Below are 56,548 nucleotides of genomic sequence, written 5' to 3'. Positions count from 1 at the left end.
ACTCGCGGCCCGGCGCCTTGCGCGGCGCCAGCACATTGAATCGCACGCCGAGTCGCTCGGATCCGGTCCGGTCCAGTGCGACACTGTCGATCCCGGCACCGGCGAGCAGCAGATCCTCCAACTCCGCGCTGGTTGCGACGCCCGCCCGGTCGAGGACCGCGTCGTCGAAGACCACGGTCAGGAACATGCCCTGCCGACTGCCCAGTGCCCGAATGACTTTCGCGCCGACGCGACCATTGATGGCGGCGATGCGGCTGTGCGCGCGGTCGAGTTGCTCGAGCATGCTTGTGCGGTTGACCGCGAAGTACTCCGCGGGTGTGTGCTCGACGATCGCTCGCGCCAAATGCGTCGACTCGCGCTGGAAGGAGATGGTGAGCCGCTCCCGAATCTCGGCCAGCCATGCGGCATTACCCGAGCAGGCGGCGCCCAGCTTGCACGGCCCGAAAGCGTTGTAACCCTTCGAATTCCCGGTAATGGTCAGCACCTGGTCGTAGAGCCGCCGTACGCCGTCGGCGGTCGGAATCTCCAGCGCGGCGATCGGAATGTGCGGTGCCACCAGGCAATCGAAGGCCATATCGCAGATCACCGGCACCCCGTGCGCCAGCAGCACCCGGCCGATCTCCAGCATTTCCTCGGCCGAGTACTCGGTGAATACCGGATTTCCGGGCAGTGTTAGCAGCACTCCGCACAGTTCGCCACGACCGGCGAAGTAGTCGAGGCAGGACGCGAGCAACTCCGGGTCGATCTTGAAGGAGTCGTCCGGCGCGACCGGGCACGCCTGCATTCGCAGACCGTACTTCTCAACGTGGATGCCCGAACTCTTGTACAGACCTTCCGGATACACGATGACACCACCGGGACGAGCGAGGGTCGCGACCGCCTCCTCGAGCAGCATGGTGCTCGAGTACGCGCAGACGATGACCTCGTCGGGCGATACCCGGACCCCGGGCACCCCGTCGACCGGCTCGGACAATCGCCCGAATAGCTTGTGCGCCGCCAACTCTCGCAGTATCAGTGGTTGCCGCTTGTGATACAGCGTGCCGTCCGCGTATTCGTCCGGTGGCTGCGTATGCAGCAATTCGCGCCAGGCCAGATCCAGTGCGGCGACGGCACTTTCGGCCAGCGGCAGACCGGTTTCGCCGTGATAGGCATCGATCACGTCCGAATACATCCGGTTGCCCGTACCCGCGAACTGTGGATGCGCACCCAACTGTCGACGTACGTCTCGCTTGCGCTCCTCGGAGCGATTGGTGCGGGCGGCGAGACTGGGTGCCGGGTTCCGCCAGGGCAGCCGATCGATGACAGCCTGCCGAGTCACGGCACCTCACCCTCGGCGGGCGGCTCCCCCGGCGCGGTCATCTCGTGCCAACTCTGTTCCAGCGCCGCACGGAACAGAGTGCGGCACTCGCCCTCGGTGAGGCGTTCGAATCCGGCCAGCGCCGGTGACGCGACGATGTCATTGACGACGATGCCCGAACCTGCGACCTTGAGTTCGTAGAGGCGCTCGAACCGGCGCACCGCGAAGGCGACATCGTGCTTCAACGCCGAGAATCGGGTCGCGACGCGCGCCTGCCGGGAATAGTCGTATTCACCGACGGCGACGTACTTTTCATCGACGATCAACATGCTCTGCGCGTTGCGCGCATGCTCGCGCTTGACCAGCACGCTCTCCACGCCGGTACGCGCCTGTTTCCACAATTTGTCGTCATAGGGCCACACATCGTCGATGGTGTCGAGGACATACATTCGTCTCACATCGATTCGGGGCGGATGGGTGTTGTCGGCCAGCCGCAGGATCGCGGCGTGATAGTCGTCGCCGACATCGCCGCCGATGGTGCCCAGGTCGGCGGTGTGGATCGCGCGGACGGACTGTTTGGCCTGTTCGAGGATCATCAACCAGTCGCTGACGGTATTCCATTCCCAGACCGTCGCGCTGCGCGAGGGGATCTGCGCCAAGATCTCCTCGGCCCGCTCCAACTGCCGATCCGCGATCATGCGCAGCGGTTCGATCTCATCGCGCGCGCCGGTCGCATCGATCAGGCTGCCCGCGATGCCGATCGCCCGCTCGACGAGTTCAGGGTCCTTGCCGAGCAGAACATTGAATCGCATACGCAGGTCGTGGTAGGCGCCGCCAGCGACATCGTCGGCGATACCGTCGGCCGTCGGCAATTCCTGTCCCAGTGCGAGACTGAGACGTTCACGCAACGGTAGCGGTGGGATCCGAGTTCCGTTCTCGATCTGCTGGATCAGGCTGCGCGAACAACCTGCCTTGGCCGCGAGCGCGGCCTGGGTGAACCCACGTTCCGTCCGGAGCCGACGGACCAGATCCCCCACCTGCTCACCGTCCGGCCCTGAGCCAGCCATGCCGCGCCTCCATCCTGCGCTCGGATCCTAATGCTCACGATGTGTCATCCGTCGTCATCATAGTCACGTTACGATCCGCGACGCCGATCCAGACAACAGAAGTTTTCTGGACGATCGCTGGAAACCATAGGCGCGGGCGGATATTGCGCACGGCAGCCTCGGTATCGTCAGCGAAATTCCACTCTGCGCAGCGTTGCGCCACTCAACCTCGCTCTTGTAGAGCACATTTCGGACATGTATCGCTGAGTTTGCTTGAATCGAAGCAATATTGATTGAAAGATATCATCAGATAGCATCTATGCTTAGTTGACATCCTGAAGTGGCGATCCATAGCATTGTTGTCAGCGCCACAGCTGATTCGGAGATCGCTTCCGGGACAGGTGGTTTCGATCGACCAAGGGAGGGGTCATGACGCTCGAACTGACCGACTGGTTGATCACCAGTGACATCACCCCCGAGACCGCCCACTACACCGGTGACGGCTGGGTCCTCAGCTGGTTGCCCGACCGACTGCTCACCCGTGCGCAGGCCATGACCGGCATGGTGCTCGACGAGACCCTGAGCGATCCGGATCCCGAGGACTACCTGCTGGCCATGGAGATCGCCGCCATGCGCGCGGCCGATCTCGGACTCGAACTGGCCCAGGCGGTCGTCCTGCTGCACGCCCGCATCCTCGAACGCGACCGGCGACAGTCCGGAGCCAACTACCGCATCGCGGTACCGACCACACCGGCCGCGTAACGGAAGTTGGCGCCGCGGAGGGGTCGGCGCCACCTGACGTCGCGCCGAAACAGGGTCCGGCGAGTACCACTCGCCGGACCCTGTTCCTCATGTGCTGGAGCGCCGAAATTGCTTGACCGAGAGCTGCTTTCGTGCGGTTCGCTCGACGCGCGGGTCGTCGGCGACATCATATCGCCGCACAGATAGGCCCAGAAACGCCTGCACCGTCGCCGGAATCGCGAGTAGCGCCCCCACCGCACCGAGCAGCGCCCCACCGGCCAGCACCGCGAGCAGCGCGACGGTTATTCGGTTACGACCCGCCTCTTCAGCTGGCTATCGCGGCGGCCGGTTCCAATCGGATCTCGCCGAAGGTCTGCTTGAAGTCGGGGCACTCGACCAGCGGTCGATGCGTACAGGTGGCGGCATGGCGCAGGCTGTCGCGCATTCGGGTGAGGCGGGCGATATCCGCATCCACCTCCAGGGCCTTCTCGGCCATATAGCCGCGCAGCTCGGTGTCCGCCGGCGTGGCAACGAGGAATCGCGCGATCTGCGCGAGCGTGAAACCCGCTGCACTGGCGCAGGATACGAGCGCCAACCGATCGAGCACCTCGGGCCGATAGGTGCGCCGCAAACCATTGCGGCCCGCGGATTCGATGAGACCGCGCTTCTCGTAGTACCGCAGCGCCGAGGGCGCCAACCCGGATCGCTCGGCCACTTCCCCGATATCGAGTTCCATCGCATCTACTCCTTGACTTGAAGCACACTTCAAGTCAGACGATAGACGTATGAGCGAAACAAAAGAAGACCAGATCTCCTTGCACCCCCAGGTTCAGGCCTATCTGGACCGTCTGGCCCGCGCCGATTTCGGCTCGGTACACACCTTGACCCCCGAGCAGGCGCGCGAAGGGTGGCGGCGGCAGATCGCCCTACTCGGCGAACCGGAACCCGTTGCCACGGTCGAGAACCGGACGATCCCGGGCGCGGACGGACCGATACCGATTCGGATCTACACCCCGCACGGCGACGGTCCCTTCCCGGCATTGGTGTTCTTCCACGGCGGCGGCTTCCTACTCGGCGATCTGGACACCCACGACGGCCTGTGCCGCAGTCTCGCCAATGGCGCCGAATGCGTCGTGGTGTCCGTCGACTATCCGCGGGCGCCGGAACACAAATTTCCCGCGGCACCCGACGCCTGCTTCAGCGCGACCCAATGGGTCGCCGAGCAGGGTGCGAGCATCGGCGTCGACACCACTCGGATCGCCGTCGGCGGCGACAGCGCCGGCGGAAATCTGGCGGCCGTCGTCGCCCGGATGGCGCGCGATACCGGCCCGGCACTGGTCTTCCAACTGCTGATCTACCCCGACCTCGATTTCCGCAGAACGAATTTCACTATCCGGGAGTACGCGGGCAAGTACGGCAATATCTCTCGCGACGCCCAGCACTGGTTCATGGACAACTACCTGAACAGCGATGCGGACAAGCTCGACCCGAGAGTTTCACCGCTGCTCGCCACCGATCTGGCCGACCTCCCCGCGGCGCTCATCATCACCGCCGAATACGACGCGCTGCGCGATGAGGGCGAGCAGTACGGTCAGCGCCTCGATGAGGCCGGGGTCCCGGTCACCGTCACCCGCTATGCGGGGATGATCCACGAATTCGTCCGGCACCCCTTCGACGACAGCAAGCGCGCCCGACTCGATGCCGCGACGGCGCTGCGGAAGGCATTCGCTCGGTAGCGAATTATGTCAGGTGGTGGTGTCGTGGTTCGAAGGTGCTCGCGAAAAGACAATGGGCATCCGCCACGACAGGCGGACCGGATCATCGGCCGCGCGACGCACGACCAGCCATTGGGCGATGGCCGCCATGGTCGAACCGAGGGAGGTCACCACGGCGAGATATCCCCAGTGGGTAAGACCAGCGGATGAGTAGTTGGAGGTACCGGTGCCCGGGATGACGAGTTTGCCTCTACCGGTAGCCCAGTTCAATATCTGTCCGAGGTGGCCGCCCAGGTCATAGGTACGACTGGTCATGGCCTTGAGTTCGGCGCCCTTGCCATTGAGGTAGATCAAACAGAGGATCACGAAAAGCGCGGCGCACGCCAGCGAAAATGTCGCAAGGCGGGCGAGAATCTCGGTGCGAAGGCGGATGTTCAGCACGATGGCGCAGAGCGCGATGATGATGGCGGCGCTGGCGAGGATGGCCCAAAGACCGGTGACCGGCGGGGTTTTGGGCTTCGCATGCGACCAGACGTTCAGGTAGTTCGTGGTTATTTCGAGCCGGCCGAAGGCGTTGGAGGCGACCTTGCCGTCGGGCCCATGTGCGGTGATCCACGACTGGAACAGCAGGATAAGAGTCGCCGTACTGCCGACCGCGGCCACTAGGTAGCCCCAATAACATCGGAGCGGTCCCAGCTGCGCCCGGAGCTCGGCCAGCTCCGCGGCACGGCCTTGCGTCGGTCTCGCCAGCGCGGTACCGCGTCGAGATCTGATGGCTCGGCGGGAGTTCGGCTGCTCCATGCACTCAGCGTAGGTGTCGAACAACGCCGAAACTCGGGGCGAACTCACCTCCAGTGGGAACGTCGGTCGGTAGCGACCGCCAGCCCGCCGCGCCGGTGACCCGGGAACAGATCCGGTAGCCGAGGTGTTGCCAACCCCGGGGGTTCGAACGAGAGCGAGGATGAACGTGCGGGTCGAGATCTGGACCGATATCAATTGCCCCTTCTGCTACCTGGGCAAGAAACGGTTCGAGCAGGCATTGACCGACTTCCCGCACCGCACCGACGTCGAGGTGGTACACCGCTCGTTCGAATTGGATCCGACCCTGCCCGCCGACGAATCGGGTCCGGTCATCGCGAAGATCGCCCGCAAGTACGGCATCAGCGAGGCGCAGGCGGCGGCCAATGAACGCGGCATCGGCGCGCAGGCCGCTGCGATCGGCCTGCCCTATCTGACCGAAGGCCGTGATTACGGCAACTCCTTCGATATGCACCGGCTACTGCACTTCGCGCTGGCCGAAGGAAAACAGGACGACCTGCTCGATGCCCTCTACCGGGCGAATTTCGCCGACGAGCAGTCGTTGTTCGCCGATCACGAGCGCCTGGTACGGATTGCCGTCGCGGCCGGGTTCGACGAGTCGCCGGTCCGCGCCGTACTCGCCGACCCGAATGCCTACGCCGATGCGGTGCGCGCCGACGAGCAGGAAGCGGCGCAACTCGGGGCGACCGGCGTTCCGTTCTTCGTCTTCGATCGCAAATACGGCGTCTCCGGTGCCCAGCCGTCCGAGGTGTTCGCCCAAGCACTGGACAGGGCGTGGGCCGATCGCGAACCCGCTATTCAGACCATCGGCGGGGCCGATGTCTGCGGTCCGGACGGATGTGCGTTGCCCGCGCACAATTGAGTTGCGGGACAGTCCTATTCACTCGGTTCGTCGGTGGGCGAGGGCGCGACAGGGCCCAGGCGCACGACACCCGCGTCCAGATCGATCTCGACGCGCGGTCGATGCGTCTGACCATCGCTGTCCTCGCTCCCCTCGTCGGTCAGTTTCTGACCCGGGAACAGTTCACCGATAACGCCCACGCCTCCACGATAGTCCGCGCCATGATCGTGGCAACCGCTCCCATCGCGGGCAACGGACAGCCGATACCGCGCCACCTACACTGGGCCGCATGCCAGTGCAACGGATGCTCGCCCTGTCCGCGTTCGCCCTGCTCACGCCGCTCGCAGCGGCGGCGTGCTCATCCCAGGGGCCCGGCTATAAGTCCGAGTGCCAGGTCAGCGGTTGTACGGTCAGCTTCACCCGCGGCGTGAACGCCAAGGCCAGTGTGCTCGGCATCGATGCCGAACTCGTTGCGGTGAACGGCAATACGGTCACCCTGAAGGTGGGCGGCCAGGAGGTCAGCGTCCCGGTCGGGCAGACCCAACCCGCCGGCGGACTCAGCGCGACGGTGCAGGAGATCACCGATGACAAGGTCGTGGTCCGGCTCACCACCGGCATCAACGGCAACTGATCTGCAGCGGATCACCGCCGAGTGACGGCGTCGCCGATGGCCTGGTCGAGGATGGACAGGCCGAGGGCGAGTTCGTCTTCGGTGGCGGTCAGCGGTGGGGCGATGCGGAAGACGCCGCCCATGCCCGGGAGCTGGACGATGTTCATATGCAGGCCGAGCTCCAAGCAGCGGCGGGTGACCAGCGCCCCGAGTTCGTCGGAGCCCTCTTTGGTTTCACGATCGAGGACGAGCTCCAGCCCGACGAGTAGGCCGCGGCCCCTGATATCGCCGACGACGCTGTGCCGCTGGCCGATTCGCTCGAGACCACGGCGCAGGAAGGCACCGAGCGCGGCGGCACGTTCGTCGAGGCCGTCGCGGGTGAGCACATCCAGCACGGTATTGCCGACCGCGGCGACCAGCGGATCCGATACGTGGGTGGTGAAGAACAGGAAGCCACGCTCGTGTGCCCGCTGCTCGATCTCGGCGCTGGTGATCACCGCCGCGAGCGGCAGCCCCGCGCCGAGCGTCTTGGACAGGGTGAGGATGTCGGGCACGACACCGTCGCGCTCGAAGGCGTACCAGGATCCGGTACGGCACAGGCCGGTCTGCGCCTCGTCGAGGATCAGCAGCATGCCGCGTTCGCGGCATTTGTCCCGCAACGCGGCCACGTAGCCGGGCGGCGGTTCGACGACGCCGCCGGAGCTGAGGATCGGCTCGACCAGGCAGGCGGCAAGGCTGCCGACCGACTGGGCATCGATCAGATCGAAGGCGAAATCGAGTTGGCGACGCCAGTCGAGTTCGCCCTCGGCCGTGGTGAAGTCGGGGCGATAGGAGTTGGGTACCGGGATGGCGAAGTTGCCCGGCGCGGCGGGACCGTACCCCTTGCGGCCCGCGCTGTAGGTGGCACTCGCGGCAGCCTGGGTCATACCGTGCCAGGAGCGGGCGAACGAGACGATCTCATGTTTTCCGGTGACCAGCTTGGCCATTCGGATCGCGGCCTCATTCGACTCGGCCCCGGTGGTCAGCAGCAGGACCTTTTCCAGCGGTTCGGGCAAGGTTTCGGCCAAGCGGCGGGCGAGGTCGACGACCGGGCGGCTCAGCATGCCGCTGAACAGATGGTCCAACTCGCCGATCTGACGGCCGACGGTGGCGACGATATCCGGATGTCCGTGTCCGAGAATCGCACTCATCTGCCCGGAGGTGAAATCCAATATCTCCCTGCCACTTTCGGTGTACAGGAAGCTTCCGGCGGCGCGGGCGATGATCTCGCGGGTGAATTCGCCGGCGCCCGCATAGCGCACGAGATGCCGGTCGGCGTCGGCCCAGAAGTCGGCGGTGGACAGTGATGCGGAGGTGGGAGCAGCCATGTCATCGACGGTAAGGGCGATCCGAGCGTCAGGTCCATCTCACAATTCCGGCTGTGCTGTTCGGCTGAACCGCACAACAATGGAGGCATGCTGAACCCTTGGCGGCTGCGGCTGCTCAGCCAGCTCGACTCTCTCGGCACCGTCCGCGCGGTCGCGCAGGCGGCCAACCTCAGCCCGTCCAGCGTGTCACAACAGCTCGCCGTACTCGAGGCCGAAACCCGCACCCAACTGCTGGAACGCACCGGCCGCCGGGTCCGGCTCACCCCGGCCGGATTGATGCTGGCCCGCCGCGCCAGAGCGATCCTCGATCAAATGGACAGCGTGGAGGCCGAACTGCGCAGCCTCGGTGACGAGCCGGTCGGACAGGTCCGGCTCGGCGCATTCCAGAGCGCCATCCACTCGCTGTGCGTGCCCGCGGTGACGCGGCTGGCGCATACGCATCCGCACCTCGAAGTCGAACTGGTCGAACTGGAACCGCACGAGAGCATGCCGGCGCTGCGGGTCGGCGATGCCGACATCATCATCACGACAACCGATTTCGTCGAACATCCGCTGGGCCCGGATGTCGATATCGTGCCGCTCGCCACCGACCCGATCGTGCTCGTGCTGCCACCCGGGGGGACCGCCCGCGGACCCGCCGACCTCGCCGCCTACGCCGATGAGCCGTGGGCCTTCGATATGCCGAAGTCCTATATGGCGAATCTGGCGACTCGGCTCTGCCGCGAATCCGGTTTCGAGCCACGCGTGATCTGCCGCTTCAGCAACTACATGATGACGCTGCAACATGTCGAAGCCGGACTCTCGGTCGCTCTGCTCCCCGGCTTGGCCGTCGACCCGCGCTATCGCGTGACGACCCGGGAGCTCGCTACCCCCGTCACCCGCACGATTGCCGCCGTCATCCGTCGCGGTGCGCCCCCGCGCGCCGCTGTCAACCTGGTTCTCGACGCCCTGCGCCGGTTCCGCGACCTCCCCGTCACCGACCCGCGTCTCGGCGATAGTCGCCATCTCCTCGCTCCGGCACCGCGATCGCACACCGGGTGACGATCGAATGCGCCTATCGCGGGCGGAGCGTCTCCGGGCCCCTGTCTAGGTACCCGCTATAGGTAGATCCGTAGGTATCTGCCGATGCGTGACGCCGCCCTTAATCACCGAGCATTGCTGATCGTCAGGTTGTGGGGTCATTGCCGGAAGGATCGATGCCATGGCAGTGACCATCGCCGTGACGCGCGCTCGGGGCAATGGCCGGCCACCGAATGCGAGATATCCGATCCACGCCACCTCGGGTCGGGCTGCCCGGCCAGCGAACACGACTGGAAATGACATGTCGATGAACGGGATCGGATCCTGGCACTGGGACCTGTGCCATATTCGAGTTCGGTTCGTGTGTCCGCCGTTGGAGTTGCACTTCCAAGACATTCGCGCGGTGGCCGACCGGTTCGCTGCTGCCGCCCATAAGGTCGGTGCGGCCGTCACGATCGACTACGACCTCAGCGACAGTTGGCCGCCCCTGCCATGTCGCAGACTATGGGCGTGAACCATCACCAACACGCTCGAGCCCGATCATCGGGCGGTGTGTCAGCCTGATCGCTGATACCCGGTCCGCGGCGATCTGCGGCGATCGGGCGACTAGCAGCGTGTTCGGGCGACTACGCTCAGTACTATGTCGGCGACGCGCCGAAGACACGCCGGGGATCTGATGGCGGCAACGGGTGATTTCGTTGGTCGTGGTCCGCAGCTGGACAAGATCAGTACCTTGCTGCTGGGTTCGGCTCGGCTGGTCACGTTGATCGGCTCGGGCGGGATCGGCAAAACACGACTCGCGACCGAGGTCCTTCGCCGATTCGGCAAGGCGGGGCCCACGCCGGTGTATTGGGTACGGCTGGCGCGGCTGGCCAATGGCTCGGATGCGTCCGCGGTCATGGACGAGGCCGCACAATCGGTCGTCGGTGCCGACTTCTCCGGAAGGTCGGGGTGGGATGCCCTGGTCGATGCGTTGACCAGGACCGACGCGGTGGGACGAAACCTGCAGACGGTGCTGGTGATGGACAATTGCGAGCATGTCCTCGCGGGCGCCGGACAGTTGATCGCGGAGTTGCTGGAGGCGGTGCCGGGATTGACCATCCTGGCGACCAGCTGTGAGGCGATCGGGTGGGTCGACGAACATGTCGTCGTGGTTCCCCCGCTGACACAGCAGCAAGCTCTGACGCTGTTCCGGCAGCGCGCCGTACTCACCGATCATCCGATCATCGACACCGACACCCACGCCGATCAGACTGCGATGGCCGGCCTGATTTGTCGTCATGTGCACAACCATCCCCTGTACATCCGCTTGGCGGCTGCGCGGCTGTCACGGCAGCCGCTGGCTATGGTCCTTTCCGAACTCAGCGGTGAGGCGACCGACAAACGGATGCGATGGTCGCATGGGCCTCGGGTGGGGGCCGAGCCGCGGCATCAGGGTGTTCGCGATGTCATCGCCTGGTCCTACGACCTGTGCCGGGACGAGAAGCAGCTGCTGCTGAACCGAATGTCGGTCTTCGCGGCGGGTTACGACACCAACCCCGAGGACGACATCACCTCGGCCCGGAATGTCGGTGCCGACCTGGAGGCCATCGAAGTGGTCTGCGCAGACGATCCGGCACCCGGACGTGACCGTGTAGACGGCGAGACGGTGGTGAGCGTGGCAACCGAGGATGTCGAGGGCTTACTCGAGAGTCTCGCCGACAAGTCGCTGGTAACCCGGCACATCACGCCGACCGCGGTGCGGTACTCCCTACTGGAAAGCATTCGAGTGTTCGCCCAGCAACGGCTGGAAGAACGCTCGACCGACGAGGTGGACGAACCGGCGCGGCTCGCACAGCGACACCTCCGCTACTATCGGGACAAAGTCGTTGCGGCGCAGCTCAATTGGTTCAGTTTCGCGGAGCCGGATCTGCTGGACTGGGCGCGCGCGGCGTGGGACAACATTGTGACCGCGATCGAGACGAGCCTCACCTCCGGCATGCCGGCACTCGGTCTGGAAATCTCCACAGGTCTGATCGCCCTGCCCATCTACAAAGGTTCACCCCGAGAAATACGCCGATGGACCGAACGCACGCTGCAGGCCACCCGCACGCTGACTCCGGAACCGGACGAACTCCAAATCGCGGCGATGGCCCTGATCGGGTGGCTCGCCTTGCTCCAGGGCAGAAACGACGACGCCGAACGGATGCTCGAGGAGTGCGTCGCCGCCTGCATCGATGACCCGAAGATCCGACAGAATTGGCGGCAGGCCCCGGAAGCCGACATCGGCCTGCCCGCCCCTGTCGAAGTCTTGTGGGGGGTGGAACTGATGGCGGCCCACCGAGACCCGAGCGCTATCACCGTATTGGCACGCGCCCGCGAAAAGTTCCATGCCCTGGGCGATCACGGTGGCGAGTCGAGGAGCGAGTGGCACGAGGCATTGGCGGCGAGCTTCCTCGGATCGGCTCAGCAGGCCCTGGAGATCAACCGACGTGACCTCGATCACGCCACCGCGTCCGGAGACAGGTGGGCGATCTCCTGGGCAGAGATGGCGTGGGCGATCGCGTTGACCAAACACGGTGATCCCATCGAGGCATTGGCCCTCGGGCGCGCAACAATGGCACGCCAGGAAGCCGCGGGCGACCACTGGGGCGCGGCGTTGGCTGTGTTCATCCGGATATGGTCATTGGCACAGGCCATTACGAATTCGATCGCGGCCGGCAGCACCGACCAGGCCGAACTCGAGGCATTGGCGACCGAAACCACTCAACTCGCTGGAGGGGCCAAAGCGCTGCGAGCAGGGCCGGGTGTCTATTTCGGCGATCTGGGGGTCTACGCCGATGAAACGAAAAAGGCGATCGATGTCGCCCGCCGCGTGTTGGGGCCCGAGGCGTTCGCCGCCGCTTACCGGCAGGGCTCCCTGCTGCGTCCCGACCTGCGCGAGGTGCAGCGCTTGGCGCTGGGCACGCTGTCCATGGACAGGCTGGCGATGGACCATCCCGCCCGCAAGCACACCCCATCACGCTGGGGCGAGCTGTCGGCAGCCGAGCAGCAGGTCGCGACCCTGGCTGCTGCGGGATGGACGAACAGCGCGATCGCGGCACGTCGAGGCAATTCCGGCAGAACCGTCGACGCGCAGATGGCCGCGATCTTCCAGAAACTGACAATCAGTTCACGAGAAGACATCATCGAACTCGTTCCCAGAGATCAGATCGATGAGGTCCGGAAGGAAGCAGCGAGGCGGCCACGCCGAACCGCACAACGATCACGTACGCCGCGGCCACGGTGACCTATCGCGCATTCGATTCGAATCCCCTTCCAGCTTCGACCAGGATCGCCTCGTTTTGGTTCCGTGATTCCGATTGACCGGCGGGCTCTCGTATTCGACTGTCGCGAACCGGTCGGCGGCGGAGACTCGTTCGTATCGGTGGACAGTCAACACCCTGGGCCGTGACGCGTGCGCCCGCTGAACGCACTGTCTATGCCGATGAGCGTGCACATCTGGTCCATCAGGACCCTTACGATGATTCGACAGACTTCAATTTCATCGGAGAGCAGGGTGCTTCGTGGACTACCAGCGGTTATTCGATGAGGTTGGCAAGAGGCCGGGCATGTATGGCCTCGATGGCTCCTTTGGGCAGTTCGTTGCTTTCCTCAGTGGCGTTGACGCTGGGAACGACTGGCAACTACTCACCGGTTTCCGGGAGTGGCTGGTCGTCAGACTCGGCGACGGGGACAACCTCGTCTGGTCTGGCCTGGTCCTGCATCTCGCCTTTCCGGACCAGCAGTCGGGTCGGCGGGACTTGCTAGCCAATCCTGAGGACAATCGGGTCGCCGTGGACAAGCTGTTGGAACTGCTCGACGAGTTCCTCACCCGACGCACCGGACATCGCGAACTGGTGCGCGTCTTCGACGAGTATCTGACCTGGCTCGAGGCAACTTCTACGAACTCGTCGCCGACGCACAGCGCGACCGCATCCTCATCCCCGGCGACGTCCGCGAGATCGCCGCGCTGATCTGGGCCATACTGCACGGCCGAGTCCACCGCACCCTCGCCGAACATTTGCACGAGCCGCGGACGGTCGAGGGCGCGATGGTCATGCCCCGCCTGATCGTGCTCGCGCTGGCGAGACCGGCTCCGCACTGAGTTTTGATCTCAGTGCGATCGGTGTACGAAAACGTTTCGAGGCCGGATCGCGATCATCTATGCAGAAGCCGCACAAAAAGGCGAGAGCAATTGATGATCAGCGAACCACCGAACGCCGCCGACGCACCGGACGCCGACCCTGTCGCCGACCGCGCACCGAGCATCAATTCGATGCGCGCTCACGTGGCCGAACTCGTCGAGCGCAAACGTGCCGCCGCGGCCGGACCCGATCCGGCGGCGACCGAGCGCCAGCACGCGCGCGGTAAGCAGACCGCCCATGAGCGGATCGAGGCCCTGTTCGATCCGGGTTCCTTCGTCGAAATCGAGGGCCTGCGCACGCACCAGGCCACCGGCTTCGGCATGGACCGCAAACACCCACCCGGTGACGGCGTGGTCACCGGATGGGGCACCGTCGAGGGTCGCCGAGTCTTCGCGTACGCGCACGACTTCCGGATCTTCGGCGGATCACTCGGCGAGGCGCACGCACACAAGATCCACAAGGTGATGGATCTGGCCGTCGCCGCGGGCGCGCCGCTGGTCAGCCTCAATGACGGTGCGGGCGCACGCATCCAGGAGGGCGTGACCGCCCTGGCCGGATACGGCGGTATCTTCCGGCGCAATACCCGCGCGTCCGGGGTCATCCCGCAGATCAGCGTGATGCTCGGACCGTGCGCGGGCGGCGCGGCCTACAGTCCGGCGCTGACCGATTTCGTCTTCATGGTGCGCGGCAGCGCCCAGATGTTCATCACCGGACCCGAGGTGGTGACCGCGGTGACCGGTGAGAACATCAGCATGGAAGGCCTCGGCGGCGCCGATGTGCACGCGCAGACCTCCGGGGTGGCGCATTTCCTGTACGACGACGAGGCGAGCTGCCTGCACGACGTGCGGTTCCTGCTGTCGCTGCTGCCGTCGAACAATCACGAACAGCCACCGGTGATCGCCAGTACGGATCCGGCCGACCGGCGCAGCGAATCGCTCTACGACCTGGTGCCGACCGACAGTAACCGCCCCTACGACATGCGCGCGGTGATCGAGGAAATCGTCGACGACGGCGTGCTGTTCGAAGTGAACGAGCACTGGGCGGCCAATATCGTGTGCGCGCTGGCGCGTTTGAACGGACGGGTGGTCGGGATCGTCGCCAACCAGCCCAGCGTCCTGGCCGGTGTACTCGATATCGAAGCATCGGAGAAGGCGGCCAGGTTCGTCCAGCTGTGCGATGCGTTCAATATCCCGATCGTCACGCTGGTGGACGTGCCCGGCTTCCTGCCAGGGGTGGCACAGGAACACGAGGGCATCATCCGGCACGGCGCGAAACTGTTGTACGCGTACTGCAATGCCACCGTCGCGCGGATCTCGGTGGTGCTGCGCAAGGCCTACGGCGGCGCCTACATCGTCATGGACTCCCGCTCGATCGGCGCCGACCTCGCACTGGCCTGGCCGACCAACGAGATCGCGGTCATGGGCGCCGAGGGGGCGGCGAATGTCATCTTCCGGCGCGAGATCGCCGCCGCCGACGATCCCGACGCCGCCCGCCTGCAGAAGATCAAGGAATACCGCACCGAACTGATCCACCCGTACTACGCGGCCGAGCGCGGTCTCGTCGACGACGTCATCGACCCCGCCGACACTCGCCCCGCCCTGATCGCCGCACTGGCCATGCTCACCACCAAGCACGCCGATCTCCCGATGCGCAAGCACGGCAATCCACCCCAATAGGAGTAGCGCCGATGACCACCTTCCTGAAAGTCGAGCGCGGCAACCCGACCGACGAAGAACTCGCCGCCCTCACCGCCGTCCTGCTGGCCGTCCTCGCCGAAGCCGCCCCCGCCACTGAGCCCCGCCCGGCATCGGTGCACTGGCTACGCCCCGAACGCCGCCCCGCCTTCGTGGTCCCGCACAGCTGGGCCGCGTAGTCGGCCGAAGGTTCGCCACACAATAGCTCTGCTGGATATACCCGTTTGCTGAGTCGAATACCGAATCAGGCGAACGCCGTGCTCGTCGCCATCCGGCATCGAAAGCTGTTAATACCGAATGGTATTCGTTGGTCGAGTACCCAAAGGCTCCGATTCCGAATGATATTCAGGTTGGATGACGTGTTCGATACCGAAAGGTATTGATACCGAGGGGTATTCTTAGCGGCGTATCCGGGGAAAATGTGTCGCTCGCCGAAAATCCCGCGTAATTCACCTTCCATCACTCGCCCACAGTGTGTAGCGTCTGGACCGCTGGAATCCCCGAACGACAGGCCGGGCGCGGTGATCGGTATCGACGACTGCTTGAAACGCATCATGGACATTCCCGGTGCGCGCAGCGTGACACTGGTGGACGGCGCAAGCGGTCTGGCGATCGCCGCGGCGGGCCAACACGACCTCGTCGACCAACACGAGGACGCCGCGACCACCACCGACGTGGTCCGCACAGTGCTCGGCTGCCCGGCCCTGGCGACCGGCCGCGACGACGACCTCACCGAGATCATCGCCTGCGGCACCCGCGGCTATCACCTATTGAATCTGGTGAACGGCGACTTCGACGGTCGGCTTTTCGTGCACGTGCTATTCGACGACGACACCGGAAATCTGGCCATCGCGAGATTCCGGCTCCGCGCAATTCTCGCCGAATTGGCCGAGGGCGCACATGGGCGTTGACGTCGCGACCGAACTGCGGCGACTGGAAAAGGAAAGAAGCACGGGAGTGCTGTGCGCGGGCGATGGCGCATTTCACCTCGCGGACGGCGCGATAACTGCCGCGGACTGTCTGCGCACAGCCAATCTGGACCTGCTCGCCGTCGCGGCGGGAGTGGCGACCGCGGAGGAATTGCGACGGGCCGCGGCCGGAGATCCGCGCAGTGTGCTGGCCCGGCCGCGGCTGGAAACCCTGGCGTTGCTGTCGGTCTTCGACGCCGCCTACTTCCTGCTCGCCACGCCCGTCGTTCCCGAATTCCGACCGGCACCGCCACATTGGTTGACCCCGGTCTGCCACATCCCGCCCCGAGTACTCCTGCACGAATGCGCGCGGCGGGGTGATCCGGAAGCCGAACCATGGCCTGCGGAACTGGTCGACCGCGCACCCGTCGTGCCGGTGCGCCGCGTCCGGCGGCGGCGCGTCACGCTCACCGGCGGCCAGACCGAGGTGCTCGCCGCCGCCGATGGCCGACGCAGCATTGCCGGAATCGCCCGCGACCTCGGCCGCACCAGTTATGGCGCGCTGGTGGCGGTGCGGGAGCTGACCACGGCGGGACTGATCGAGGCACCCGACCAGGTGCCCGTCGCGACCGTGTGGTCCGAACTGGTACCGACCGTGCCGACCGCCGTCGCGGTCACCGAGCCGCGGCAGTTCCTGCCGCGCCGGGTCCGGCAGCCGGTAGCGGTCCCGGCCCCGACTCCGGACCCGGACAACTGGAAGCCCGTTGACCGCGATCTGCTCATCCGTCTCCATGCGGCGTTGGAGGAGCTTGCGTGACCGCGCGGAAGAAACTGCTCGGCGAACTGAGGGGAAGGTTGACGAAGGTGGCGATGACCGGGCCCGAACCGAATGCGGTGGTGCTGGCGGAGCTGAAGGGGCTACGCGATCGTCTCCCTCGCGTGACCGGCTCGCTGGTCGCCTCCAGCGACGGCCTGCTCGTCGCGCACGATCTGCCACCGGATATCGAGCCGACCAGGATGGCCGCGCTGGCGTCGGCCCAACTGTCGCTGTCGTACCAGCTGTCCGCGACCGCGCACGGCGGCGGATTCCATGAGGTCGTGGTGCACGGCGCGAGCGGGCACGTGGTGATCTACGCCGCGGGCTGGTCCTCGCTGATGGTGCTCGCCGGACCCGAGGTGAACGTCGGCCGCCTCCATCTGGAGTCGCGCCCGGTGGCCCGTGCCATCGCCGATCACCTGACGGCAACCGACTCCAGCAAAGACCGGACCCAGAAAACCGATCGAAAGGAACGAATATGACGAATATGGATCTGGCGCTGAAGGACATGATGGGGATAGACGGCGCGATCGGCGCTGCCGTCGTCGACTACAGCAGCGGCATGGCACTCGGGATGCTCGGCAGTTCCAAGACCCTGGACCTGCAGATTGCCGCGGCGGGTAATACCGAGGTGGTGCGCGCCAAGCTGCGGACCATCGAGCAACTCCAGCTCGAGGACGATATCGAGGATGTGCTCATCACGCTGAGCGGTCAATACCACATCATTCGCCCGATGACCGGCCGAAAGTCCAAGGGCCTGTTCCTCTACATCGCCCTGGACCGCGGCCGGGCGAACCTCGCGCTGGCACGGCACCGGCTCAAGGGCATCGAAGAGGATCTCGAAGTATGACGTTGCCGCGCAACACCTTTCGCAGTCGGGTGGCGCGGCATCGGCCGCGCCGCCCCGAGTGAAGCGTTGCGGGCTGAAGCTTTCCGCCGTCACCGATCATCCGGGCATTGCAGGCGCATGCCAGATCCGGCGCGGAATCCGGGGCGAGTGCGTGCCGTCCACGCCCCTTCCTGCGTGGACAGCACCTCAGATGAACTGCTTCCTGAGCTCTCGCTTGAGGACCTTGTGGCTGGGACCGAGTGGAAGTTCGGTGACGAACTCGACGCGCCGCGGATACTTGTGCTTCGCCAAATGCGTACGCCCGTAAGCGATCACGTCGGCGGCGGTCACCGTCCCTGCGGGCACGACGACCGCGCAGATCTCTTCGCCGTAGGTCTCGTCCGGCAGACCGATGACCGCGACCGCGGCGATAGCCGGGTGCCGCAGGAGCGCCTCTTCGACCTCGGTCGGGTACACATTGAACCCGCCGCGGATGATCATGTCCTTGATCCGATCGACGATCGTCAGGTACCCGTCGGCATCCTTGACACCCAGGTCGCCGGTGCGGAACCAGCCGTCGACCACCGCAGCGGCCGTGACCTCCGGCTTACCGAGATACCCGTTGAAGACATTGTGGCCGCGGATGACCACCTCGCCGAGTTCACCGGTGGGCAACAGCGCGATCCGGGCGGACTCGGACGGATCGGTGATCTCCACCTCGACACCCCAGACCGAATGTCCCACGGTTCCCGGCCGCACACCGAAATCGGGTTGGTTCACCGCCGCCGTCGGCGAGGTCTCCGACAGCCCGTAACCTTCCAGGACCGGCGCACCGAAGACCTCTTCGAACGCCTCGAGCACCGGCCGCGGCAGCGATGCGCCACCAGAGATGCACAGCCGCAGCCGCGGCGGGTCCGGCAACTCGCGAGCCGCGGCGATCAGACCGACATACATCGTCGGCACACCGTGAAAGGTATTGACGCCCTTGGCATTCATCAGCCGAATGGCTTCGACCGCATCGAATCGGGGCAGCAGCACCAGGGTGGCGCCGGCACGCCAGGTGGCGTTCATCGAGACCGTCTGACCGTAGACGTGGAACAGCGGCAGTGCGCCGAGCGCCACATCGTCGCTACGTACGTCGTTGGCGTCGAACGCATTCACCGTCGCGTTCATCACCATATTCAGGTGACTGAGCTCGGCGCCCTTGGGCACACCGGTCGTCCCACTCGTGTAGAACACCACAGCCGGGTCCTCGGGCCGCCGCGCCACGAAGGTCGCAAGGGGTTGTGCGGTAAGGGAATTCGGATCGATACAAGGTATCTCCACCGCCCCGGCAGCCGTCCCACCCACTTCCGCGAACCACGGATGGCATACCAGCAGCCGAGCATCGCTGTCGCGCAGCACATGTTCGGCCTCACCCGCCGTCAGCAGCAGATGCACCGGGACCACCACCGCGCCGGCGGCGAGAATCGCGTAGTAGGCCGCCGGAAAGTCGGCGGTGTTGGGGCACATCAGCGCCACTCGGTCGCCGGGCCGCACACCGAACTCGATCAGCGCGGCGGCCTGGCCCCGCGCCTGTTCCCACAGCTCGGCGAAGGTGATCCGCTGTGCGCCCTCGATCAGCGCGATCCGGCCCGGTCGCCTTCTCGCTTGTTCGGCCAGAATGCTCGCAAGAGACAGCGTCGCATTCATAACGCCTGCCCGGTGGATCTCGTCATCGCTCTCCAAAAACTAGCAGCGCAAGTTTCGATCCAACCGTAAGGCACCGAAACTAACAGCGCAAGTTTTTTCCGGCTGCTGCAAGAATGCGAGCACCGAGAGGAGGCGATACATGGCGCGACCCCGCCGACCACTGCTCAGCCACGAGCGCATCGTCGAGACCGCACTGGCCCTTGTCGACGCGGAAGGACTGGCTGCCGTTTCGACCCGCCGCCTCGCCGCCGAACTCGGCGTACAGGGACCGTCGCTGTACAACCACGTCGGCACCAAGGACGAACTCATCGACGCGCTGGTCGATTCCGTACTCGGCGAGGTGGACACGTCGATGTTCGGCGAACTGACGGCCGACAATCCGGACTGGCGGTCGGCATTGCGACGCTGGGCCCAGTCCTATCGGATCGCGGTCGCCGCGCATCCGAACATCGTCCCGGCACTGGCGAGTGGACCCGGCCACCGCCGCAACGCGCTGCGCATGGCCGATGCCGTCTTCGGCGGTCTGGTGGCGGCGAACTGGCCGCGCCGGGAGGCGACAACCGTTGGCACGCTTATGCGCTACTTCCTCACCGGCTCCTCCCTCGGTTCCTTCGCCGCGGGCTTCCCCGCCGACGCCGAGGTCTACGGCGACGAATACCCACACCTGAACGAAGCTCACCTACTCGCCGACCGGCAACAGCGAATCGATCAGGTCGCATTCGAGGTCGGCCTCGAATCATTACTGGACGGACTCGAGAGCCGATACCAGTTACTACTGAGTAGTCAGTAGCTCGATTCCATTGCCGGAGTTGTTGATCGGGTCACAACCGCGGCGCCGATGCCACTCGCACTGCCGCCGCACCGGCTCGGCTGCCGCGGCGGTACACCTGCCACGAAAACACCTATGAGAGAGCGGAATTCACCGTCACCATCCGGGTGAGCAACGCTCGGACCACGGCTTTCGACGCCGCCGTAACACCGAAGTCTGTGCATGGGATCACGTTGCCCCTACGGAGCGAAGCGGCCTAACGTAACTTCCTGTTAACAGGACGATGTCGTCCTGACCAATTCCTTTTATTCGGTCCCGCAGGAGGACATGCCCCGCAGTGCCCGCTTCCTCGATCAGGAAGTGGCGCAGCAGGTGTGGTTAGAAATGGCATACGCAACGCCTTGGCAAGTCAATGAAGTTCAGCTCGGCCGGTCCGAGAACAGTGGCTATCGCATTCGCGAACTGACCGCGCAACGTTTCGATCTACGATCCGACTGGGGCTACCTGTGTGCAGCGGGCCTGAGTCTGCTCACGTTCCTACTACTGTTCCAGCCCTGGGTTTCGGCAACCGGACCCAACGGCACGGTCAGCGCCAATGCCTTCGGCCGAATCGACGGCTTCACCAGCAGCAGTTGGCAATCGGGCGGTCAGGACACAGTGAGCATCAGCGGCGGATGGGCCGTTCTGATCACCATGGCAGTGGTCGGCACGGTCTTCTCGGTCGTGCTGTATTTCCGGGTGCGCAGCCAGACGCTGTCGCGCCTGGTCATGGGTACCAGTGGCGTGACCGCTCTCTTCGTGCTCATCGCCCTGCTGTATCTCAACAGCAAGGCGCCGGAGCTGCGCGGACTCACCGAATCCGCATCGCATGCCGGACTCTTCAGCTGGCTCTTCGGCAATGACATGGCCTCGAACCTCGGGGCGGGTGAGCACCGAATCGCCAGTGCCGGTCTCGACCTCGGCGCCACGCTCAGTGCCATCTCCGCATTCGGCGCCGCACTGGCCGCCGCCGCCATGGGACTGCGCAAACAGCCGATCGCCATACTGCGCACGACCGCGACGCCGCACCCGTATCGCGCGAAGATCGCTGCGTGACAACCCGCCTCAGGCGGAACGTCACTTGATGGTCGTGTTCACCCAGTCGACGACGGCCTGCTGATACGCAGCGGTATTCGGTGCGAGATTCACCGAATGTCCGCTGCCCGGCAGTACGAAGGTGTGCAGTTTCGCGGCGGGGGCGAAGTACGGTGCCTCCGCCGCCTGCAGGGTGGGGGCGTCCCGGCAGATCGAATACGCGGGGCCACAGGACAATCGGTCCATGCTGCCGTTGGCGATCATGACGGGCGCCTTGATGAAGGCGGACATCCCCGGCAGCGTGGAGGTCAGGCCATCCGGGTATTCGCTGAGCGAGAAGACCTCCTTGGTCTGCTCGTCCAACTCGACCACCTTCGGGTCGGCGTCCGGGCCGAAGAAGTCCTTGGCCCGGGTACCGGGCCGGGTCGTGAGATAGCCCGAATCCATTCCGCGACCGGCGAATACGGGATCGTTGACCGCCTGGTAGTAGGTGGCGATAACGCCGAGTACCTCGGGGATATTGAGGGTGTGCGAGTAGCCGGTGAGCAGTACACCGTCGACGTCGTTGTGCGCGGTTGCCTCGATGACGGAGGTTCCCGAGGTCAGCGAGTGACCAACCGTCACGACCTTGCCGAAGGGTTGCGCACCAGCGAAACCGTGCCGCAGCGACTGGACGATCTCGTGCAGGGCGTCCGCGGTGGCGGTGGCGGTCAGTGTCATGGCCGGGGGGTGGGTGCTGTGGCCGTTACCGAGCCGGTCCATCGTCAGCGTCGCGAAACCGGCCCTGTTCATTGCCCGGCGGAAGCTGTAGGTCTCCGGTTGGTAGGCGAAGTCCCAGTAGCCAGCGTTGTAATTGGAGCCCGACATCAACACCATGACGACATCGGTCGGTTGTTGCGGCAGACACAGCGTCCCGGCCAGATTCCCCTGCGGCACCGGGAAGGTAACCGCCTGGCAACCACCCGACGCCGCGGTGTCGTCGGCATCGGCTACCCCCGGCGCGAGACAGAGCAACGCTGTGGCCGCGAATGCGATAATGGACCGAACCGAGCTTCGCACGGGACGCGCTCCCTTTGGTGATGTATGAGAATCGGCAGTCTGACATCCTGATCAGCCGTTCAGTTGGCAGGCTATAGCGCGAGTTCGCCGCCGCGCAAGAATTGCTGCACGCGTCATGTAAATCGACGTCCGGTCCCCGATTCCGTTGCGGCACTGATCGGAATCTCGCTGGCGACCCGAATCCGACTGCACAGCAGGTCAATACGTACGCGATCGCTCCCTCAGTCGCGCTCACGCGGTATGAGCTGGGCGAAGTCGTCCGGATCGACCGATCCCGCCACCACCCCCAGGGCCTGCGTCGAGTGGCAAGCACCCAAACTGGGCCATAGTTGCAAATTGCGCCACATTCTGGCGAATCACGACACCGCACAAGATGATTCGTCATGGCAACATGGCCCGCTCCGACCTCGACGGCACATCCGACACAGCGGACATGCCGGGCGTTGGACCGGATGCGGGAAGGTTGCGTTATACAATCCGGACATGGTCGCGCGTGGTGTGCACTTTGTTGGTAGTTTCCCGGCCGAGAGCACGGATGATGCGATGCGGGCGATGCTGGAAGGGGCGGGCTCGCGGCTGCGTACGCTGCCGACCGGCGAGACGAGCCGCTACGAGTTCTACATCCAGCCGATCATCGCGGATCTGGTATCCCAGGGTGCGCTGGAGGTACGCAAGCCCGGCAGCTGGGGCACCAGCCAGGAACGCACCCTGCACCGCGTCACCCGTGGCGCCGAACTCACCGGCGGCATGATGGATCTCGGCTACCTTCGCGAGACCCAAGAGGCGCTGCCGGTCTTCCAGAAACTGCGCGAGGCACGCGATCTGCCCGGCCTCTCGTTGCAGATGGGCATGCCGACCGATTTCACCCTGACGTTCATCGCCCTTGGCCCATCCGGCCTGCGATCACATAAGCAGGCGTTCACCGACGCCTCCGTGCGCGATATCGCGGCGATCCGCGACCTGGTCGGCGACGACGTCGTCATCCAGTTGGAGGCGACCGCCGAATTGGTGCTGCTATCGAAAATGCAACCGGCACACCGGCAGGTGGAGGCGGCACTCGGACTGGGCCGTGGCATCGCCGCGCTCGCCGCCGCAGCACCGGCGGACACCCGATTCGGGGTGCACCTGTGCCTCGGCAGCATGAACAACAAGTCACGCGCCAAGATGCGTGATACCCGGCCGCTGGTGGATCTGGCCAATTCCATTGCGCGGCACTGGCCCTCGGGCCGCGTCTTGGAGTACGTACACGGACCGCTGGCGGCGGGTGATGTGCCGCCGTCGACGCTGCCGGAATTCTATGCGCCGCTGAAGGACCTGCGGCTGGGTGACGGCACCGCCTTCTATGCCGGCCTGGTACACGACACCCCGACCGAGGCGGAGCAGGTGCAGACGCTGCATATGGTCGAGAGCGCGCTCGGTCGACCCGTCGACGGGGTCGCGAGTGCCTGCGGGCTCGGCCGCAGACCACGGGAGATCGCCGACGCGATGGTGGCGCGCGCCGATGCCATCGCCGCGGCGCAGTGAACGGGCCGCCCGAATACTGTTGCGGCCCGGCGTTCTCGGCTAGTTCTTGCGGCCGACGCCGCCGATGAGCACCAGCCCGGTTTTCGGCGTTGCACCGTCGAGCCAGTCTTGCACGGGCACCAGGCCGGGCTCGAGCATTTCGAAACCGTCGAAGTACTTGGCCACCTCGGTGCGAGTTCGGAAGAGGACCTGGGCCGTGCTACCTGCGGCCTGAGCGGTCGACTGCGCGATGAACTCCGGATCGCTTTCATCGGACCCGTGGGTGAAGATGAAGTAGCTGCCCGGCGCCAGCGTCTCGTGGAAACGCGCGATGATCTCGGCCGGATGTTCCTCGTCCATGATGTAGTGCAGCACGCCGACCAGCACAATCGCGACCGGCTGTGAGAAATCGATCTGCGCCTCGGTGCGCGCTCGCTCGATGATGTCATCCGGACGGCGTACATCGGCCAGCATCGGAGTCACCCCGGGCAGACGGGACAGCAGCGCGTTGTTATGCGCGAACACGACCGCGTCGTAGTCGACGGCCACCACCTTCGACGACGCATCGATCCGCTGGACCGTCTCGTGCAGGCTTGGTGAGGCCGGGATCCCGGCACCGATATCGATGAACTGGCGCACGCCCGCCTCGGCCGCTATCTCGGCGCCGCGGAGCATGAATTTGCGGACCAGCCAGGCCAGCGTCTTGGTATCCGGCGCTATCTGCAACATGCGGCGGGCCAGCATCTGGTCCACCTCATAATTGTCCTTACCACCCAGCAGGTAGTTGTACACCCGGGCCGAGTTCGGCTTCGAAGGGTCGACGCCCGCCGGTACTCGCTCGACGTCCGACACCGCACCTCCCTGGATATCCTCGATCATCGTAACAAGCCTTCCCTGCCATCCGGCGGAAATACGCTGGCGATATGGGATGTCCCCCGCCCCGACCTCGATCGACCGGTGCAAGAAACGCGAATCCGTAAATGATAGCGCTACAACGGCATTCGTCGATCTCACCGCTACTTTTTCCGTGCGATGCGCGGCACCGCCACCAGCATCGAGCACGATCGCGGGCAACTTGCCCGATCATGGTTTTCTCCCGCATTCCGCCGCAGCCGGTATCACGTAGTCGTCGGTCGCTGTAGTCCCCGCAGCAGTAGTTCGACCAAACGGCGGGGGTCATAGCGCGGGTCGCTGCCGCGTCCGATGCAGAGGTTGCCGATGCCGCGCATCAGTTCGTAGGCGTGCGTACCGGGCTCGATTTCGCCAGCGCCGACTGCGGCGTCTAGCAACTGGGCGCAGACGGGCACCAGGCGGTCGAGGAAGTAGGTGTGTAGGGCGTCGAAGCCGCTGCTGTCCGATTGCAGCGCGTTAGCGAGCCCGTGCTTCGTGACCAGGAAGTCAACGAAGAGGTCGACCCACTGACGCAGTGCCGCAAGCGGAGAGTCGGCACTACCCAGCAGGCTCGGACCGGCCTCGGCGCATGCCTCGACCTGGTGGCGGTAGACAGCGACAACGAGATCCGCCCGAGTCGGGAAGTGGCGGTAGATCGTTCCCATCCCGACGCCCGCTCTGGCCGCGATCTCCCGGATCGGCGCATCGACGCCGGAGGTGACGAACACCGCCGCGGCGGCAGCAAGCAGCGTCTGCTGGTTGCGCAGCGCGTCGGCCCGCTTGCTTCGGGCTGGCACCTCCCCGGACTGGCCTGCAGTGGGCACCACGCTCTCCTTCCATGGCCGTTGACAAAGCGGAACACCGCTCCGTATATTAATCGGAGCAACGCTCCGCTTCAGCTTAATCGAAGCCGAACCCACCTGACCGCCGCACCAGCCGCCCAGCCGAACGAGACCGGCACCAGAGGCCATTGAAGGGAAATACGCATCATGAGTGAATCGACTTACCCAGCCGACACCTTCACCTCGCCGACTCCGGTCCTGTCGGTCGGTCCGGTAGTGCTGTCGACTCCGGACCGAGCCGTGGACCTGCAGGTGCGAGTGTCCGCACCCGTGACCGGGAACGAACTGCCGGTCATCCTCCTCTCGCACGGTCAGGGCTACTCGAACAACCTCTCCTCGCTGAACGGCTACGCCCCCCTCGCCAACTTCTGGGCGGCACACGGATTCGTCGTGATCCAGCCCACACATCTGAGTTCGACAACACTGAGCCTGGCTCCCGATACTCCCGAGGCACCGCTGTACTGGCGATCACGGGCCGAAGACATGTCGCACATCCTCGACCGGCTCGACGCGATCGAGGCCGCCGTCCCGCAGCTCCTCGGGCGTCTGGACCGAAGCAAGGTCGCCGTCGCCGGGCACTCGATGGGCGGGCACACCGCGAGCCTGCTGCTGGGCGCCCGGCTCATCGATCCGCACGACGGAACGGAAGTGGACCTGGCCGAGCCCCGGATCAAGGCGGGGGTACTGCTCGCCGCCCCCGGCCGCGGCGGCGACGCCCTCACCGAGTCCGTCGCCGAGAACTATCCCTTCTTCTCGACCACAGACTTCTCCCAGATGACAACGCCCACACTCGTGGTCGCGGGTGATAAGGACTCCTCTACCCACCTCACGGTTCGGGGCCCGGACTGGCACACCGATCCGTATTTCCTCGCGCCCGGCCCCAAGTCGCTGCTCACCCTGTTCGACGCAGAGCATGGGCTCGGCGGGGTCTCCGGATATGACGTCGCCGAGACCACGGACGAGAACCCCGAGCGAGTGTCCGCAGTCCAGCGGCTCACCTGCGCCTACCTCCGCAGCGAGCTCTACCCCGGGGAACCCGCTTGGCAGGCAGCGCGCGACGCGCTGACCGCCGACCCCAACCCGATGGGGCGGGTCGAATCCAAGTAGGCCAAAGATGCACCGTCTCTGGCGGTGGCCCGATCGAGCATGCTCAGAACGGGCCGTACCCGCCGCGACGTCGAGGACCTACGCCACGCCGAACTGGCCCCACCGATTCAGCTCGATCGCTGTTGTCTCACGTACTGCGTTCGAGACCACGAGGCGTTCAGAACCGAAAGCGCGAGGCGAGTGCCGAGCAGCGGCGGCGCCAGATCACACCGTGCGGTCGAGCCAGTCGAAGATGCGGGCGACGGCCAAGCGTTGGGCGCCGCTGTGGCAGTGTGCGGCGGCGCCCTCCTCGTCGGTGAAGGTCAGCAAGGTTCTGGGTGCGGTGAGGTGGCGGTACAGGCGGCGCGGTTCGGAGTCCTCCGCCGAATTCCCAGCGAAGTACAGGTCGTCGGCCGCCTCGCAGACCAGTACCGGGCAGGTGATCCGCTCGGCTACTCCGTCCATCAGGTGATACGCCGAATAGGCAGCGAGGAATTCGCGGTCGGTCGCGACGCCCATCACGTATCTGCCGTGGTCGCAGGCCCAGCGCAGGGTGGGGTGTGCGGTGCGGGCGGCGGCGATGATGCGGTCCAGTTCCTGATCTTCCTCGGCGGCGGCGCGGCGGGCGAGTTCGTCGCGGTCGATCGACAGGTACGGGGTGAGTGCCGTTGCCGCGTCGTAGACGCCGTCGACCGCGACCACCGCCGCCAGCCGTGGCTCGAACGCGGCGGCGCGGGGTGCGAGCATGCCGCCGAGGCTCACCCCGAGCAGCGCGATCCGGGTCGGATCGATTTCGGGATCGGCGGTGAGGTAGTCCACCACCGGGCCGACGACGCGCTCCCAGTCCGCCCGGAACGGCAGCTTGTCATGATGGATCGCGCTCGGCTGTCCCGGCCCGTCGAAGGTGAGCACGTCGTAGCCGCGTTCCTGGCCGCCGGGCGCGCCGAAGAAATGCAGTTCCTCCGCGGAGCCGTCGAATCCGTTGTGCATGATCAGCGCCGGTTTCGGACCCGGCCCGGGCGCTCGATAGCGGTAACCGCGCAGAACTGTTCCCTCGTAGGGGATTTCGACCGGTTCGATCCCGTCGAAGTGGGCGATGGCGGCATGGAAACACTCGACGGCGCGCCCGCGGGCGTAGTCGATGCGCGGGTCCTTCGGGTTGCCGTGCAGGAAGAACTCGGCGCAGCGGTAATAGGTGGACGCCCGCAGAAATCCGTCGCGCGCGCTGATCGGCCGCGCCACAGCGGCTTCCGCACTGAGCCGCTCGGCGGTGGCGAGCCAGGCGTCGTACCAGCTGTCGTAGTCGCCGGAATCGATTCGGGCGGCGGTCGCCACAACCTCACCGAAATCGGCGCCGCCGTAACTCGCGTGTCCGAGCAAGCGCGCCGTCTCGAACCAGAACTGGATGTCGTCGTGGAACAGCAACTGCTTCACCGTATTTCCGCCTTCACGAAGTCGCGGAAGGACCGTGGGCTGCGGCCGGTGACGGTTTCGACGGTGTCGGTCACGCGGTCTTCGGCGCCCACACGGATGTCGTCGTCTAGACCGGCGAGCATGGCGGCGAAGTCCGCGGGGATGCCGTATTCGATGTGTCGGACGGTGATCTCGGCGACCGACATCGCCCGATGGGTGACCGGACGCCCGATATGTTCGGTGATGATGGCGGCCGCATCGGCGTAGCTGAGCGCATCGGGTCCGGTCAGGATGTGCTCGGTGTTGTGCGCGACCGCATCGATGAGCGCATGCCCGGCGACGGCGGCAATATCGTCCGCGTCGATGAACGCCACTTTTCCTTCCCCGGTGGCAGTGACGATTTCGCCGCCGTGCATGCCTAGGGCTGCCGCGTGCTGGCCGGTGAAGTTCTGCATGAACCAGGACGGGCGCAGCACCGCCCATTCCGACATGGTCGAGCGGACCAGGTCGTACAGCGCACCGAATCCCGCTGGCCCGGACGGCACGGCGGAGGAGCCGAGCAGCACCACCCGCTGAACTCCTTCACGCACCGCTACTTTCAGGAAGGGCTCGACCAGCGGCGCCGACTCGTGGACGCCGATCGGGGCGACCAGATACACCGCCGACACCCCACGCAGCGCGGCTACGTGAGTTGCCGAGTCAGCCCAATCGAATCGGACCTGCGCACGGTCGTCGTCCCCTGGTGTGCGCGTCGCGAGCCGGATCGGCACATCGCGCTCGCGCAGGAAACCCGCGACTCGGCGACCGGTGGTCCCGGTCGCACCGATGACGAGCACCTCACTCATGGCTACCGCCATGAAACGCGCTCGACAGCTGCTCGGCGCCGCCGAGCAACTCGGCTGCGGCCGCCGGATTCCAGTAGTCGCGGTAATGCCGGATTTCGCTGTCGTGCACGGTGATCACGGCGATGTAGCGCATGCGGTACGACTTGCCCGAGGCGACAACGATTCCGGCGGCCTCGAATTCGGCGATCACCACATTCGGGTCGACGCTCTGATGCACTGTCCGAGAGGTGATCTCACGCATATCCACGATCGACGGGTAGTCGCGCATATAGTCCGCTATCGCATCACGGCCGTCCAGCCGAGTCGGGTAGCCCGGCGGCGCGAACGGGAATTCCAGCACCCCGTCCGTCGCCCACAGACCGGCGAAACCGGCCATATCCTTCGCGAGCAGCAGGGTCAGCGCATGGTCGACGAGTTCACGAGGGGTCATCGGGTCTCCTAACATTAGGACGGTACGGTTCCGTCCCGTCCTAATGTACGCCGGACGATACCGTCTCGTCCACTCGCTACAATCACCTCATGACTCGTCGCACGCCGACCGGCGCCGCCGTCTTGCAACCAGAGATCACCAGATCGATTACCGAGGCCGTCTTGAATGAGCTCGCCGAGCAGGGCTTCGCCCGCATGTCGATGGAGGCCGTCGCCAAACGAGCGGGCGTCGGCAAGAGCGCGCTCTACCGACGCTGGCCCTCCAAACAAGAGATGGCGATGGCGGTGATCTCGGAGTTCAGCGTGTCCCGTGCGATCTCCGTCGACACCGGCTCGCTACGCGGCGATCTTCGCGAAACACTCGACGCACTGCTGGAATGGCTGACCCACCCCAGATTCTCGCGCATCCTGCCCGACCTGATCGCCGAGACGGCGCGCAATCCCGAACTCGCCGAGGTCGTCGCCACCATGATCGGCATCCCGCGGCGCGACCGCGGCACCGAACTACTCCAGCGCGCGATCACCCGCGGCGAACTAGCCGCCGATCTCCCCACCGAACTGGCCCTCGACATCATCCCCGCCACCCTCTACTGGCGACTCTCCGTCCGCGCCACCCCCCTCGAGCCAGGCGAACTCGACACTCTCACCGACATGCTGCTCCGTGCCCTCGGGGCGAAACCCGCAGCAGCGCAACCTCATTGATCGGTGCACCTGGGTAGCGCATCGCCCGCTTCGTTTGCGCGCTCGGCGCACCCTAGAGCCCCAGCAGCGCCGAGAGGGTTTCGGCCGCAAGGTCTTCCGGTGGCACGTTGAAGCCGAACCGTTCGTGCGGTTGGCGCAGGCTCAGGACCGTGATGCCGTGCAAGGCCGACCAGATGGATCGGGCCATGAGTTCGGGCGAGGGCCGCGAGGAGAGCACGCCGGACTGTTGGGCCCGCACAACGGCGTTCAGGAGTATTTCGAAGGTTTCCAGGCCGATCGGGCCCGAACCCGGGCGGCTGCGGAACATCGTCGCGAACAGGTCTGGATGTTCGAGTCCGAAACGCACGTAGGCCCCACCCAGGCGCAGTAGTCGCGCACGGATCTCGGGCGTAGCGGTAGCCACACGCTCGAAGTCTTGTCGCAGCAATTCATAGCCCTGTTCGGCCACCGCGGTAAGCAACTCTTCCTTGCCGGCGAAGTGACGATAGGGCGCGGCGGTGCTCACACCCACCCGGCGGGCGACCTCATTGAGGCTGAAGCGTTCGTACCCCTGTTCGGCAAGGATCTCCCGCGCGCCGTCGATCAGCGCCTGCCTGAGTGCGCCGTGATGATAGGCCGTGCGTGCCACATTGCTCCGTTCCTGATGCCGCCCCGCGACCACACCGGCGAGCGCAGTGCCGAACGCGACCGAAAGTCTCTATGTAAATAACTCTAACATTCTGCTATGTTAGTGCCACTTACATTCTGGAAGCCGCCAAGAATCAGGAGCGTCAATGGTTTCCACCGCACCCCCGATCCAAGACCAACAACATTCACGCTCGCGACGCGCGCGGTGGAGTTGGGCCTGGGTCGCCCTTTCCTCGCTGACGATCGCCGGATACTTCGTCGGCCAGTACGCCCAGGGCACCCTCGATTCCCTCGCGCACCGAGAAGTCGGGCTCGCAGCCAACTACGGCTTCCGGGCGTGGCCGATCCAGGTGGCCTTCTACCTGCACATCACTTTCGCCGGACTCGCGCTGGCATTGGGCCCCTGGCAATTCGCCACTCGGCTGCGCACGCGAGGACCGCGCATCCACCGCGGCATCGGGCGGGCATACCTGATCAGCGTCGCGATCGGATCCGTTGCGGCGCTGGTCATGTCGATGTTCAACTCGGTCGGGCTGAACGGATTCTTCGGCTTCGGCACACTCGCCGTCCTGTGGGGATGGACGGCGTGGCGGGGCTACCGCGCCGTCCGACAGCGCGACTTCGCCAACCACCAGGCGTGGATGATCCGCAACTTCGCACTCACCTACGCGGCGGTCACGCTGCGGTCGTGGTTCGGCGTGCTGATCCTCGCGCAGATTCCCTTCGTCCACGGCGACGACCCGTTCACCACGATCCTGCGCGAGGCCTATACGCCACTGCCGTTTCTGTGCTGGCTGCCCAACATCGTCATCGCCGAACTCATCATCCGACGCCGCGGCCTGCCAGGGCTGCGCACCACACCGGTCACGCCCCGACCACCCTGGGGCTTCGTGTCAGATCAACCGAACTAATCAGCGCTACAGCACAATTCAGGAGTAGAAATGACCGTATACACCGTCGAGAACACCGCTTCGTCCGCCTTCCTCGTCACCGACGAGGGCAGGGCAATGATCGTCGACACCGGCGTTCGGGGGCGCGGTCCGGCGATGCTGCGGCAGATCTCCGACGCGGGCCTGCGCCCAACCGATATCACCCTCATCGTGCTCACCCACTACCACGCCGACCACACCGGTTCGGCCGCGGAACTGCGCGAAGCCACCGGCGCACCAATAGCCATCCACCGCGACGACGCCGACCGACTCCGCCGCGGCGGGCGAGTCGATCTGCAACCCACCAGCGTCATGCCCCGACTTCTGAAACTCATGCTCGCCGGCGCCGAAATTCCGGCGATCGAACCCGACATCATTCTCGATGACGACGAAGACCTGACCCGGCACGGCGGCATCGGCCGATCCTTCGTCACGCCCGGCCACACCCCTGGTTCCGTTTGTGTCCTGTTGCCGGACAACAGCATTGTGGCCGGCGATGCCCTCTCCGGCGGCCTCATGCGAGCCCGCATCGCGCACCAGCCCATGTTCGCGACCGACCCCGACGCCGCCGCCGGCAGCATGCGGACCATTGCTGGCCACGCTCCGACCACCGTCTACGTCGGCCACGGCGGTCCCCTGACCACCCCCTCCCTCAACCGACTCGTGGCCAGGTGAACGCCGGTCAGAATTGTCAGTGGTCACATGCCGTGACATTCGACAATCGGAGCCGGATAGACGGATGCGGGCACCGCGTGCCGCCATGGCCGGTGGATGGCGGCACCGGCCATCGAGTAGTCCTGAGCGCGGGATGAACTCACCCGCACTCGGCAAGCCTGCGCCTGTTCAGGCGGCAGGTGTAGATGTAATACGTGCCCCCAGTCGGACTCGAACCGACACTTTGCAGATTTTAAGTCTGCTGCCTCTGCCAATTGGGCTATGGGGGCGCCCGGCTAGCGTACCGACTCGTACTGTCGTACCGGAATTCCCGCTACCGGCGAGTGCATATCCGGGGTTGTCCGAGTACACGCGGCAGGACGGACCGATGCTTGTGGCCACGGCCGCTCGGGGCGCGGACCCTTTGGGAGACAGCTACTCTCGCGTGGCGACCGAGCTGGACGGTGGGGTGTTGTCGGCGGGATCCGGGTCGGGGGCGTTGCCGAGGACGGAGTGTCGGCGGCTATAGGCGAAGTAGACGACCAGGCCGATTGCCATCCAGATCACGAAGCGCAGCCAGGTTTCGACCGAGAGGTTGAGCATCAGCCAGAGGCAGGCCAGGACGGCCAGGATCGGGATCAGCGGGACCAGTGGGACGCGGAAGCCGCGCGGCAGTTCAGGGCGGGTGCGGCGCAGGATCAGCACGCCGATGGAGACCAGCACGAAGGCGAAGAGAGTGCCGATATTGACCATTTCTTCGAGCGTGCCGAAGTCCACGAATCCGGCAAGCAGGGAGCAGACGACCCCGACGACGATGGTGAGCCGGACCGGAGTGCCGCTTTTGCCGGTGTGGGCCAAGCGGCGCGGCAACAGTCCGTCGCGCGACATCGCGAACAGCACGCGGGTCTGCCCGAGGAACATGACCATGACGACCGTGGTGAGTCCGGCGAGCGCGCCGATGGAGATGATGTTCTTCGTCCAGGTGGCGCCGTGCTGCGCGAAAGCCGTTGCCAGCGTCGCATGATCGCCCGCCAGCGCGGTGTAGGGCACCATTCCGGTCAGGATCAGGGATACGGCGACATAGAGAATGGTGACGATGACCAGCGAGCCGAGGATCCCGCGGGGCACCGCGCGCTGCGGATTCTTGGTCTCCTCCGCGGCGGTCGCGACGACGTCGAAACCGATGAACGCGAAGAACACCAGACTGGCCGCGGCGAGCAGGCCGTACCAGCCGAACGTGCTGTGACCGGCGCCGGTGAAGTAGGAGAACAGCGACTGGTGCAGCCCCTCCCCCTCCGCGCCCGGCTGCGACGGCGGAATGTAGGGCGTCAGGTTCGACTTGTCGAAGTAGGTGGCGCCGACGACGAGCACCACCACGATGACGCTCAACTTGATGGCGACGGCCACCGCAGAAACCCGCGAGGACACCTTGGTGCCGACCGCAAGCAGCACACCGAGGACCGTGATGAGCAGCACCGCGCCCCAATCGAAGTCGATCGGACCCAGATGCAGGATCGGCGAATGCGACCCCATCACCTCACCGAGGTACTGCGACCACCCCTTGGCGACTACCGACACCGCGAGCGCGAACTCCAGGATCAGGTCCCAGCCGATGATCCACGCGACGAGCTCACCGAAGGTGGCATAGGAGTAGGTGTACGCGCTGCCCGCCACCGGCACGGTCGAGGCGAATTCGGCGTAGCACAGCGCGGTCAACCCGCAGGCGATGGCGGCGAAGACGAAGGCGAGGGAGACCGAAGGCCCGGCGACATTGCCCGCGGTTCGCGCGGTGAGCGTGAAGATGCCAGCACCGACGACCACCGCGACACCGAAGATGGTGAGATCCCAGGCGGTCAGGTCTTTGCGCAGTTTCGAATCGGGTTCGTCGGTGTCGCGGATGGACCGTTCGACCGATTTGGTGCGGAACAAACCGCCCCATCGAGTTCCTGGGGTCGCCACACTTTCTCCTTGCTGTCGACGACGGGTTCTCCGCCGATCTTGTTAATGCACACCAGCCATGTGTCGGCTCACCCATGGTGTGAGTGCGACGACAATCAGACCTGCACAGATCGCCACTGCTCCGGTGATGCCGAAGTAGGCGAATTCGTGTTCCGCGTCATAGAACCGCGCCAAGGTACCGGACATCGACGTGCCGATACCAACAGAGAAGAAGTACAGCGCCATCATCTGCGCACGGAACGCCTCGGGCGCCAGCTGGGTAGTGACCGAGAGGCCGATCGGTGAGAGCAGCAGCTCCGAAACCGCGAAACCACCCATGATGAGCAGTACCGCGAGTGCCGGTACGGATTTACCGCTACTGCCCGAGAACAGCACGAACAACCAGAACGCCAGGCCCATACCGATGACGCCGAGGGCGAATTTGCGCGGTGTGCTCGGCGCGCGATTGCCGAGTTTGGTCCACATCAGCGCGAACAGCGGCGACAGGCAGATGATCCATACCGGCTCGACCGAGCCGATCCAGTTCGACGGCGCGGTCCAGCCGAAGATGCTCCAGCGCATCCGCTCATCGGAGTAGACCGCGAGCACGGTGAAGATCTGCTGGAACAGCGACCAGAAAACCGCGTTCGCGATGAACAGCGGGATGAACGCGCGGACCCGACTGCGCTCGATCGGGGTCACCTTGGCGCTGGTCAGCATGATCACGAAATAGGCGAGCGAGGCCGTGATGATGACACCGGTGGTGACCTCGGAGAGGTTGTCCAGGTTCACCAGCCCGCTGACCAGTGCCAGCGCGACCACGATGGCCGCACCGGCCACGATCGTGGCGATCGGCCCGATGGCCGTACGCGGCAGCGGATTGGGTACATGCCTACCCGCCGTGCCGAGGTTGCGTCGGAATACCACGTACTGCGTGAGCCCGACCGTCATACCGATCGCGGCCGCGCCGAAGCCGTAGTGGAAGCCCCAATGCCGTTGCAGCAAACCGGTCAGCAGCGGTCCGGTGAACGCGCCGAGGTTGATGCCGAGATAGAACAGCGTGAACCCGCCGTCGAAGCGCGGATCACCCGGCCGGTAGAGGGTGCCGAGCAGCGAGGACGCATTGGCCTTCAGTCCGCCGCTCCCGAGCGCCACCAAGACCAACCCGACTCCGACACCGGTCAGTCCCGGCAGGATCGCCAGCGCGATATGTCCGGCCACCACCACGACGCCGCCGTAGAAGACGGTGCGCTCCATGCCGATCAGCCGGTCGGCGATCCACCCGCCGAGCACCGTGGACAGATACACCAGCCCGCCGTATGCGCCGACGATCCCGACCCCGGTGCTCTGCGACAGGCCGAGTCCACCTTCGGTCGTCGAGTAGTAGAGGTAGTACCCGAGGATGGTGAGCATTCCGTAGAACGAGAACCGTTCCCAGAGTTCGACGCCGAAGAGATTGGTCAACCCGATGGGGTGACCGAACAGCGTTCGCTCCCTAATCGGTTGCTCCACCATTGCTGCGTCGGACATGCTCAGACCATTCCATATAGGCAGAGAACTTCCGGCATCCCGAACAAAGTTTTCCTGCTCACGCCCGATGCCTTCGCATACCGCTGCGATGCTTTCGGAGCAAACCGTCGCCCACCCCGAACATCGTGTAATAATCCGACCACGGAGCCAATCTAGCGAATTCTAGGCAATATCGAATAATCGTCGGTCCGGCCGATCGGTGACCTAGCTCATTCCCGACAACGCTCGACGAGAAGCCGCCGGGACTTCCCGGTAAAGTGCGCCTCGCTGGACGGGGAACCCTCGTTTGTTAGCTGGACGGGGGAACCTGATGAAGTGCTCGAGCGCGCCCGCGGCGCTGCTCCTCACCGTGATCGCCACGCTGGTATCGCTGCTCGGGACCGGGTGCGCGCGGGTATCCGCGGTGGACGCCGAACAAGCCGATCTCGTCGTCGAGGCGGCGCAGGAGCCCCCGCTCACGGCCAATACCCTGCACGCCGATCTGCGGCTGGCACCGCTGCGGTGTGAGCTGCCGCCGGTCGAGATGAGCGCGTCCGGCCAGCGACAGTTCGTGCAGACCGCGCTGAACTGCTTGGCTGAGGTCTGGGACTCGACGTTGCATTCCGCCGGTATGGCCGTCGCGCCGCTCGACCTCGTCGTGGTGGACAGCGTGACATCCGGCTGCTCGAAACAGGTCCGGCCGACCGATGCCGCCTTCTATTGCGGCGGCCGCGTGTACTGGCCCGCCGACGATCCGATCCATCAGGGCTGGGGTTCGCTGCTCGAGCACTACCTGCTGTTCGTGGTGATGCACGAATACGGACACCACCTGCAGTCCTCCACCGGCATCCTGCGCACGGCCGACCGGGACATCGATACCGCGGGCGAGCGGTCACCGCTCGGACTGGAACTCAGCCGACGCATCGAACTACAGGCCCAGTGCTTGGCCGGGGTGATGCTGGCGGCGGCGCGATCGGGCGGCATGATGACGCCCAGCACGGCCGCCGAACTGATCGACATCCAATCCGATGTCGCGGAGGACCCGGCTCACGGCACCGGCGCGAACAGCAGGCGCTGGGTCGAAACCGGCTACCGCACCGCCTCGACTTCGTCATGCAATACCTGGGCGGCAACGCCGGACGAGGTGGAGTGAACGGCCACTTCCGACCGGGCCGAGAAAGGCAGCACCACCGGATGCACGGGCAACGGCCCGGCCCAGATCTGCCCGCGGGTGCGGCGATGAATTCGATCGACCCGCACGGGTCGCGATAACACCTCAGGCGATGGAAAGGGCGATGCCGTCGAGAATGTCGTGTTCGCTGACGATGAGGGCGGAAATATCCGCGCGACGGGACAATTCGTAGGCGAGCACCTCGGTGATCACGGCGCCGCCGCCGATCACATCGACACGGCCCGGATGCATGGGGCCGAGGGCGGCACGCTCGTCGTGACTCATGCCGATCAGGCGATCGCAGACCTCGCGGACCTGGTCCAGGGTCAGGCTGGTGAGATGGACCCGCTCCGAATCGTATTCGGGCAGATCGAGGGCGACGGCAGCGAGCGTGGTCATGGTGCCGGCAACGCCGACCCAGGTGTGCGCACCGTCGACAGGCACCTCGGCGAAGGCCTCGGATAGTCGTTCGGTGGCGAATTCCCGTGCGGCGGCGACTTGTTCGGCGGTCGGCGGATTACCGGGCAGGCACCGTTCGGTAATGCGGACGCAGCCGATATCGGCGGAGAACGCGGCTCGCACGCCGTCGCTATCGCCGACGACCAGTTCGGTGGAACCGCCACCCAGATCGACGACGACGAAAGGCCCCGCGTCGCTGGCCAATTCGCCGACGGCACCGGTGAACGACAGCCGCGCCTCCTCGTCACCGGTGATCACCTCGGCCTCGGCGCCGAGCACCACAGTGCCGAGTTCGGCACGGGCCATGGCGAAGAAGTCCTCGCGGTTCGCGGCATCGCGGGTGGCCGACGTGGCGACCATCCGCACCCGGCTGACGCCCGCCTCCCGCATCATCGCGACATAGTCGGCGAGGGCGATCCTGGTGCGCTCGATAGCCTCCGGGGCCAGCGAACCGGTCGCGTCCACACCCTGACCGAGCCGGACGATGCGCATCTCGCGGTGCACATCCGCCAGTCGGCCGTCGCCGAGCACATCGGCGATCAATAGTCGGATCGAATTCGTCCCGCAGTCGACTGCCGCTACCCGATCACTCATGTTCCGCTCCGCTCATTTCAGCCCCCGGCCCATTTCCACCGCGCCCACAGCAGCGCGCATCGTTATCGCGGCGCCCACGCCGGTCCCAGCCTCCGCACTCATCGCCGCGCACACTGGTCACAACGCGCAGATTCGTTCCAGCGCCCGTGATCATGTCGAGCGCCGAGCTCATATCACTGCCCGTCGGCTGGTGCGCGGGGCGGTTCGTACTTCGGCCAGTCGGCCGGAATCGCAGTGCCACGCAAGCCATGGTCGGCTGCCATAGCCACCGCTTCATCGCCGAACGGATTGACGCCAGGGCCCTTGGCCAGCGAATGCGCGATCAGCACATGCAAGCATTTCACCCGCTCCGGCATCCCGCCACCGGTGAAATCGGTGCCGAGCGATTCGATGTCATTGCGTTCGGCCAGATAGCTCTCGTGTGCGGCGCGGTAGGCGGCGGCCAATTCCGAGTCGGTGGCCAAGCGTTCGGTCATTTCCCGCATGACACCCGCGGACTCCTGACGACTGGCCTCGGCGGTGAGCCGCGGATCGGTCAGGTAGTACAGGGTCGGGAAGGGGGTGCCGTCGGGCAGCCGCGGCGCGGTCTTCACCACCGCGGGCAGCCCGTCCGGGGTGCGGTAGGCGACGGCGAGTACGCCACGCGGTTCGCGCCCGAGCTGCTCGGCGATGATCTCGAGATCGCGGTCGGTCGGTGCGGTCACCTCGGTCCTTCCGGTGCTGGCGGCGGTGCGGCAGGCGGCTCGGCCGATGCGGCCGCTGGCGGCGCCGGGGCCTGCTGCGGTTGGGAGATACTGCGCCACAGTTCGGTGTACCAGGGCTCGGGGGCCTTCGACTGGGTCGGCGCAGCGGGTGGCGCGGGTGCCTCGATACCGGGCACCTGCACGATGTAGGGCGTCTCGCCGGGCATGACCAGCCGCAACCGGTCCCTGGCCTCGGAGCGGACGTAGGCCGGATCCTGTTGCTGTGCACGGCGATCCCGCAGCTTGGCGAGATCGGCTTCGAGTTCGATGCGCTCCTGCGCGAGGTGCGCGGCCTCGGCGCGCTGGGTGAAGTAGGTGCGCAGCGGCACAGCCAGGGTCAGCGCCAGGGCGCACACCACGATGGCCAGGATGACCGCCTTGCCGGTCGAGAGCCCGAGAATGGTGCGATCGTGTTCGGCGGCGCGCGGCTTTATCTGCCGCGGCTCGGCCTTCTTCTCGGCGGATTCGGACCGCCTGCGGGTCGTCCGCTTCGGCGCGGCCGCCGGAGATTCGGCGGCCGGGCGCGATCTGGCAGAGCGCGACGTGCGGCGGGTCCCGCGTCCGGCCGGACTGGATCCGCGCGCACGTCGCTCTGTCATAGCGCTATCCCGATCGACTAGCCCTCGAACGCGAACCGCGGGAACGCGACGTCGCCCGCGTACCGTGCGGAATCGCCGAGCGCGTCCTCGATACGCAGCAACTGGTTGAACTTGGCGACGCGCTCGCTGCGCGCCGGAGCACCGGTCTTGATCTGGCCGCTGCCGACGGCGACGGCGAGGTCGGCGATGGTGGTGTCCTCGGTCTCGCCGGACCGGTGGCTCATCATCGTCTTGTAGCCGTTGCGGTGCGCGAGCTCGACGGCGTCCAAAGTCTCGGTGAGCGTGCCGATCTGGTTGACCTTCACCAGCAGCGCGTTGGCCGCGCCCTTGGTGATGCCCTCCTCCAGGCGCTCCGGGTTGGTGACGAACAGGTCGTCACCGACGAGCTGCACCTTGTCGCCGATCTGATCGGTCAGCGCGACCCAGCCGTCCCAGTCGTCCTCCGACAGCGGGTCCTCGATGGAGACCAGCGGGTAGGCGGTGAGGAGTTCTGCATAGAACTGCGACATCTCGGCGGCCGAGCGCACGCTGCCCTCGAATTTGTAACCGCTGCCCGCGGTGTAGAACTCGGTCGCAGCGACATCGAGCGCGAGCGCGACATCGGTGCCCAGCTTCAGACCGGTCTTCGCGATGGCGACGCCGATCAGGTCGAGGGCCTCCTTGGTGCCTGCGACGGACGGCGCGAAGCCGCCCTCGTCACCAAGTCCGGTGGACAGGCCCTTGGCCTTCAGCACCGACTTGAGCGCGTGGTACACCTCGGCGCCCCAGCGCAGCGATTCCTTGAAGGTCGGCGCGCCGATCGGGGCGACCATGAACTCCTGGACATCGACGCCGCTGTCCGCGTGCGCGCCGCCGTTGAGGATGTTCATCATCGGCACCGGCAGCACATGCGCGTTCGGGCCACCCAGGTAGCGGAACAGCTCGAGGCCCGAGGATTCGGCGGCGGCGCGGGCCACGGCGAGTGACACACCGAGCAGGGCGTTGGCGCCGAGGCGAGACTTGTCCGGAGTGCCGTCCAGATCCAGCAGGACCTGGTCGACGGTGCGCTGCTCGACCGCGTCGAGTCCGATGACGGCGGGCGCGATCTCGTCGAGGACACCCTCGACGGCCTTGCGCACACCCTTACCGCCATAGCGCTCACCGCCGTCACGCAGTTCGACGGCCTCGTGCTCGCCGGTAGAGGCACCCGAGGGCACGGCGGCCCGGGTCAAGGTGCCGTCGTCGAGGGCGATCTCGACCTCGACAGTGGGGTTTCCGCGAGAATCCAGGATCTCGCGAGCTCCGACCTGTTCGATGATGGCCACGAAAACGACACTCCTTCGGCTGCTGGCACGGTAGGTCTGACGGGAAGAGCCGTGCGCCTGCGAGCCTAGCGTCCTCGCGGACTGCGTAGTAACCGGCACTCCGACGAATCCCGTGATGCTGTCGCTGGGAGCACCCGTCGTTTCCGCCAAAGCGCGATCACGCCCGGCGTCCGACGCTGTACGCGGCGGCGCGATCGCGGACGGTCAGCAGATACGCGGTGGATTGGTTATAGGTCAACAGGGCTTGCTGCCATCCGCGCTCGGAGGTCAGGTCACCGCCGCTCGCGCACAGGTAACGGGCCGCGGTGAGTGCGGCGTCATCGATGTTCTGCGGGTCGGCTATGCCGTCGCCGTTCGCGTCGACGCCCCAGCGCTTCCAGGTTTCCGGAATGAATTGCAGTGGGCCGAGGGCCCTGTCGTAGTCCGCGTCGCCGTCGAGCTTGCCGCCGTCGGTGTCCTTGACCAGGGCGACGCCCGGCGAACCGTCCAGCGGGATGCCGATGATCGGCGGGCGCACGGTGCCGTCCGCGTCGACCTTCGAACCGCGATGGGTGCCATGTTTACTCTCCACGCTGGCGATCCCCGCGATGGTGGTCCAAGCGATCCCGCAATCGGGCCGGGACCTGCTCATAATCGCCGCGGCATAGCCGTACGCCTCCAGCGCGACGTTCGGAATGCCGAGTTTGTCCGATTGCTCGTCGGCCCAGTCGCGCAACTGGACGGCGGTGCGGCCGGGGCCATCCAGGTCGATCAGCGGCAGCGGCGTACCGGGACCGGGCGGGATGCCATCAGGAATAGGCGGCAGCGTGCGTTCGGCGCCGCATCCGGCGAGTACAAGGGTCACCAGCGCGGCGGCCAACACGCCGGTCAGCTTCGCGAGCACCCCTCCATGATCCAGATCCGAGGAGCCACCCCCGTGATGCACGCGTGGCGGCACGCCGAGCGTCATGTAGCCCTCCCCCTCCGACGGCGCATGTCCACAGTCACGCGCTCTGTCATCCGAGACTACCGAGCAGATCGCGGGTAGCGGGGTCGGCTTTTGTCCTCGCATACCTACCGCGCATCACGCACACGCTGTGCGATGCCGCGGGCGGAACCTAGCCGAGGAGTTCGAGCGTTGCGGTGTGCGCCGGGGTGGCGAGAACCGTTGTCGCCGTACCTGATTCGACGATGCGGCCGTGGTCGAGGACGACGACGTGGGAGCAGTGGCCGGTGACCAGAGTCATGTCGTGGGTGATGACGAGTAGGCCGGTGTCATGGTCGGCGCGGATGCGGTCGAGCAGCGTCATGATGGCGACGGCGGTGTTGTGGTCGAGGGCGGAGGTGATCTCGTCGCAGACCAGCACGGCCGGCTCGGCCGCGAGCGCCCTGGCCAGAGCCACGCGCTGGCGTTGGCCGCCGGAGAGTTCGTGCGGGTAGCGGGCGGCGAGTTCCGGTGCGAGATCAACGGAGTCGAGGAGATCGGTAATGCGTTGCATCAGCTGTCGTTTCGGCACCCCGCCGATGCGGCGCAGCGGGCGGCCGAGCGTCTGCGCGACGGTCCGACGCGGATTGAGCGCGGACCGCGGATTCTGCGTCACGAGCTGAATGCCATTGCGGCCGTGATGAGTTCGTCGGCGAGGACCGATCGGAATCGGCGCACCGCCGAGTTCCAGCGAGCCGGTCGCCGCATGGTGCAGACCGGCAATCACCCGAGCGAGCGTGGTCTTACCCGCCCCGGAAGCCCCGACAACCGCGAGCGCCGAGCCGCCCGACAGGACGAGATCGATACCGGCCAGCACCTCTTGCCCGTCGATCGATGCGCCGATATCCCGCGCGCGCAGCAAAGGTTCCCGAATGTCCGCGGGCCCCGGTGCTACCGCATCGCCACGCTCCAGTACCTCGATAGCACCCCGCCGAACCGTGGCGCCATCGGATCGAGACGATGCCGCCGACTCGGCACCGAACCCGTTCGGCGGCAGCGACTTCGACGCTCCCGAACGGATCGGACCATCGACGCGAGCGATGCGGGTGCGGCCAACGCCGAGTTCGATCACGTTATCGGCGATCGCCTGGATGGTCGCCGTATCGTGTCCGGAGAGCAGGATGGCCGCCGCGCGGTCGGCGGCGGTATCGGCCAGGAGGCGGGCGATTTCGGTGCGCAGGGACCCGTGCAGACCGGCGAGCGGTTCATCGAGGATGAGGACCCCGGTACCGCGGACAAGGGCGCGGGCGAGCGCGACTCGGCGCTGCTGGCCGCCGGAGAGCTCACCGGGGCGGCGGCGCAGGTGTTCGGCGGAAAGACCGACGAGTTCCAGGGTTTCGGACACCACGGCAGTCGGATGGCGCACCTCGCTGAGCAGGGTGCGCACCCGCATCAACGGGTTGAGCGCGGAGCCGGGATCCTGTCCGACATAGGCCACGTTCTCGCGTCGGAACCGTTGCAGTGCAGCGCGATTCAGCGAGAAGACATCGTTCCCGGCGACGGTGGCCGAGCCCGAGGATCGGATCGCTCCGGTCGGCAGGTGCCCGAGCAGGGCACGCATCAATGTGGTCTTGCCCGATCCGGAGGGACCGGTCAAAGCGGTGACTGTCCCTGCGGCGATACGAAATGTGCTGGGCCCGACCAACTCCTGCCCATTCGAGCCACGCACGGTCAGCGCGTCGACAACCACTGGATCGCTCATCCTCGTCCCTCCAGCGCATCGGCCTGCGGTGCGACATCTTCTTCGCGCGGGCGCCGCACGGCCCATCGTCGAGACCCGCCCGGCCGTCGGTGTTCGAAGCTCGTCACCGCGACGTTCACGCTGACCGCGACTACCGCGATCGCCAGGCTCGGGGCCAGCACCGACCAGGGGTTCAGGAGCATGCCCGAGGCATTCTCGCGGACCATGACCGCCCAGTTGCTCGCACCGAGCGTGGTCGGCAGTTGCAGGAACGAAGCGGTGCTGACCACGTAGATGCCCTCGACAAAGCGCAGGCCCAGCTGGGCGGCCAACACTTCGCGCAGATTCGGGATCACCTCGCGGAATACCAAGTGCGGCAGGGATTCACCGCTGGCTTGGGCGGCCTCGACATAACCGCTGGCGGCGATGCCTGCCGCAGCGGCCGCGAAAACCCTTGCGCAGTACGGGATGCCGAAGAGCAGGGCAACCACGATCAAGCCGTAGACGCCCGCATCCGGCCATGCTGTCAGTACCAGCAGGATGCCGAGTACGGCCGGGAGCAGGATCGCGAAGTCGGCGATACCTTCGATCACCGCACCGACGCGAGGACGCAGCGCCGCGACCGCGCCGAGCACGCAGGACAGTGCCGTCACCGCGACCGCGATCACCGCGGCGAGCAACAACAGACCCCAACCGCCATAAAGCAATTGGGCGAGGACATCGCGCCCGAGTCGATCCGTACCCAGCCGGGCATCCGCATCGGGGCCGGCGAACGGAATGCCGACCGCCTCCTCGGCAGGCCGAGTCGCCAAGGTCGGCCCGAGCGCGGCCGCAACCACCACCAGCAGCGCGGGCGCCACAGTGAGCAACCGAAGTTTCGTCATATCCGCCCTCGCAATGCCCATGCCCGAATACCATCCGCCGCCGCCAACATCGCCATGACGACCACGCCGGTCAGCGCGACCACCGCGGCGATCAGCGAGGTATCCCGATCGGCCACCGAACTCGCCAGCACCGCACCGAGTCCCGGATAGTTGAAGATGGTCTCGACGACCAGCGCACCACCGAGCAGCATCCCGACCGTGGTCGCGAAACTCGCCACTATCGTCGGCAGCGCGAAGGGCAGTACATGCCGGGTCAACACCGTGGTGGTCGAAAGTCCGTCCAGCGCGGCACTTTCCACATGGGGTGCGCGAGCCGCATCCAGCAATGCGGCGCGCACCACGCGGGTGTTCCAGCCGATCTGCGGTATCGCCAGTGCGAGCACCGGCAGCACCAGCATATCGGGGCTGGCCGGAAAGCCCGAGCGGCCGGTAATGGTGACCGCTGGCAGCCATCCGGTGCCCAACGAGAACACCAGGATCAACAACGTCGCGATGACGAACTCCGGAATCGCCGCGGCCGCGGTGGTCGTCGGTTGCAGCAACCGCGTCGACGCACCCCGCCGTGCCGCCCACCAGCCGCCGAGCAGCAGCGACGCAACCACCGTCACCAAGAAGGCGATCCCACCGAGCAGCAGCGTCGGCGGAAACTTATCGGCCAGTAACTCATTGATCGATCGACCACGCGCCGTGCGGCCGAAATCGCCGGTCGCCACACCGGATAGCCATTCGACGAAGCGCACGGGCAGCGGACGATCCAGTCCGAGTTCGTGTTCCTTCGCCGCGATCCGCTCCGGGGTGGCGTCGCGGCCGAGCACAGCCCCAGCCGCACTCCCCGGCAGTAAATCGACGGCCACGAACACCGTTGCCAGCAGCGCGATCAGCAGGATGACGCGCCGGATCAGGAGTCGGGCGAAGGACATCACTCCGCGAGCCAGGCTCGTTCCAACTGCACCCTGGCGAAGCCGCCGAGCGTCGGCACATCGCGCACCCGGGACGCGGCGATGTCGATACCGTCGGCCATCCCCCAGACCAGGTAGCCGCCGCGCGCGTACTCGATCCGCTGCACGTCACGGCAGGCCGCCGCGTACTCCGAATCACTGGGCGTGGCCAAGGCTTTAGCAGTCGCTGCATCGAATTCGGCGTCCTTGAAGCCGGTTTCGTTGCGATTGGAACCCGATGACATCAGCTTGGTCGCAAAGAAGAGCGCGGAATCATTGGTACCCCAGGAGACCGTGTACAGGGGCGCCTTCAACCAGGTCTCGTCGTAGAAGGTGTTCGGCTCCTGTGTCACGACATCGAGCCGCAGGCCGATATCGGCCAGCTGCGTGGCGATCACCTTCGCCGATTCGACCTCACCCGGCGCCTCGGCCTTGGTGAGCAGTTGGTAGGTGCGACCGGTATCGAATCCAGCGTCTCGCAGCAGCGTCTTCGCTCGGTCCACATCGCGGGTCCGCTGGGCGATGGTGTTGTCGTACAACGGATCCCCGCTACCGAGGATATCGTTCGCGACCGTGCCATAACCCGAATGCACCTGATTGACCAAGGCCTTGCGATCGACGCCCAGCCGAACCGCCTCGCGCACCCGGGCATCGGCGAACGGCCCGTCGGAGGTCCGCATAGCGACTCCGACCATAGTGTCGTTCGCTCGCCGCACCACCCGCAGGTCACCGCGCCCGGCGGCGGTACGTCCCGCGATCGCACCGACATTGGAAGCCAGATCGATCTGCCCGCCGAGCACCGCATTTCCCAGCGCGGTCACGCTGTCGAACATGGTGATCTCGATCGCATCCAGCAGCGGTGCCGGACCGTACCAGTGCTCGTTGCGCACCAGCCGAGCATTGCCGCCCTGGTAGGACTCCAGCCGGAACGGGCCGGTGCCGATGGCCTTGGTGAAATCGGTGGTGTCCTTCTTCACGGTAAAGGTCATCAGCCGAACCAAAAGCGGCAGTTGGGAATTCGGCTCCGGCAGCACGATCACCACCCGGTTCGGGCCGTCCGCGGTGATGTCCTCAACGGCGGCAGGCATTTTCGACGCACCGCCCACGGTGCGCAGCCTGCGCAGCGACCACACCACATCCTCGGAGGTCACCGGGGTTCGGTCATGGAAGGTCGCGCCGTCGGCGATGGTGAAGGTCCAGCGGCGGCGCTGCGCATCGGATTCCCACCGACTGGAAAGGCGCGCAGCAACATTCGGGTTCGCGCCGGGTACCGTGAGCGCGTCGTATACCAGCGAGGTGATAAGGAAGTCGCTGTCATTGCTGAGATTCGCGTGCGGATCGCGTTCGATCCGCGCCGCGCTGCCGAGTGCACCGACCCGCAGGGTGCCGCCGCGACGCGCGGGCCCGCCAGAATCGCCGCCGTCCGAGCACGCGGCGACCAACAGCACCGCGCCGACACCCAGTCCCGAGCGCAGGAGTTGTCGTCGATTCCATTCCATGGTGCTGCCTTCCTCGAGCCTTCGAGTTACCCGCGCGCGATCGCAAACCTAGCCAATCGAGCTAGGACAGGCTAGCCTAAGAGAGTTCGGCCCGTGGAACTTTGCCCCGCCGCAACACTCGAGCACCACCCCGAGATTGATGCCGCGAATTAGCCGCAACCGGCAACACTGCGCCTTAATCTCGGTCATGCGTATTCGCTATTTTTCCTGACTCGCTTAGGTAAGGCTTGCTTAAGTCATCCAGAGGCACTAGCTTCGCAGATCGAATCGTCACAACCCCACTTTTCGACCCGATGCGAAGAAGGGATCCCTGGTGAAAGGCGTTCTCTCCGAACGTAAGACGCTTCACCCACTGGAAATCGAACGCCGCGAGCTGCCGGCCGCCGCCGGATATGCGGTACGTGCCCTCGCCCGCGAGATCTGTATCACACTCGACTCACGGCCCGATGGCACGGCCGATGTCGCGCGCACGCTGACCGATCCGGCATTGCTCGAGCAAATCGATGCCCGCGTCGGCGAGTTGCCCGATGCGGTGCGCGTCGCCATACGCCCGCCCGCCACCACGGCGGGTGCCACCATCGTCGGCAAACTGCCTTTGACCGATGCGGAATTCGGCCCGACCCCGCCGAGTTGGGTCGAGGCGGCCCGCTGGAGTGGTGAAGTCGAGCGGCGCGCGAATTCGTTCGAACTCGATATCGTCATGCTGCTGCTCGCCCGTAGCGCGGGTGAACCGTTCGGCTGGCAGGGCCAGCAGGGCGGGCGCCTGGTCAATAACATCGTGCCCTCCCCCGGCCACGAACACGAACAGTCGGGCGCGAGCAGTAAAACCCTGCTCAGCCCGCATACCGAGGACGCATTCCACCCGGACCGGGCCAACCTGCTGATGCTGGGATGCCTGCGCAACCCGGACAATGTCGGCACCACCGTGTCCTCGGTGCGCCGGACCGACCTCTCCGAGGACGAGCGCCTACTGCTGCGCGCGCCGACCCTGCCGATCCTGCCCGACGTCTCCTACGGCACTGGCCACGAGCGCTATTCCGCCGCCCCGCTACCGACCCTGTGGAACGCCGAATCAGACGGTGACACAGCAGATTTGACGTTGCGCTACGATCCGGCATACACCCCGCTCGACGCAGCCGACGCGGAATTCCGGGTGGCGTACGCGCGCCTCGCCGCAGAGCTCGACCGCGTCTGTGTAACCGCCGTGCTCACCCCTGGCGAACTCCTACTGGTGGACAATGACGTCGCGGTGCACGGCCGGGTACCGTTCACCGCACGCTACGACGGCACCGACCGCTGGCTCAAGCGCGTCAATGTCCGCCTGCCCGAACGACGTCGGCGAGCCGCGGAGGCCGACGAAAATGGTTATGGGCAACGGATCGTCGCCCCTTTCCGGGCGGTAGGCAATCCGCTCGCGATCGACGGTATACCGGCCCGGGCTACCGCTCGGACCGGAGTGAGGCTGGATACGACACAACATGATCGAGGAACCGTTGAGCACTCGTGACCGGAGCACACCACTGCGCGTGCTGAGCCGCCGCGACCTCGCGGACGTGCCCATCACGCCGGCCGATGTGGTGCGCGCGGTGGAGGATGCGTATCTGGCCTTCGCCGCGGGCGATTCGGACAATCCGCGCAAACTCAGCGTGGCGAATCCGGACGGCTGGTCGGTGGCCTATGCCATGCTCGGCCGCGACGGCCGCCGCCGCGTGGTCGCGATGAAGACCTCCTACAAATTCGATCCCGGCCACGACCGCAGCACCAAGCGCTACTACACGACCATCACGCTCTACGACGACAGCACCGGCGCACCGATCGCGATGATGGACTGCGCCAGGGTCGGTGCGCTGCGCACCCCGGCGGTCTCGGCGCTGCTCGTCCGCGAGACCGCACGCCGTGGCGCGGAGAGCGTGCTGCTGATCGGCACCGGCACCCAGGGCCGAAATGCTCTGCCGCACTTGCTCGCCGCCAATCCGCAGCTGCGCAAGCTGATGCTCTATGGCACGCATCCGGAGGGCCTGGCCGCGGTGCGCGATTACCTCGCCGCATATAACCCGCACGCGCTGCTGGAGATCGTCGAGGATCCGCGCGCGGCCGCTGGCGCCGCCGATGTGGTACTGGCCACCGCGGGGCCCGGCACCGAGGTCACGATCGAATCCGAGGATCTCGCACCGGGTTCGACTGTCGTACTCGTCGGCTACGGCTTGGCGCCGTCCACGCTGATCGACGCCGATCGTGTAATCGCAACGAGCGCTGAGCAAATGGCACTGACCGGCACCGATATGGTCGGCCCCGACGGCAGGCTCCGACCGGTCGACGCCGAGTTGCCGCAGATCCTCACCCGCCGCGCGATCGCCCGCCGCTCCGACGACGAACGGATCTTCGTCTACAACAGCGGGTTGGTACTCACCGATATCGCCGTCGCGCATGCGCTCGCCGAACGGGCCATCGCCGAGGGCCGCGGCACGGAGGTGCCCCTGTGGGACTAGACATCAGCGCCGTCGGGTTCGACAAGTTGGTGCGTGCCCCCGGCACCGCCGAACCCGACGGCACGCTGCTGTTCGACGACGGCTCGACCCGCGACAAGGTCGAGCTGGGCGACCACCCCACGCAAACAACGGGATCCGCCGATCCGGCCGTGCTGGCGACGGTGCGGGCGCTGCTGAGCATCTGCGCGGCGCCGCTGCCCGCGCACACCGACGATTGGGAGCGCCGGTTACGCGCCGATCCGAATCTGCTCGGCGATATCGCCTTTGCGATCGGCGGGCCGTTCCATGTCATGTATCCGGCACGAGTCGCGTTGAATATCGGCGGATTCCGGCGCGCGTTCGAGCGGGCCGGGGTGGATGGCGCAATCTACTACGGCAAGAAGGCGAACAAGGCGGCTTGCGTCACCCGCGCCTGCGCCGAACATGGTGCGGGTGTTGATGTTTCGAGCACCGGCGAGCTACAGGCCGCGCTGTCGCACGGCATTCGTGGCGACGAGCTGATGGTGACCGGGCCCGCCAAAACCGATGACCTGCTGTGGCTGGCGGTCCGGCACCGTGCACTGATCGCACTGGACAGCCCCGGTGAGCTCGAACGATTGGCCGCATTCGCCACTCCCGGCGCGGCTGCCAGAGTGCTGCTCCGAGTGCTGCCCGACGGATCATCCAGCCGATTCGGCATGACCGCCGATGAACTGGACCAGGCGATCTCGACGATCGGCGCTTCCGGCACGGTCGGTAACGAAGCGATTCGCCTGCAGGGCTTCAGCTTCCATCTTTCCGGCTACGATGCGATCGCCCGAGCCGAGCAGGCCGACGAACTGGTCACCCGCTGCCTGGACGCGCGCACCCTGGGACATCCGGCCACCACCATCTCCATCGGCGGCGGATTCGGCGTCGACTATGTCGCGGCCACGCCTTGGTCCGAATTCACCGAATACGCAAACCCGCAATGGTTCCACGCGGACAAGTCCTTCGACTCGTACTACCCCTACCACTTCCCAGCACCCGGCGCGGCCATGCTGACCGCGATCCTGGAGCACAACGGACTGGCAGAGCGGTTGCGCGACAACGACATCCGGCTCGCCATCGAGCCCGGCCGAGCATTGCTCGACCAGGCCGGATCCACCGTCTTCCGGGTCCAGGGCAGCAAGACCCGCCACGTCGACGGTCACCACTATCAACTGCTCACCGTCGACGGCACCAGCCTGAGCCTGTCCGAGCAGTGGTTCGACAGCGAGTACCTGCCCGATCCGATACTGTGGCCGCCGCGCCCCGGCGAGCTCACCCCGACCTGCGTCGGCGCGGCGAGTTGTCTGGAATCCGACATGCTCAGCTGGCGGCGCATCCCGCTGCCGAGGCCGGCCGAGATCGGCGATCTGTTGATCTACCCGAATACCGCTGGTTACCAAATGGATTCGAACGAGTCGGCCTTTCACGAACTGCCGATCCCACCCAAGGTGGTCCTGCACGACACCGGTGATCGACTCCGCTGGACGCTCGACGCCGGATAGTCCGGCACCCCTTCCTACCCACACCCTTACGGCCCGAACGAGGAGACTTCCATGCCGCTCGTCACGCGCGTGACGGATCTGATCGGACGCACCCCGCTGTTCGAACTGGCGACCACCGCGACCGGCACCCGACTGCTGCTCAAGCTCGAGCAGTTCAATCCGACGGGTGCGGCCAAGATCAGGATGGCGCGAGCGATGGTCGACGATGCCGAGCGCAGAGGTTTGCTGCGCGATGGCGGGCATATTATCGAGTCGACATCCGGGAATACCGGGCTCGGCCTCGCGGTAGTAGCTGCCGAACGTGGGTATCGCTTCACTGCCGTGGTCGATCACCACGCATGTAAGGACAAGCTGCGCGCGATGCGAGCAATGGGTGCGGAATTGGTATTCGTCGCCGATGACGGTGACGACAACCTGGCCACCTCGGCGCGGGAGGACCTGGCCGAGGCGATGGCCGCCGCGCAATCGGACGCGTATTTCACCGAACAGCACAACAATGACGCCAATGCGGTCGGCTACTACGCCGTGGCCGAGGAATTGCTGGAGGACGTGGACCGCGTCGATATTCTGCTGTCCGCGGTGGGTACCGGAGGTTCGCTGTTCGGCACCGCGACCCGGTTGCGCCAACTCGGCTGCACGCCGCGGGTGATCGGCGTGGAACCCGTCGGATCGATCGCGTTCGGCGGGCCGGGCGGCCCGTACTGGCAGTCCGGCACCGGTACCCCGCCCGGCGCCACCATCGGCACCGCCGTCGACTACTCGCTGCTCGATGAGGGCATCAAGGTTTCCGATGTCGCGGCCTTCGCCACCGCCCGCACGGTCGCGGCAAAGCTCGGTCTGATGATCGGCGGCTCCGCGGGCGGCTCCGTGCACGCGGCACTGACCCGCCTCGAAGACTTCCCGCCCGGCTCGACCGTGGTCACCCTCGTATGCGACGGCGGCGAGAAGTATCTCGATACCGTCTTCGACGACGACTGGATGAACGACCGCGACCTGCTGGACGCCGCCACCGAGCGCGATGTGCACGCGATGCTCGACCGCTACGCTCCCGCCGCGCGCCGAGGGCAATTGGTCGAGGTGCGATGAAGTGCATGCGCGCCGGGCTCGGGTGCGGAACTTCCCGGACGCCTCGGGATGGGATCGGTCGCCGTTGCGCGATACCCCGTTCTCCTGAGAAGATCATCACGCCCTCGGGTTTGGATAGCCTAAGTTTTCGAGAACGAAGAGTTGGGATGCAACCCGTGACGATCGGTTCCGGGATTCGACCAATGGAGCTCGAATGGTGAACCTGTCCACCTTCCGTGCCGACGGACGGCAACTCACCGCGCTGGCCGCGCCGATCGCATTGACCCAATTGGCGCAGATCGCGGTGTCCACCACCAATATCGCGCTGATGGGCACGCTCGGTGTGCGCGAAGTCGCCGCGGGCGGTCTGGCCATGGTGCTGTTCAACCAGATTCGGACCATGTGCGTCGGGTTGATCACCGGAACCGGGAACCAGATCGCGACCGCCGTGAGTGCGGCGGGCAAACGTGGCGAGTCCGCGGATCGCGAGGTCCGCGATGTCGTGCGGTCGAGTTTCCTGATCGCCACCGTCGCCGGAATCATCGGCGGCGCGGTGCTGGTCGGCCTCGGGTGGGCATTGCAATGGCTCGGTCAGGACGCGGGCGTGCTGGCCGACGCACGGCCGCTGATGATCGCGCTCGCGCCCGGACTGTTGCCCTGCCTGTGGTTCCAGGTGCTGCGGCAGTACACCGTCGGCATGCAGCGCCCGCAAGCGCTGCTTGTGGTCACCCTGGGCTCGGTGGCGCTGAATCTCGCACTGGCCCTTGCCTTCATCCACGGCTGGGCCGGACTGCCCGCGCTGGGACTGACCGGCATCGGCATCGCGACCTCGCTGGTCTTCCTGATCACCTTCGGCGTCTTCCTGGCGATGGTGCGCGCCGACGCGGAACTCGGCACCACCCTGCCGCTGCGCCCATGGCCGCTGCACGCGCCGACCATCCGGGCCGAGTTGAAGCTCGGCGCGCCGATCGCGCTCACCTATGGTTCGGAGGCGGGCATGTTCTCCGTGCTCGCCCTCGTCATGGGCAGCATCGGACCGGCCGCGCTGGCCGCGCACAATGTCGTCTACCAGATCATCTACATCGTCTTCCAGGTCGCGATCGGACTGTCGCACGGGGCGTCCATCCTGGTCAGCCATGCCGTCGCCCGCGACGAATTCGGCCACGCCCGTGCACTGGCCTGGCTGGCATTGCAGCACGCGGGCATCGTCGCCGCGGTCACCGGCGTGGTCTATATCGTCGCACCGAAGCTCGTGCTGAGTCCCTTCCTCGAACCCGGTGACACCGCGACGATCGAGTTGGCTCGCTCGCTGCTGCTCATCGGGATCGTGCTGCAATTCTTCGATGCCGCACAGAACATCGGCACCGGCCTGCTGCGCGGTCTGAAGGAGACCAAGGCGGGCTTCCGCCTGTCTCTGGTCGGCTACTGGCTCGTCGGTCTGCCGACTGCCCTGCTGCTCGCCTTTCCTCTCGGCCTCGGCGCCGCGGGCGTCTGGTGGGGCCTGACCGCTGGCCTCGCCAGCACCGCCGCCCTTATGCTCCGCCGCTACTTCACCCTCCTCGATACCGCCGCACACTCCCAACCCCATCCCCTCCCCCAGTCCCTCCCCACCCCCTCCTAGCTGCGCAACGAGTTCCGCGACCGCAGAACTTTCTCGGGATTCACACCACTGTGTAGCGGCACCGAACCGGTGCGGAACCCGACAAAGGGTGCGGCTGCGGGCCTTCCGGGCGGGCGGCGGAAAGTGTTGTGCAGCAACCTGATAGCGTGCCGGAATGCGGCAGAGCCTGGCATTGAGTTGTGAGCGGGTCTCCGCTGAACTGCTGGACCATTTCGACGGTGTCGGTATGGTGCGCGGCGAGTACGTATTCCGCGCGGCCGGGAAATACCCGACACCCGAATCGGTTTCCGGTTATCTGGTGCCCTATCTGCGCCATATCGCCAAACGCGCAACCGGAACCATCTGGTATCGCACGATGGAGGCCGATACCGCCGAATGCAACATCCTCGACGGCGTCGAAGAGATCATCGTCGAGCCGAACAAACTGCTCGGCCTGCGCGGCATTCGCCGAGCCCGCCGCTTTCCGGAGGCCTTCGTCGCGGAACTCGATGGCATCGCGCAGGTGCGCGACGAGGGCGCGGATATCGGCGTGCTGTTCCCCTTCGTCACCTATGTCGACGAATTGCAGTGGGCCATCCAGCAAACCAAGGCCGTTATCGGCGACTGCCCGATGGCCACCATGATCGAGATCCCGTCACTATTGCTCGAGGTCGATCGTGTTGTCGCCACCGGAGTGTCACGGGTGGTGATCGGCTGCAACGATCTGTCCTCGCTGCTGCTCGGCCAAGACCGCACGACACTGCGACCGGTGCGCCCCGTTCCGCCGCTGCTGCGTGCGATCGAACGCGTCACCATGGTGGCCGCGGCCGCGGGTGTGCAGACCGCGGTGGCAGGTTATCTGCATCCGGATCTGCTCGCGGCCTGCGCGAACCTCGGCGTCGACGAATGCGTGCTGCACTACTCCGACCTCCCCGACCTGCTGGGTGACCAGTTCGCGGAGCTACCGGATCTCGATGTGCTACAAGCGATCAAGCGCAAGACCCGCGCCGCGATCGCACTGTTCGAGGCCGAGCGGGCGGCCGGTTCCGATCCCGACCACCCGCAGGCCTATCAGACGTTGACGCCGTAGTCGCGGGCGATACCCGCGAGTCCGGAGGCATACCCCTGCCCGATGGCACGGAACTTCCATTCGTTGCCATACCGGTACAACTCCCCGAACACCATGGCGGTCTCGGTGGACGCATCCTCGCTGAGGTCATACCGGGCCAGCTCGGCGCCCGTGGTCGCGTCCACCACGCGGATATACGCATTGCGGATCTGCCCGAACGACTGTCCCCGCGCATCGGCGTCGTGGATCGAAACCGGAAAGAAGATATTCGTGATCGTCGGCGGCGTCGCCGCCAGGTCGACGTTGATCACCTCGTCATCGCCTTCGCCCTCGCCGGTGAGGTTGTCACCGGTATGCTCGATCGTGCCCTCGGGCGAGCGCAAATTGTTGTAGAACACGAAATGCTGATCGGACAGCACCCGCTGATTCGGCCCGGTGGCGAGCGCACTCGCATCGAGGTCGTAGTCGGCCCCGGTGGTCGTTCGCACATCCCAGCCCAGCCCCACCGCTACCTTGGTGAGGTTGGCCGCCTGCTTCGACAGCGAGACATTTCCGCCTTTGGCCAATGTGACGCTCATGATCCCCTTCCATTCGACGCGTTCGCGCCGCCTTTCTTCACGATTATTACTCTGCACCGGACGTGTTGCGCCGGTTCAGTTCTCTCTCTCGAGCGACCCTCGAGCAGTCGCTAGCCGACCCACGCGCGCAGCGTCTGGACGCGCCCTTCGAGCGCATGCAGTTCGCTCGGATCGAGCACGGTGCGCTCGATACCATTCGCGACCGCGAACGCCGACTGCCGGTGGTCGTCGATGACCTCTACATCGATCTGCACCGCGACATAGTCTGGCGCGCCGGGCATTTCCTCGGCAACGACCTGCGCCCGGCCCCGAGCGCACAGCGCGACATTGCCGCCACCGAGAATCAACAGGGCGACATCGGGCCGCTCCCGCAGCCGGGCCAGCGAACCGCGGTCGAATTTGAGGCTGAGCAGAATGCGCCGGTCGCCCGCGCGCACCGGCCAGGAAACCGGAATCGCATGCGGCGCGGGATCGGTCGTGACCAACACCGCGATCGTCTCCTGGGGCCATTGCGGGAGCACGTCCAGTTCGGGATGATCGGTCGTCGAATGCTCTTGACGTTGCACGGGGCTGACTCCGGCTGCCATCTTCGTCACCTCATGAATCGATGCAACGCGGCGGGCTGTGCCACGTTGCTTGCAAGTCTAAGGTGCTGTGTCCCTTGTTCGCTGGCGCTGCGACCTTTGTCCGAAGTGCCCTCAGGCACCTCTCAGGGCACCAGTGCGGCGGCGCTGGGGATGGGCAGGCCCCTGGCCCAGTCGCGGGCCATATCCTTGACGCGAATCTCTGATGACGCGTCATGTCGCCCGTGCGCGCCGATCTGGTCCGCTCCGCGGGCCGCGAGCAGTTCGGCGGCAATCTCCCCACCGCGATTGAAGGTGTCGCCGTAGACCGAGTCGCCGAGGCCGAAGACCGCGAAGGTCAGTCCCGTGAGGTCCGGCTTGCGAGCCTCGAGTGCGTCGAAGAAGGGTTCGGCGCCGGTCGGCAGTTCCCCGTCGCCGTAGGTCGAGCAGATGACGATATGGAAGTCGCTGGTGTCCAGATCGTCGACATCGAAATCGGTCATGTCGTAGACCGCGACGTCATGGGCGGCCGCCAGCTCATCCGCAACGCACTCCGCAGCGGCCTCAGCCGCGCCCATCTCCGAACCGAACAGAACGACTACCCGCACTCCTGACTCCTTTCTCGACCATTATATGGTAAGGCTACCCTAATTTCAATGGGGACAACGTTCCAAATTCTGTCCGGGACACCGACGGCGCTTCCGGATTGACGGGGCGGCCCCACCGATGCATCATTTCTGACAGCACCTTGTTCATCAGGGGCTTCCCCATTCGTCGGCCAGTGATTGTCCGGCCCGGCGTGCTGCTCTCCACCACGTTCGGCCGTCGTGCCGTGCCCTGGCGATCAGCACTCCTTCCACGAAGACGCGATGGCGTCCAGCCGTGAGTGAGGTGAGAACGACATGGTGTACCGATCGTCTGAGACTCGGCTGATCACTTCGTTCCTGCACTACGGCATCGTCCCGAACTTCTGAATTCGGCCGCGCCGGGCGCGGCATCCGAGGA

General features: G+C 65.9%; 55 protein-coding genes and 1 tRNA gene (1 of these 56 only partly in view). 27 read left to right on the top strand and 29 right to left on the bottom strand.

Going from position 1 to position 56,548, the window contains the following annotated elements; translation table 11 throughout:
• Together ACQP1G_RS06505 and ACQP1G_RS06500 are read right to left on the bottom strand one after the other, a co-directional pair.
• A protein-coding gene (locus tag ACQP1G_RS06505; protein WP_433199393.1) for an aminotransferase class I/II-fold pyridoxal phosphate-dependent enzyme crosses the window boundary here: on the bottom strand, window positions 1-1,318 show its 5' portion. The gene continues 131 nt to the left of window position 1, outside the view; the window shows 1,318 of its 1,449 coding nt (coding positions 1-1,318); it begins with the start codon at window positions 1,316-1,318; the stop codon falls past the left edge of the window.
• A complete protein-coding gene (locus ACQP1G_RS06500; protein WP_433199390.1) occupies window positions 1,315-2,364 on the bottom strand; it encodes a helix-turn-helix domain-containing protein in 1,050 nt (349 codons plus the stop codon). The genes ACQP1G_RS06505 and ACQP1G_RS06500 overlap by 4 nt, the downstream gene beginning before the upstream one ends.
• A 408-nt stretch (window positions 2,365-2,772) precedes the next feature.
• Between ACQP1G_RS06500 and ACQP1G_RS06495 the strand changes: the two genes are divergently transcribed.
• Window positions 2,773-3,105 (top strand): hypothetical protein, encoded by a 333-nt coding sequence (locus ACQP1G_RS06495; protein WP_433199387.1) that lies wholly within the window; start codon window positions 2,773-2,775, stop codon window positions 3,103-3,105.
• A gap of 304 nt (window positions 3,106-3,409) precedes the next feature.
• Here the strand turns inward: ACQP1G_RS06495 and ACQP1G_RS06490 are convergent, their stop codons facing one another.
• Window positions 3,410-3,820: a MerR family transcriptional regulator gene (locus ACQP1G_RS06490; RefSeq protein WP_433199384.1), complete on the bottom strand. Its 411-nt coding sequence runs from the start codon at window positions 3,818-3,820 to the stop codon at window positions 3,410-3,412.
• A gap of 49 nt (window positions 3,821-3,869) precedes the next feature.
• Between ACQP1G_RS06490 and ACQP1G_RS06485 the strand changes: the two genes are divergently transcribed.
• Entirely contained in the window at window positions 3,870-4,820 is a 951-nt protein-coding gene (locus tag ACQP1G_RS06485; RefSeq protein WP_433199381.1) for an alpha/beta hydrolase, read from the top strand.
• A gap of 9 nt (window positions 4,821-4,829) precedes the next feature.
• Here the strand turns inward: ACQP1G_RS06485 and ACQP1G_RS06480 are convergent, their stop codons facing one another.
• Complete coding sequence (locus tag ACQP1G_RS06480) at window positions 4,830-5,462, bottom strand: hypothetical protein (protein WP_433199378.1); 633 nt, start codon at window positions 5,460-5,462, stop codon at window positions 4,830-4,832.
• A gap of 298 nt (window positions 5,463-5,760) precedes the next feature.
• Between ACQP1G_RS06480 and ACQP1G_RS06475 the strand changes: the two genes are divergently transcribed.
• Window positions 5,761-6,480, top strand: coding sequence for a DsbA family oxidoreductase (locus tag ACQP1G_RS06475; protein ID WP_433199375.1), 720 nt, complete (start codon window positions 5,761-5,763; stop codon window positions 6,478-6,480).
• A 14-nt stretch (window positions 6,481-6,494) separates the two neighbouring features.
• Here ACQP1G_RS06475 and ACQP1G_RS06470 read toward each other — a convergent pair whose 3' ends face one another.
• Window positions 6,495-6,659 carry a hypothetical protein gene (locus ACQP1G_RS06470; RefSeq protein WP_433199372.1) on the bottom strand — a complete coding sequence of 55 codons (165 nt, stop codon included), beginning with the start codon at window positions 6,657-6,659 and terminating at the stop codon, window positions 6,495-6,497.
• Between the two features lie 89 nt (window positions 6,660-6,748).
• On the opposite strand from ACQP1G_RS06470, the gene ACQP1G_RS06465 reads away from it, so the two are divergent.
• Complete coding sequence (locus ACQP1G_RS06465; protein WP_433199369.1) at window positions 6,749-7,090, top strand: hypothetical protein; 342 nt, start codon at window positions 6,749-6,751, stop codon at window positions 7,088-7,090.
• 11 nt (window positions 7,091-7,101) lie between these two features.
• On the opposite strand, the gene ACQP1G_RS06460 is transcribed toward ACQP1G_RS06465, so the two are convergent.
• Entirely contained in the window at window positions 7,102-8,436 is a 1,335-nt protein-coding gene (locus tag ACQP1G_RS06460) for an aspartate aminotransferase family protein (RefSeq protein WP_433199366.1), read from the bottom strand.
• An 87-nt stretch (window positions 8,437-8,523) separates the two neighbouring features.
• Here ACQP1G_RS06460 and ACQP1G_RS06455 point away from each other — a divergent pair, with 87 nt between their 5' ends.
• The 9 genes from ACQP1G_RS06455 to ACQP1G_RS06415 all read left to right on the top strand — a co-directional run bounded on the left by ACQP1G_RS06455 (window position 8,524) and on the right by ACQP1G_RS06415 (window position 17,891).
• Window positions 8,524-9,477 (top strand): LysR family transcriptional regulator, encoded by a 954-nt coding sequence (locus ACQP1G_RS06455; protein ID WP_433199363.1) that lies wholly within the window; start codon window positions 8,524-8,526, stop codon window positions 9,475-9,477.
• 619 nt (window positions 9,478-10,096) lie between these two features.
• The gene (locus ACQP1G_RS06450; protein WP_433199361.1) at window positions 10,097-12,724 is read left to right on the top strand and encodes a LuxR C-terminal-related transcriptional regulator; all 2,628 of its coding nucleotides are present in this window, start codon (window positions 10,097-10,099) and stop codon (window positions 12,722-12,724) included.
• A 322-nt stretch (window positions 12,725-13,046) separates the two neighbouring features.
• The gene (locus tag ACQP1G_RS06445; RefSeq protein ID WP_433199358.1) at window positions 13,047-13,451 is read left to right on the top strand and encodes a hypothetical protein; all 405 of its coding nucleotides are present in this window, start codon (window positions 13,047-13,049) and stop codon (window positions 13,449-13,451) included.
• Window positions 13,452-13,675: 224 nt separating this feature from the next.
• A complete protein-coding gene (locus tag ACQP1G_RS06440) occupies window positions 13,676-15,298 on the top strand; it encodes an acyl-CoA carboxylase subunit beta (protein ID WP_433199355.1) in 1,623 nt (540 codons plus the stop codon).
• Window positions 15,299-15,309: 11 nt separating this feature from the next.
• Window positions 15,310-15,495 (top strand): acyl-CoA carboxylase epsilon subunit, encoded by a 186-nt coding sequence (locus tag ACQP1G_RS06435; protein WP_433199352.1) that lies wholly within the window; start codon window positions 15,310-15,312, stop codon window positions 15,493-15,495.
• Window positions 15,496-15,858: 363 nt separating this feature from the next.
• Entirely contained in the window at window positions 15,859-16,227 is a 369-nt protein-coding gene (locus ACQP1G_RS06430) for a hypothetical protein (RefSeq protein WP_433199349.1), read from the top strand.
• Entirely contained in the window at window positions 16,217-17,041 is an 825-nt protein-coding gene (locus ACQP1G_RS06425; protein WP_433199346.1) for a hypothetical protein, read from the top strand. Before ACQP1G_RS06430 ends, ACQP1G_RS06425 begins: the two co-directional genes overlap by 11 nt.
• Window positions 17,038-17,523 carry a roadblock/LC7 domain-containing protein gene (locus ACQP1G_RS06420; RefSeq protein ID WP_433199343.1) on the top strand — a complete coding sequence of 162 codons (486 nt, stop codon included), beginning with the start codon at window positions 17,038-17,040 and terminating at the stop codon, window positions 17,521-17,523. Before ACQP1G_RS06425 ends, ACQP1G_RS06420 begins: the two co-directional genes overlap by 4 nt.
• A complete protein-coding gene (locus ACQP1G_RS06415; RefSeq protein WP_433199340.1) occupies window positions 17,520-17,891 on the top strand; it encodes a hypothetical protein in 372 nt (123 codons plus the stop codon). Before ACQP1G_RS06420 ends, ACQP1G_RS06415 begins: the two co-directional genes overlap by 4 nt.
• A 186-nt stretch (window positions 17,892-18,077) precedes the next feature.
• On the opposite strand, the gene ACQP1G_RS06410 is transcribed toward ACQP1G_RS06415, so the two are convergent.
• A complete protein-coding gene (locus ACQP1G_RS06410) occupies window positions 18,078-19,562 on the bottom strand; it encodes a long-chain-fatty-acid--CoA ligase (protein ID WP_433199337.1) in 1,485 nt (494 codons plus the stop codon).
• Between the two features lie 139 nt (window positions 19,563-19,701).
• Here ACQP1G_RS06410 and ACQP1G_RS06405 point away from each other — a divergent pair, with 139 nt between their 5' ends.
• Both ACQP1G_RS06405 and ACQP1G_RS06400 read left to right on the top strand, forming a co-directional pair.
• Entirely contained in the window at window positions 19,702-20,352 is a 651-nt protein-coding gene (locus tag ACQP1G_RS06405; protein WP_433199334.1) for a TetR/AcrR family transcriptional regulator, read from the top strand.
• Window positions 20,353-20,658: 306 nt separating this feature from the next.
• Entirely contained in the window at window positions 20,659-21,426 is a 768-nt protein-coding gene (locus ACQP1G_RS06400; RefSeq protein ID WP_433199331.1) for a hypothetical protein, read from the top strand.
• A 21-nt stretch (window positions 21,427-21,447) separates the two neighbouring features.
• Here the strand turns inward: ACQP1G_RS06400 and ACQP1G_RS06395 are convergent, their stop codons facing one another.
• On the bottom strand, window positions 21,448-22,464 hold the full coding sequence (locus ACQP1G_RS06395) for an alpha/beta hydrolase (protein ID WP_433199328.1): 1,017 nt from the start codon (window positions 22,462-22,464) through the stop codon (window positions 21,448-21,450).
• A gap of 483 nt (window positions 22,465-22,947) precedes the next feature.
• Here ACQP1G_RS06395 and ACQP1G_RS06390 point away from each other — a divergent pair, with 483 nt between their 5' ends.
• Window positions 22,948-23,988, top strand: a complete 1,041-nt coding sequence (locus tag ACQP1G_RS06390) for a hypothetical protein (protein WP_433199326.1) — start codon at window positions 22,948-22,950, stop codon at window positions 23,986-23,988.
• A 39-nt stretch (window positions 23,989-24,027) separates the two neighbouring features.
• Here the strand turns inward: ACQP1G_RS06390 and ACQP1G_RS06385 are convergent, their stop codons facing one another.
• Both ACQP1G_RS06385 and ACQP1G_RS06380 read right to left on the bottom strand, forming a co-directional pair.
• Window positions 24,028-24,846, bottom strand: a complete 819-nt coding sequence (locus ACQP1G_RS06385; protein ID WP_433199323.1) for an SAM-dependent methyltransferase — start codon at window positions 24,844-24,846, stop codon at window positions 24,028-24,030.
• Window positions 24,847-25,085: 239 nt separating this feature from the next.
• Window positions 25,086-25,682 carry a TetR/AcrR family transcriptional regulator gene (locus ACQP1G_RS06380; protein ID WP_433199320.1) on the bottom strand — a complete coding sequence of 199 codons (597 nt, stop codon included), beginning with the start codon at window positions 25,680-25,682 and terminating at the stop codon, window positions 25,086-25,088.
• Between the two features lie 165 nt (window positions 25,683-25,847).
• On the opposite strand from ACQP1G_RS06380, the gene ACQP1G_RS06375 reads away from it, so the two are divergent.
• Window positions 25,848-26,807 (top strand): alpha/beta hydrolase family protein, encoded by a 960-nt coding sequence (locus tag ACQP1G_RS06375; RefSeq protein ID WP_433199317.1) that lies wholly within the window; start codon window positions 25,848-25,850, stop codon window positions 26,805-26,807.
• Between the two features lie 204 nt (window positions 26,808-27,011).
• Here the strand turns inward: ACQP1G_RS06375 and ACQP1G_RS06370 are convergent, their stop codons facing one another.
• From ACQP1G_RS06370 to ACQP1G_RS06360, 3 genes are read right to left on the bottom strand one after another with little or no spacing between them, the layout of a single operon-like run.
• Complete coding sequence (locus ACQP1G_RS06370) at window positions 27,012-28,220, bottom strand: alpha/beta hydrolase family protein (RefSeq protein WP_433199314.1); 1,209 nt, start codon at window positions 28,218-28,220, stop codon at window positions 27,012-27,014.
• Window positions 28,217-29,044, bottom strand: a complete 828-nt coding sequence (locus ACQP1G_RS06365; protein ID WP_433199311.1) for an NmrA family NAD(P)-binding protein — start codon at window positions 29,042-29,044, stop codon at window positions 28,217-28,219. Before ACQP1G_RS06365 ends, ACQP1G_RS06370 begins: the two co-directional genes overlap by 4 nt.
• Complete coding sequence (locus tag ACQP1G_RS06360; RefSeq protein WP_433199308.1) at window positions 29,037-29,474, bottom strand: nuclear transport factor 2 family protein; 438 nt, start codon at window positions 29,472-29,474, stop codon at window positions 29,037-29,039. Before ACQP1G_RS06360 ends, ACQP1G_RS06365 begins: the two co-directional genes overlap by 8 nt.
• Window positions 29,475-29,563: 89 nt before the next feature.
• Here ACQP1G_RS06360 and ACQP1G_RS06355 point away from each other — a divergent pair, with 89 nt between their 5' ends.
• Entirely contained in the window at window positions 29,564-30,175 is a 612-nt protein-coding gene (locus ACQP1G_RS06355) for a TetR/AcrR family transcriptional regulator (RefSeq protein WP_433199305.1), read from the top strand.
• Window positions 30,176-30,227: 52 nt separating this feature from the next.
• On the opposite strand, the gene ACQP1G_RS06350 is transcribed toward ACQP1G_RS06355, so the two are convergent.
• A complete protein-coding gene (locus ACQP1G_RS06350) occupies window positions 30,228-30,803 on the bottom strand; it encodes a TetR/AcrR family transcriptional regulator (protein ID WP_433199302.1) in 576 nt (191 codons plus the stop codon).
• Between the two features lie 145 nt (window positions 30,804-30,948).
• Between ACQP1G_RS06350 and ACQP1G_RS06345 the strand changes: the two genes are divergently transcribed.
• Entirely contained in the window at window positions 30,949-31,713 is a 765-nt protein-coding gene (locus ACQP1G_RS06345) for a DUF2306 domain-containing protein (RefSeq protein WP_433199299.1), read from the top strand.
• A 30-nt stretch (window positions 31,714-31,743) separates the two neighbouring features.
• Complete coding sequence (locus tag ACQP1G_RS06340; protein WP_433199296.1) at window positions 31,744-32,406, top strand: MBL fold metallo-hydrolase; 663 nt, start codon at window positions 31,744-31,746, stop codon at window positions 32,404-32,406.
• A 195-nt stretch (window positions 32,407-32,601) separates the two neighbouring features.
• On the opposite strand, the gene ACQP1G_RS06335 is transcribed toward ACQP1G_RS06340, so the two are convergent.
• The 3 genes from ACQP1G_RS06335 to ACQP1G_RS06325 all read right to left on the bottom strand — a co-directional run bounded on the left by ACQP1G_RS06335 (window position 32,602) and on the right by ACQP1G_RS06325 (window position 35,853).
• Window positions 32,602-32,675 (bottom strand) — tRNA-Leu (locus ACQP1G_RS06335).
• A 145-nt stretch (window positions 32,676-32,820) separates the two neighbouring features.
• Window positions 32,821-34,344 (bottom strand): amino acid permease, encoded by a 1,524-nt coding sequence (locus tag ACQP1G_RS06330; protein ID WP_433199293.1) that lies wholly within the window; start codon window positions 34,342-34,344, stop codon window positions 32,821-32,823.
• Window positions 34,345-34,386: 42 nt separating this feature from the next.
• Window positions 34,387-35,853: a peptide MFS transporter gene (locus tag ACQP1G_RS06325; protein WP_433199290.1), complete on the bottom strand. Its 1,467-nt coding sequence runs from the start codon at window positions 35,851-35,853 to the stop codon at window positions 34,387-34,389.
• Between the two features lie 310 nt (window positions 35,854-36,163).
• Between ACQP1G_RS06325 and ACQP1G_RS06320 the strand changes: the two genes are divergently transcribed.
• Window positions 36,164-36,985: a neutral zinc metallopeptidase gene (locus ACQP1G_RS06320; protein ID WP_433199287.1), complete on the top strand. Its 822-nt coding sequence runs from the start codon at window positions 36,164-36,166 to the stop codon at window positions 36,983-36,985.
• A gap of 123 nt (window positions 36,986-37,108) precedes the next feature.
• Here ACQP1G_RS06320 and ACQP1G_RS06315 read toward each other — a convergent pair whose 3' ends face one another.
• The 9 genes from ACQP1G_RS06315 to ACQP1G_RS06275 form a co-directional block, all read right to left on the bottom strand.
• Window positions 37,109-38,056, bottom strand: coding sequence for an exopolyphosphatase (locus ACQP1G_RS06315; protein ID WP_433199284.1), 948 nt, complete (start codon window positions 38,054-38,056; stop codon window positions 37,109-37,111).
• A 173-nt stretch (window positions 38,057-38,229) separates the two neighbouring features.
• On the bottom strand, window positions 38,230-38,760 hold the full coding sequence (locus tag ACQP1G_RS06310) for a DUF501 domain-containing protein (protein ID WP_433199281.1): 531 nt from the start codon (window positions 38,758-38,760) through the stop codon (window positions 38,230-38,232).
• Window positions 38,757-39,398 (bottom strand): FtsB family cell division protein, encoded by a 642-nt coding sequence (locus ACQP1G_RS06305; protein ID WP_433199278.1) that lies wholly within the window; start codon window positions 39,396-39,398, stop codon window positions 38,757-38,759. Before ACQP1G_RS06305 ends, ACQP1G_RS06310 begins: the two co-directional genes overlap by 4 nt.
• 17 nt (window positions 39,399-39,415) lie before the next feature.
• Entirely contained in the window at window positions 39,416-40,702 is a 1,287-nt protein-coding gene (eno, locus tag ACQP1G_RS06300; protein WP_433199275.1) for a phosphopyruvate hydratase, read from the bottom strand.
• Between the two features lie 157 nt (window positions 40,703-40,859).
• Window positions 40,860-41,651, bottom strand: coding sequence for a lytic transglycosylase domain-containing protein (locus tag ACQP1G_RS06295; RefSeq protein ID WP_433199272.1), 792 nt, complete (start codon window positions 41,649-41,651; stop codon window positions 40,860-40,862).
• A gap of 148 nt (window positions 41,652-41,799) precedes the next feature.
• A complete protein-coding gene (locus ACQP1G_RS06290) occupies window positions 41,800-43,368 on the bottom strand; it encodes an ABC transporter ATP-binding protein (protein ID WP_433199269.1) in 1,569 nt (522 codons plus the stop codon).
• On the bottom strand, window positions 43,365-44,252 hold the full coding sequence (locus ACQP1G_RS06285; protein WP_433199266.1) for an ABC transporter permease subunit: 888 nt from the start codon (window positions 44,250-44,252) through the stop codon (window positions 43,365-43,367). Before ACQP1G_RS06285 ends, ACQP1G_RS06290 begins: the two co-directional genes overlap by 4 nt.
• Window positions 44,228-45,151 (bottom strand): ABC transporter permease, encoded by a 924-nt coding sequence (locus ACQP1G_RS06280; protein WP_433199263.1) that lies wholly within the window; start codon window positions 45,149-45,151, stop codon window positions 44,228-44,230. The genes ACQP1G_RS06285 and ACQP1G_RS06280 overlap by 25 nt, the downstream gene beginning before the upstream one ends.
• Entirely contained in the window at window positions 45,151-46,668 is a 1,518-nt protein-coding gene (locus ACQP1G_RS06275; RefSeq protein WP_433199260.1) for an ABC transporter substrate-binding protein, read from the bottom strand. The genes ACQP1G_RS06280 and ACQP1G_RS06275 overlap by 1 nt, the downstream gene beginning before the upstream one ends.
• A 313-nt stretch (window positions 46,669-46,981) precedes the next feature.
• Here ACQP1G_RS06275 and ACQP1G_RS06270 point away from each other — a divergent pair, with 313 nt between their 5' ends.
• The 6 genes from ACQP1G_RS06270 (at window position 46,982) to ACQP1G_RS06245 (ending at window position 54,423) form a co-directional block, all read left to right on the top strand.
• On the top strand, window positions 46,982-48,175 hold the full coding sequence (locus tag ACQP1G_RS06270) for a TauD/TfdA family dioxygenase (protein WP_433199257.1): 1,194 nt from the start codon (window positions 46,982-46,984) through the stop codon (window positions 48,173-48,175).
• Window positions 48,147-49,157, top strand: coding sequence for an ornithine cyclodeaminase family protein (locus ACQP1G_RS06265; RefSeq protein WP_433199254.1), 1,011 nt, complete (start codon window positions 48,147-48,149; stop codon window positions 49,155-49,157). Before ACQP1G_RS06270 ends, ACQP1G_RS06265 begins: the two co-directional genes overlap by 29 nt.
• Before the next feature lie 161 nt (window positions 49,158-49,318).
• On the top strand, window positions 49,319-50,668 hold the full coding sequence (locus tag ACQP1G_RS06260; protein ID WP_433208222.1) for a Y4yA family PLP-dependent enzyme: 1,350 nt from the start codon (window positions 49,319-49,321) through the stop codon (window positions 50,666-50,668).
• Window positions 50,669-50,719: 51 nt separating this feature from the next.
• Entirely contained in the window at window positions 50,720-51,754 is a 1,035-nt protein-coding gene (locus ACQP1G_RS06255; protein WP_433199251.1) for a PLP-dependent cysteine synthase family protein, read from the top strand.
• Window positions 51,755-51,947: 193 nt separating this feature from the next.
• Window positions 51,948-53,354 carry an MATE family efflux transporter gene (locus tag ACQP1G_RS06250; RefSeq protein WP_433199248.1) on the top strand — a complete coding sequence of 469 codons (1,407 nt, stop codon included), beginning with the start codon at window positions 51,948-51,950 and terminating at the stop codon, window positions 53,352-53,354.
• Between the two features lie 154 nt (window positions 53,355-53,508).
• Window positions 53,509-54,423 (top strand): putative PEP-binding protein, encoded by a 915-nt coding sequence (locus tag ACQP1G_RS06245; RefSeq protein ID WP_433199245.1) that lies wholly within the window; start codon window positions 53,509-53,511, stop codon window positions 54,421-54,423.
• Here the strand turns inward: ACQP1G_RS06245 and ACQP1G_RS06240 are convergent.
• The 3 genes from ACQP1G_RS06240 to ACQP1G_RS06230 all read right to left on the bottom strand — a co-directional run bounded on the left by ACQP1G_RS06240 (window position 54,405) and on the right by ACQP1G_RS06230 (window position 56,151).
• A complete protein-coding gene (locus ACQP1G_RS06240) occupies window positions 54,405-54,980 on the bottom strand; it encodes a TerD family protein (RefSeq protein WP_433199242.1) in 576 nt (191 codons plus the stop codon). The genes ACQP1G_RS06245 and ACQP1G_RS06240 overlap by 19 nt on opposite strands.
• A 110-nt stretch (window positions 54,981-55,090) precedes the next feature.
• Window positions 55,091-55,567: a hypothetical protein gene (locus tag ACQP1G_RS06235; RefSeq protein WP_433199239.1), complete on the bottom strand. Its 477-nt coding sequence runs from the start codon at window positions 55,565-55,567 to the stop codon at window positions 55,091-55,093.
• A gap of 122 nt (window positions 55,568-55,689) precedes the next feature.
• On the bottom strand, window positions 55,690-56,151 hold the full coding sequence (locus tag ACQP1G_RS06230; protein WP_433199236.1) for a flavodoxin domain-containing protein: 462 nt from the start codon (window positions 56,149-56,151) through the stop codon (window positions 55,690-55,692).
• Window positions 56,152-56,548: the final 397 nt, after the last annotated feature.

This window comes from Nocardia sp. CA-107356 (assembly GCF_050946365.1).
Taxonomy (GTDB): domain Bacteria; phylum Actinomycetota; class Actinomycetes; order Mycobacteriales; family Mycobacteriaceae; genus Nocardia.
Note: the sequence above shows the minus strand (reverse complement) of the source record. Positions and strands in the feature narration are given on the sequence as shown.

Bases quoted from the DNA above. Each gene is read 5' to 3' on its own strand.
- ACQP1G_RS06500 (WP_433199390.1), bottom strand. From the start codon at position 2,364: ATGGCTGGCTCAGGGCCGGACGGTGAGCAGGTGGGGGATCTGGTCCGT.
- ACQP1G_RS06495 (WP_433199387.1), top strand. From the start codon at position 2,773: ATGACGCTCGAACTGACCGACTGGTTGATCACCAGTGACATCACCCCC.
- ACQP1G_RS06490 (WP_433199384.1), bottom strand. From the start codon at position 3,820: ATGGAACTCGATATCGGGGAAGTGGCCGAGCGATCCGGGTTGGCGCCC.
- ACQP1G_RS06485 (WP_433199381.1), top strand. From the start codon at position 3,870: ATGAGCGAAACAAAAGAAGACCAGATCTCCTTGCACCCCCAGGTTCAG.
- ACQP1G_RS06475 (WP_433199375.1), top strand. From the start codon at position 5,761: ATGAACGTGCGGGTCGAGATCTGGACCGATATCAATTGCCCCTTCTGC.
- ACQP1G_RS06465 (WP_433199369.1), top strand. From the start codon at position 6,749: ATGCCAGTGCAACGGATGCTCGCCCTGTCCGCGTTCGCCCTGCTCACG.
- ACQP1G_RS06460 (WP_433199366.1), bottom strand. From the start codon at position 8,436: ATGGCTGCTCCCACCTCCGCATCACTGTCCACCGCCGACTTCTGGGCC.
- ACQP1G_RS06455 (WP_433199363.1), top strand. From the start codon at position 8,524: ATGCTGAACCCTTGGCGGCTGCGGCTGCTCAGCCAGCTCGACTCTCTC.
- ACQP1G_RS06450 (WP_433199361.1), top strand. From the start codon at position 10,097: ATGTCGGCGACGCGCCGAAGACACGCCGGGGATCTGATGGCGGCAACG.
- ACQP1G_RS06445 (WP_433199358.1), top strand. From the start codon at position 13,047: ATGTATGGCCTCGATGGCTCCTTTGGGCAGTTCGTTGCTTTCCTCAGT.
- ACQP1G_RS06440 (WP_433199355.1), top strand. From the start codon at position 13,676: ATGATCAGCGAACCACCGAACGCCGCCGACGCACCGGACGCCGACCCT.
- ACQP1G_RS06435 (WP_433199352.1), top strand. From the start codon at position 15,310: ATGACCACCTTCCTGAAAGTCGAGCGCGGCAACCCGACCGACGAAGAA.
- ACQP1G_RS06425 (WP_433199346.1), top strand. From the start codon at position 16,217: ATGGGCGTTGACGTCGCGACCGAACTGCGGCGACTGGAAAAGGAAAGA.
- ACQP1G_RS06415 (WP_433199340.1), top strand. From the start codon at position 17,520: ATGACGAATATGGATCTGGCGCTGAAGGACATGATGGGGATAGACGGC.
- ACQP1G_RS06410 (WP_433199337.1), bottom strand. From the start codon at position 19,562: ATGAATGCGACGCTGTCTCTTGCGAGCATTCTGGCCGAACAAGCGAGA.
- ACQP1G_RS06405 (WP_433199334.1), top strand. From the start codon at position 19,702: ATGGCGCGACCCCGCCGACCACTGCTCAGCCACGAGCGCATCGTCGAG.
- ACQP1G_RS06400 (WP_433199331.1), top strand. From the start codon at position 20,659: ATGCCCCGCAGTGCCCGCTTCCTCGATCAGGAAGTGGCGCAGCAGGTG.
- ACQP1G_RS06390 (WP_433199326.1), top strand. From the start codon at position 22,948: ATGGTCGCGCGTGGTGTGCACTTTGTTGGTAGTTTCCCGGCCGAGAGC.
- ACQP1G_RS06385 (WP_433199323.1), bottom strand. From the start codon at position 24,846: ATGATCGAGGATATCCAGGGAGGTGCGGTGTCGGACGTCGAGCGAGTA.
- ACQP1G_RS06375 (WP_433199317.1), top strand. From the start codon at position 25,848: ATGAGTGAATCGACTTACCCAGCCGACACCTTCACCTCGCCGACTCCG.
- ACQP1G_RS06365 (WP_433199311.1), bottom strand. From the start codon at position 29,044: ATGAGTGAGGTGCTCGTCATCGGTGCGACCGGGACCACCGGTCGCCGA.
- ACQP1G_RS06360 (WP_433199308.1), bottom strand. From the start codon at position 29,474: ATGACCCCTCGTGAACTCGTCGACCATGCGCTGACCCTGCTGCTCGCG.
- ACQP1G_RS06355 (WP_433199305.1), top strand. From the start codon at position 29,564: ATGACTCGTCGCACGCCGACCGGCGCCGCCGTCTTGCAACCAGAGATC.
- ACQP1G_RS06345 (WP_433199299.1), top strand. From the start codon at position 30,949: ATGGTTTCCACCGCACCCCCGATCCAAGACCAACAACATTCACGCTCG.
- ACQP1G_RS06340 (WP_433199296.1), top strand. From the start codon at position 31,744: ATGACCGTATACACCGTCGAGAACACCGCTTCGTCCGCCTTCCTCGTC.
- ACQP1G_RS06325 (WP_433199290.1), bottom strand. From the start codon at position 35,853: ATGTCCGACGCAGCAATGGTGGAGCAACCGATTAGGGAGCGAACGCTG.
- ACQP1G_RS06320 (WP_433199287.1), top strand. From the start codon at position 36,164: ATGAAGTGCTCGAGCGCGCCCGCGGCGCTGCTCCTCACCGTGATCGCC.
- ACQP1G_RS06315 (WP_433199284.1), bottom strand. From the start codon at position 38,056: ATGAGTGATCGGGTAGCGGCAGTCGACTGCGGGACGAATTCGATCCGA.
- ACQP1G_RS06305 (WP_433199278.1), bottom strand. From the start codon at position 39,398: ATGACAGAGCGACGTGCGCGCGGATCCAGTCCGGCCGGACGCGGGACC.
- ACQP1G_RS06295 (WP_433199272.1), bottom strand. From the start codon at position 41,651: ATGACGCTCGGCGTGCCGCCACGCGTGCATCACGGGGGTGGCTCCTCG.
- ACQP1G_RS06290 (WP_433199269.1), bottom strand. From the start codon at position 43,368: ATGAGCGATCCAGTGGTTGTCGACGCGCTGACCGTGCGTGGCTCGAAT.
- ACQP1G_RS06285 (WP_433199266.1), bottom strand. From the start codon at position 44,252: ATGGGCATTGCGAGGGCGGATATGACGAAACTTCGGTTGCTCACTGTG.
- ACQP1G_RS06280 (WP_433199263.1), bottom strand. From the start codon at position 45,151: ATGTCCTTCGCCCGACTCCTGATCCGGCGCGTCATCCTGCTGATCGCG.
- ACQP1G_RS06275 (WP_433199260.1), bottom strand. From the start codon at position 46,668: ATGGAATGGAATCGACGACAACTCCTGCGCTCGGGACTGGGTGTCGGC.
- ACQP1G_RS06265 (WP_433199254.1), top strand. From the start codon at position 48,147: ATGATCGAGGAACCGTTGAGCACTCGTGACCGGAGCACACCACTGCGC.
- ACQP1G_RS06255 (WP_433199251.1), top strand. From the start codon at position 50,720: ATGCCGCTCGTCACGCGCGTGACGGATCTGATCGGACGCACCCCGCTG.
- ACQP1G_RS06250 (WP_433199248.1), top strand. From the start codon at position 51,948: ATGGTGAACCTGTCCACCTTCCGTGCCGACGGACGGCAACTCACCGCG.
- ACQP1G_RS06245 (WP_433199245.1), top strand. From the start codon at position 53,509: ATGCGGCAGAGCCTGGCATTGAGTTGTGAGCGGGTCTCCGCTGAACTG.
- ACQP1G_RS06240 (WP_433199242.1), bottom strand. From the start codon at position 54,980: ATGAGCGTCACATTGGCCAAAGGCGGAAATGTCTCGCTGTCGAAGCAG.
- ACQP1G_RS06235 (WP_433199239.1), bottom strand. From the start codon at position 55,567: ATGGCAGCCGGAGTCAGCCCCGTGCAACGTCAAGAGCATTCGACGACC.